Origin of the sequence: Acidovorax sp., assembly GCF_021287135.1 — a bacterium.
In the GTDB taxonomy this organism is placed as follows: Bacteria; Pseudomonadota; Gammaproteobacteria; order Burkholderiales; family Burkholderiaceae_C; genus Acidovorax.
On sequence record NZ_JAJTBB010000064.1, the window covers coordinates 1 to 55,973 of the forward strand.

Genomic DNA, 55,973 nt, shown 5'->3' on the forward strand with positions numbered 1-55,973 from the left:
TCGGCTGCAACGCGCGATAAACCGGTCTCGCGCGGTGCTACCTCCTGCGCCCAGGGGGCCACCCTGGGCTTGTCGGTAGCACCACGCGATCCTCGGTTTTCGCGCGTTTCGCTTCGATGCCTTCTGCCGCGCAGACTCCTATGGGCGCGCCAGTTGCGGGGCGCGGTGGCGATATCGACGCAGCGACCGCAGGATCGTAGGTCGGGTTAGCGACGCGTAACCCGACATTCTCCGCGCATCACCAACGATAAAACGGGCTCCAGCGCTTATCCAGCAAGCGCAAACAGCTATCAATTCAAGAGCAGGCCTGCGCCAAAGCGACGTACTCCTGCACCGGCACTTCCTCGGCGCGGCGCTGGGTGTCGAAGGTGCCGGCGAAGTGGCGTGCCTCCAGCCAGCGGCCCAGGGTGTGGCGCAGCAGCTTGCGGCGCTGGCTGAAGGCCACTTGCACCAGCTCTTCCAGCAAGGGCACCGACAAAGGCGCGGGCTCGGCGTGCGGCACCATGCGCACCACGGCGCTGTCCACGCGCGGGGGCGGGTCGAAGCTCTCGGGCGGCACGAACAGCACGTTTTCCATGGCGTAGCGCCACTGCAGCATCACCGACAGCCGCCCGTAGTCGCCCGTGGCGGGGGATGCCACCATGCGGTCGATCACTTCCTTTTGCAGCATGAAGTGCTGGTCTTCGATCACCTGCACATGGTTCAGCAAATGGAAGAGGATAGGCGTGGAGATGTTGTAAGGCAGGTTGCCCACGACGCGCAGGCGCAATGCCGGCTGGGCGGCTTTCTCGCGCATTGCCTGCGCCAGCGCGGTGAAGTCGACCTTGAGCACGTCCGACTCGATCACCTCCAGCTGCCCATGCAGGCGCAGGCGCAAGGCCAGGTCGCGGTCCAGCTCGATGACGGTGAGGTGGCCCAGGCGCTCTACCAGGGGCTGCGTCAGCGCCGCCAGGCCGGGGCCGATTTCCACCATGGGCTGGCCTGGCTGTGGCGCGATGGCCTGCACGATGCCGTCGCTGATGCCTTGGTCGGACAGAAAGTGCTGTCCGAAGCGCTTGCGGGGAATGTGTTTCAACGCGGGCTTACCAGTGTTTGCTGCATGTCTCGCCGGCCTGTTATTGCGGCGGCTCGCGGTACTCGACGTACGCGCGCCCGCGCAGCTCCTGGGCCCAGGTGGCGTAGGCCTCGTCCAGCTTTTTCTCGCGCACCAGATCGCGCACCATGTCGCGCTGCTCGCGCTGCGTCAGCTTGGCTTCGCGCCGCTCCAGCAACTGGATCAGGTGCACGCCAAAGCGGGTGACGATCGGCTCGCTGACGTCGCCCGGCTTGAGGGCTTCCAGCGCCTGCTCAAATTCCGGCACGTAGCGGCCGGGGCTGGCCCAGCCCAGGTCGCCGCCTTCCTTGGCGCTGCCGTCCTGCGAGTGCTCGCGCGCCAGCGTGGCAAAGTCGGCCTGCCCCGTCTGCACGCGGCGGCGGTAGTCGGCCAGCCGCGCAGCGGCGGCGCTTTCCGACAATTGCGGGCCCGTGCGCAGCAGGATGTGGCGGGCGTGGTTTTGCACCACGGTGGTGGGCATGCCCGCGGTCACGCGCTCCACCACCTTCAGCACGTGAAACCCTGCGGGCGACCGCACCGGCCCCACGATGCTGCCGATGGGCTGGCCCTGGGTGGAGTTCACGAACAGCTCGGGATAGCGATCCGCGGGCCGCAGGCCCAGCAGCCCGCCGGCGCGCTGGCCTTCGGGGGCGTCCGAATACTCCCGCGCCACGGCGGCAAAGTCTTCGCCGGCGCGGATCTTGTCGGCGGCCTGCTGGGCGCGCGCCTGGCGCTCGGCCACTTGCGCGGGGCTCGCGTTCTCGGGCACCAGCACCAGCACATGGCCCAGGTTGATCTCGGTGGACGCCGCATCGGCGCCCTGCTGCTGCTCGCGCAGGTACTGGTCGATGTCCAGGTCGGATACCTTCACCCGGGCCTCCACCTCGCGCTCGCGCAGGCGCTGCAGCGTCAGCTGGTTGCGCAGGTCGTCGCGGAAGCGCTCGCGGGTCATGCCCTCGCGGCCGAGGCGGCGGTACAGCTCGTCCACGGTCATGCCGTTCTGGCGGGCCACGCCCTGCTCGGCCTGCCCGACGGAGAAGTCATCCACCTTGATGCCGGCCTCGCGGGCCTGCTGCAGCTGCACGCGCTCCAGGATGATCCGCTCCAGCACCTCGCGGGCCAGCACGTCCCGCGTGGGCATGGGGCCGCCCTGCCGCGCCAGCTGCACCTCGGCGCGTGCCAGGCGTGCGCGCACCTCGTTGTTGGTCACCGGCTCGGAGTTGACCACGGCCACGATGAAATCGGCCTGCCGGGTCGCCGAGCTGCTGTTGCTGGCGCTGGCCGGCACCGCGTCGGCGGGGGGCAGGGTGAGGGACGTCGCCGGGCCGGGGCGTGCCGAGAGGCCCTTGCCCGATGGCGCGCCGGAGGGGCGCAGCCCCTGGGCCAGCGCGCCCTGCGACAGGACGGACGCCAGGGCGGCGAGGGCGACTGCGATGACACGGTGATTCATGGCGTTGGGCATTAGTCGTAGTTGCTGAAACGGCTGGGAGGGGTGACCTGGTCGCGCAGGTTCTGGTAGCGGGGCACGTGCTGGCGGAAGGTGTCCAGCGGGCTGGAACCCAGGCTCAGGCGCGAGAAGCCCACGAATTCGATCTGGAACAGCAGGCGGGTGTTGGAGGTGCTGACGCTGTTTTGCAGGCGCTCGAGCACCACGCGGCCGATCCAGCAGCAGCTGTCGTATTCCAGGCCCACCACGGTGTCCACCAGCTTGCGGTCTTGCAGGCTGTAGTTCAGGCGGCCGACGGTGTACCAGCGGCCCGGCCCCTGGCCGCGGCCGGGCCCGAGGTCCTGGCCCTTGTCGCCCCACAGGTCGTTGAGCGGCCACTGCCAGCCGATGTCGATCTGCTCGCTGGTGCCGCGCTGCAGGCGGTAGGCGGCGCTCACGGTGCGGTAGTTGCCGGGGCTGTAGCGCGCGCCGATGGTGGAGCGGATGGAGCGGCCGGTCTTGGGGTTGTACTGCACGGTGGAGTCAAACCCCCACTGCGGCGTCCAGGTGATGCCCGCGCCCAGTAGCAGGTCCGACAGCCGCTCGCTCACCGGCGTGCCGCCCGGCAGGGTGACCTTCTGGTCGGAGAAGCGCACCCGCTGGGCGATGCCGAAGCGCGCGGCCTCGGCGCCGGTGCCCGGGTCCAGCAGCCGCGTGGTCACGCCCAGGGTGAGCAGGTTGTTGTCCGCAATGCGGTCGTTGCCGCCAAAGGCGTTCTCGGTGTAGATGGTCGCAAAGTTGAAGTCGTTGGCGGCCGTGTCGTACACCGGCAGCATGCTCTGGTCGCGGTAGGGCGTGTAGGTGTAGAACGCGCGCGGCTCCAGCGTCTGCAGGAAGGCACGGCCGAAGTAGGCCGCGTCGCGCTCGAACACCAGCCCGCTGTCCAGGCTGAAGGTGGGCAGGGCGCGGCTGGCGTTGCGTTGCCCGTTGGACAGCGCCGCGTCGAACTGGTACTGGGTGGCGTGCACCTGCAGGCGCGGCGTGATGAAGCCGCCGGGCGAGAGGAACGGCCGGCTGATCTGCGCCACGGCGTAGCTGCGGTTGGCGTTGGGCTGGCCCGTGAGCTCGCGCGCCGCCTGGAACCGGGTGGCATCCAGCTCCACGCTGGCGTCCAGCCCGCCGCCGAGCTGCGACGGCGCATAGCGCCACTGCAGCTGGGGCAGCCGGTCGTACGGCGGCACGATGGGCGATGTGGCGTCCTGCAGCGTCTGCCACTTGAGCGTGCGCATGCGGAACGTCATGTCGTTCTGCGCCCAGGACAGGTTGGCATCGCCCGGCAGCAGCCGCTGGCGCAGCGGCTCGGAGGCGCGGCCGAAGTCGCGCCAGTAGTTGTCGTCGCTCACCCGGTTCAGGTTCAGGCTCAGCCCCAGCCCGCCCAGCGGTGTGTCGAAGGTGCCCTGGTGCTGGCCCGAAAAGCTCCAGCGCATGCGGTCGCGCAGCCGGTCGGCGGGCATCACGTCGGCGCTGAGCTGGCCGCTGTAGGTGGGCTCCAGGTAGCGGAACTCGCCCCCCAGGCTGGCGCCGCGCTTGGTCATGAGGGCGGTGCGCAGCGTGGCATCGCGGTTGGGCGCGATGTTCCAGTAATAGGGCTGCATGTAGGCCACCCCGTCGCGGCTGTCCAGGCCGATGGTGGGCGGCAGGAAGCCCGACTTGCGCTTTTCCGACAGCGGGAAGGTGATGTACGGAATGGGCAGCAGCGACACGCCCTTGAACTCCAGCACGGCGTCCTCGGCCGTGCCCACCTCTTCTTCGTTGTCGATGCGGATCTTGGCGGCGCGCAGCACCCAGTCGGGCTGCCAGCTGGCCTCGTCGCCGCGCTGGCAGGTGGTGTAGGTGGCGTCGTGCACCACCGCCCGGTCGCGGTCGATGAAGTCCACGCGGGTGGCGTCGCCATGGGCCTGGGTGGCCAGGAACTTGTAGCGCGCGTCGCTGAAGAAGCCCTCGAACGCGTCCACGCGCAGCTCCAGGGCCGTGCCCTCGTACACATTGCCCGCGCGGTTGATGCGCACCTGGCCCCGGGCCTTGGCCAGGTCTTCGGGCACGTCGTAGTCCAGCCGGTCTGCGTGGATCACGGTGTCGCCGCGGCGCAGTTCGGCATGGCCCTCGATCACCGCGTTCAGGTCGGTCTGGCCGCTGATGTGGTCGCCTTTGACGAACACCGGCAGCTGAGAGCGCACGGCGTCCGGAATCTTTTCCTGCAGCAGGGGCGAGCTGCGCAGCGCGGGCGGCGCGTCCCAGCCGCTGCCGGGCGTTGCACTGCCGGGCTGCGCCAGTGCGGACCACGGCAGCCCGCACCAGGCCAGGGCTACGCCATAGGCCAGGGCGCGGGGCACGGGAGGGCGCGACAACCCGCGCGGGGCCTGGGCAGGCCCGCGCCGTGGGGCGGAAGTCTTCACGGGGGATGGCTTGCGGCGTGGCACGTGGGACGGTGGCTGGGCAGAGGGTGGAACAAGGAACAGGAACGGCCCCGTCCACCCCAAGGGAGCCGGGGAGCGGGTTTGTAAAATCGGATTATCCATGAGCCACCCTTCTGCACCTTCTACCGCCCGCCCGCCCTCGGATCTGGCCCTGGACACGCCCCCCGCCGCCGCCGTGGCCTGGGCCGACCCGGCCCGCGAGGCCGCGTTCCACGCCTGGCTCGCGCCGCTGGTGGGGCCGCAGCAGCTGCTGCCGGCCACGCTGCGGGCGGCCTCGGCCGATGCCAGCTTCCGGCGCTACCTGCGCCTGGACACCGCCACAGGCGCCAGCCTGGTCGTGATGGACGCCCCGCCCGACAAGGAGAACTGCCGCCCCTTCGTGCAGGTGCAGGCGCTGATGGCCGGCGCCGGCCTGAACGTGCCGCAGATCCTGGCCTGGGACGAGGCCGGCGGGTTCATGCTGCTGTCCGACCTGGGGCGCCAGACGGTGATCGAGCGGCTGGACCCGGCACAGCCCGCCGCTGCCTACCCTTGGTACGTGCAGGCCACCGACGTGCTGCTCGACTGGCAAAAGGCCTCCCGGCCCGGCGTGCTGCCGGCGTATGACGAGGCGCTGCTGCGCCGCGAACTGGCGCTGTTCCCCGACTGGTACCTGGGCCGCCACCGGGCCGTGGCGCTTGACGAGCGGCAGCAGGCCACCTTGCAGGGCGCGTTCGACACCATCGTGACCCACAACCTGGCCGTGCCCAGCGTGTTCGTCCACCGCGACTTCATGACCCGCAACCTGATGGTGCCGGTGCAGGACGGCGCGCCGCTGGGCGTGCTGGACTTCCAGGACGCCGTGCACGGCCCCATCACCTACGACATTGCCAGCCTGCTGCGCGACGCCTTCATCAGCTGGGAAGAAGAGTTCGTCATCGACATTACCGTCCGTTACTGGGAAAAGGCCCGCAAGGCCGGCCTGCTGGGTGCGCGCAGCGCCAGCGGCTGGGGCGACGACTTCGGCGAGTTCTACCGCGCGGTGGAATGGATGGGGCTGCAGCGCCACCTCAAGGTCGCGGGCATCTTCGCGCGGCTCACGCTGCGCGACGGCAAGCCCAGGTACCTGGCCGACGCCCCGCGCTTCCTGGCCTACATCCGGGCCACCGCCAACCGCTACCGCCAACTCGGCCCGCTGCTGAAGATGCTCGACCAGATCGAAGGCACCGAGCCGGTGGTGGGCTTTGCCTACGGCCGCATGTGACCTGGGGCGGCGGGCCTGGCGCACGGGATCGTCCTGGGTGCCAGGTTTTAGATAAAAACGGCCTCCAGCGCTTGCCAGTAAAGCGCAAATAGCTACAAAATACATAGCATATGCCCCGCTTCCACTGCCCCGCTCCCCTGGCCACCGGCGCCGAGCTGGACCTGCCCGCCGGCGCGGCCCGGCACGTGCAGGTGCTGCGCCTGCAGCCCGGGGACGCGATCACGCTGTTCCACGGCGGCAGCGCGCCGGGCGACCCCGGCGGCGAGTTCGAGGCCACGGTGCTGCGCATGGGCCGCAGCGACGTGCGCGTGCAGGTGGGTGCCCACCATGCCGTCGAGCGCGAGGCGCCCCGCGCCGTGCACCTGCTGGCGGGCATCACCGCCAACGAGCGCATGGACTGGCTGGTGGAAAAGGCGGCCGAGCTGGGCGTGGCCAGCATCACGCCGCTGGTGGCCGAGCGCAGCGTGCTCAAGCTCAAGGGCGAACGCGCGGACAAGAAGCTCGCCCACTGGCAGGCCGTGGCCGTGGCGGCCTGCGAGCAGTGCGGGCGCAACCGCGTGCCGGTGGTGCACGCCGCAGTCGACCTGGCCGGCTGGCTGCAGGGGCCGGCGGCGGCAGCCGCCGCGGCGGGATGGCAGCGGCTGCTGCTGTCGCTGCGCGGCGGCGCGGTGCCGCTGCGCGCGGCGGCCGGCTCCGGCGGCCCGGTGGTGTTCCTCTCGGGCCCGGAAGGCGGGCTCTCGGCCGGCGAGGAAGACCTGGCGCTCGCCCAGGGCTTTGCCCCCGTCACCCTGGGCGCACGCGTGCTGCGCGCCGAAACCGCGCCGCTGGCGGCCCTGGCGGCGCTCACTCTCCAGTAGGACGGCGCCGCTGTTCAAGGCCTACCCCCCGGCCTAGAATGCCCGAAAGCAAAGGGCGCGCGCGGCCACACCCCTTTCCCCCCTCCAGCCTGCCCGCCCGCCCCGATACCGGCGCACGACAGCCGGGCAGGAGACAACCACTTGCGCACACGTTCCCGCGGGCAACGCGTCCGGGACCTGCTTCTTTCCACCGACCCGCGCCGGCGCACGCTGGTGTCCATGGCGCTGCTGGCGCTGGCGCTGATGGTCAGCAGCGCGTGCGTGATGCTCATGATCGCCGCGGCCGACAGTGCCGTGGACGCCGCCGCCGTGCAATGGTGGGCCGCGATCTCGGTGGGCGGCCTGGCGGTGATGACGGCCTTCATCCGCTCGGGCGAAACCGCGCGGCTCAAGGACCCGTCCCTCACGGTGCCGCAGATGGTGTGGACCATCACCAGCGGCGCGGTCGCCTACGTGCTGGCCGGCGATGCGCGCGGCGTGGTGCCCAGCGTGCTGGCCATGATCCTGTTCTTCGGCACCTTCGGGCTCAACGTGGCCGAGGTGATCGGCATCGGCGTGTACGCGCTGCTGGCCTTTGCCTGCGCCGTGGCCGCCACCACGCGCTTCAACGCAGGCCCGTTCGGCTACCTGGACGCGGCCTACGCGCTCATGGTGCTCATCGTGCTGGGCGGCTGCATTGCGCTGAACCTGCGCATCCAGCGCATCCGCCGGCGGCTGCGGGAACAGCGTGAGGCGCTGGCCCAGGCCCTGGCCATCAACCGCGAGCTGGCCACGCGCGACGACCTCACGGGCCTGCCCAACCGCCGCGCCATGCACGACATGATCGAGCTGGAGCGCCGCCGCAGCCTGCGCAGCGGCCGCCCGCTGCAGCTGGCGGAGCTGGACATCGACCACTTCAAGCACATCAACGACACCCATGGCCATGCCACCGGCGACCGGGCGCTGCAGGCCTTCGCAGGCGTGGTGCGGGCCTGCGTGCGCGACACCGACGTGCTGGCCCGCTGGGGCGGCGAGGAGTTTGTGCTGCTGCTCTCGGAGACCAGTGCCGAGGATGCGCGGGAGCTGCTGGAGCGCGTGCGCCTGGCCGTGGCTGCGCTGGAAATGCAGCACCCGTCCGGCCCGCTGCGGGTGACGGTGTCCATCGGGCTGGCCCAGCACCGGCCGGGCGACACGGTAGAGCTGACGCTGGAACGCGCGGACCAGGCCCTGTACACGGCCAAGTCGCTCGGGCGCAACCGCATCGTCACCGCGCCGCCGGGCCCGCGGGCTGGCCAAGGCCCCGGTGCGGCCCGCAGCGCCCGCGCCTGAGGCGCGGCACGGGCACGGGCCGCGGCGTCAGTGCAGGCGCGGCGGCGCGCGCAGCTGCTCCGGCGTGGTGAAGAAAGCCGCCAGCGTGCCCAGCCCCTCGCGGGCCTGGCGCAGCTCTTGCCGCGCCACGCTGCGCAGGTGCACCTCGTCCGGCCCGTCCATCAGCCGCAGCGCGCGGCCCCAGGTCCAGAACGCGGCCAGCGGCGTGTCGGGCGACAGGCCCATGGCGCCAAAAACCTGCATGGCGCGGTCCACCACCCGCTGCTGCAGGCGCGCGGCCACCAGCTTGATGGCGGCCACCTGGGCACGCACGGCGCGGGCGTCCGCCGCGTCGCCTTGGTCCAGCAGCCATGCCGCGTGCAGCACCAGCAGGCGTGCCTGATCGATCTCGATGCGCGACTCCGCCAGCCACTCCTGCACATTGGCCTGCTCGGCCAGCGGCTTGCCGAAGGCGGTGCGTTCCAGCGCCCGCTCGGCGGCCAGACGCAGCGCCAGCTCGCACTGGCCGATGGTGCGCATGCAGTGGTGCACGCGGCCCGGCCCCAGGCGCGCCTGCGCCATCGCAAAGCCCGCGCCCCAGCCGCCCAGCAGGTGGTGGGCCGGCACGCGCACGCCCTGCAGCAGGATCTCGCAGTGCCCCTCGGGCGCATGGTGGTGCAGCACGGGAATGTTGCGCACGATGTGCACGCCCGGCGCGTCGGCCGGCACCAGCACCATGCTGTGGCCGTGGTGGCTGTCCGCCGGGTCGGCATCGGCATTGCGGCACAGCACGACGAGCAGCTTGCACTGCGGGTGCGCCGCGCCGGTGATGAACCACTTGCGCCCGTGCAGCACCAGCGCATCGCCCTCGCGCCGCACCGTGGTCTGCAGGTTGGTGGGGTCGGACGAGGCCACGTCGGGCTCGCTCATCGCAAAGGCCGAGCGCATGCGGCCGTCGAGCAGCGGCACCAGCCAGCCGGTGCGCTGCGCGGGCGTGGCAAAGCGGTGCAGCAGCTCCATGTTGCCGGTGTCCGGCGCGTGGCAGTTGAACACCTCGGCCGCCCAGGGCAGGCGGCCCATGGCCTCGGCCAGCGGCGCGTAGTCCAGGTTGGACAGGCGCGTGCCCGGCTCGTCCTCGCGCAGCGTGGGCAGAAACAGGTTCCACAGCCCCTCTTCGCGGGCCAGCGCCTTGAGGTCTTCCAGGAAGGGCGGCGGGTAGTCCCCGGCCTGCACGGCCGCATGCCAGGCGGCGTTGTAGGGCAGCAGGTAGCGGTCCATGAAGGCCGTGAGGCGTGCCTGCAGTTCACGCGCGCGGGGTGACGGTGCGAAGTCCATGCAGGCATTGTGAAAACCGTGCGCCCCGCCGTCACAACGCAGGCGACACCGGGCTTGACGCGCATCAGGCCAGCGCCTCCGCAGAACCGCCGGGCTTTGAATTACTACTCTTTTGATAGCTGCTTGCGCTTATCCAGCGGGCGCGGGAGGCCAATTTCATTCAAAACGCCGGCCGCCACCCGCTACCATCGGCCCCATGGCCACCCACTACGAAACCCTGCGCCCTGCCGACACCTACCGCGAGGCCTTTGCGGTCGAGCCCCCTGAGCCCCCGGACCGCCCTGCCGCGCCGGGCGAGCGCCACCTGCGGCCGCGCCAGACGGGTGGCTTCATCGTGCACGCAACCCGTGCGGCAGCGATGGGCGCCGAAGAACCCGGCAGCGCCCCGGAGGCCGACAGCGCCGCCCGCCCCGCCCGCGTGCTGGTGCCCGCGCAGTGGGGCCTGGTGCCGCACTGGGTCAAGTCGGCCTCCGACGCCAAGCTGCGCGCGCCCAAGCTCGCCCACGCCAAGGCCGAACTGGCCTCCACCGGCACCGCGTTCCGCGACGCGTGGCTGAACGGCCAGCGCTGCATCGTGCCCATGGCGGCCTTCTTTGAAGACGACTGGCGCTCCGGCAAGGCCGTGCCCACGCGCATTGCCCGCGTGGACGGAAAGCCCCTGGGTGTGGCCGGCCTGTGGGCGCGCTGGCAGGGCGCCGACGGCGAGGTGATCGTCAGCTACTGTCTGCTCACGGTGAACGCCAACCACCACGCCCTGCTGCACCGCTACGGCCCGCCCGGCAGCGAAAAGAGCATGCCCGCCATCCTGAACGAAGGCGCCTACGACGCGTGGCTCACGGCGCGGGTGGACAAGGCGAAGGAGTTCCTGCGCCAGTACGCGGCGCAGAAGCTCACGGCGAACCCGGTGGAACACAAGGCTGACAAGGTGCCCAAGGGCTGGCTGGGGTGAAAGGGGCACGGCGAATCGCAGGCTCACGAGCCAGGTGCCCCGGGGCTTTGACCCAGGCTTCAAAAAAAGAAACAAAAACCGTTGAGGCCGAACCTCAACGGTTTTGGATGATTGAACGCGAACCCGAATGAGCGCTCAGGACGGCCGCTTCATCTGGCAGGACGTGGGCTGGGCGCTGATGTAGTTGTCCCACGCCACTTCGGAGCGGAAGCCGTAGCCGGTTTTCTCCGCGTCGTACTTCACGCCCTTGCTGCCCTGCTTGGCCCAGATGCCCAGGTACAGCGGCGCTTCCAGCTGGTGGTCGGTCTTGCGCATGCGCACCTCGCCCATGGGGCTCTTGTAGGTCATGCCCTCCAGCGCCAGCGCGACCTTCTTCGCGTCGGTGGACTGGGCCTTGCGCATGGCCTCGCGCAGCATGTGCACACTGTTCCAGTGCGCGGCAAACACAAAGTCGTCGCCCGTCTTCTTCTTGTAGTCCACGTAGATCTTTTCCAGCTCGGGCGTGGGCGCGTTGTGCACCCAGTTCCAGACCACGCCGATCTTGCCGTCGCCCCAGGGCCCGATCTGCGCGGGCGTGCCGGGGTTGTTGGCGTTGAGCGTGAAGTAGTTGATGTTCAGCCCGTAATCGCGCGAAGACTTGAACAGCAGCGTCAGGTCGCTGCCCCAGTTGGAGGTGATGACGGTGTCGGCCTTGGCGGCGGCAATCTTGGCCACATAGGGGGCAAAGTCGCGCGTCTGGGCGATGGGCACGAAGTCGTCGCCCACGATCTCGATGTCCGGCCGCTTGCGCGCCAGGTATTCCTTGGCGGCCTTGGACACTTGGCGGCCGTGGGTGTAGTCCTGGTTGAGCAGGTACACGCGCTTCACGTCCTTGCGGCCCTGCAGGTAGGTGGTCAGCGCCTCCATCTTCATCTCGCTGGACGGATAGAAGCGGAAGTGCCAGAAGCTGCAGCGCTCGTTGGTGAGCTGCGGGTCCATGGCGGCGTAGTTCAGGTACACGGTGGCGCGCTCCGGGTCGCGCTCGGCGAGCTTGTTCAGCCCGTCGACCAGCGCCAGCGCCACGCCCGACCCGCCGCCCTGCGTGATGTAGCGGATGCCCCGGTCCGTGGCGGCCTTCAGCGCGTTCAGGCTCTCCTGCGGCGTGCCCTTGTTGTCGAAGTCCACCACCTCGAACTTGGGATCGTTGGGCCCCGCCTGCGCGTTGACCTGCGCCACCACCTCGCGCAGCTGGTTGAGCGAGCTTTGGCCGGTGAGCGCAAACGGGCCGGAGAGCAGGTCGATGAAGCCGATCTTCACCGTCTCGGCCGCCCCGGCGTGCGCGGACATCACCAGCGCGGCCGCGCAGGCGCCGGCCTTTAACCAAAGACGTGGCCATTTCCTGGAAATCAAATGCATGTCTGTCTCCGTCAGTAGGTAGTTGGTTGGGAAAGAAAGGAACGCCAAAACCGAACGCCGGCAGCGCGTGGCAGCGTCATTCGCCGCCAAACACCGCGCCGTGGCGCTGCCGCAGCTCGTTCTTCTGCACCTTGCCGGTGCCGCCCAGCGGCAGGGCGTCGACAAACAGCACCTCGTCGGGCAGCCACCACTTGGCCACGCGCTGCGCCAGAAAGTCCAGGATCTGCGCCTTGTCCACCTCCTGCCCGGGCTTGCGCACGATGAAGAGCAGCGGGCGCTCGTCCCACTTGGGGTGCTTGACGCCAATGACCGCCGCCATGGCCACGGCCGGGTGCGCCACCGCGGCGTTCTCCAGGTCGATGGAGCTGATCCACTCGCCGCCCGACTTGATCACGTCCTTGGTGCGGTCGCGGATCTGCACCACGCCCTGCGGGTTGATGGTGGCGATGTCGCCCGTGGGGAACCAGCCATCGACGAGTGCCGAGCGCTCGGCCTTGTGGTAGCGGTCCACGATCCACTGGCCGCGCACCATCAGCTCGCCCTGCGCCACGCCGTCGCGCGGCAGGCTGGCGCCGTTTTCATCCACCAGTTGGAGCTCGATGCCGAACACCGACTTGCCCTGCTTGGCCACCAGCGCGTGCCGCTCCTCCGGCGGCAGCTCGGCATCGGCCGCGCCCAGCACGCTCATGGTGGCAATGGCCGTGGTCTCGGTCATGCCCCAGCCGTGGCGCACCTCCACGCCGTACACGTCGCTGAACTTGGCGATCAGCGCCTTGGGCATGGCCGAGCCGCCCACGCCCGTGCGGCGCATGGTGGTAAAGCGCAGCCCGTGCTGCTCCACATGCTGGATCAGGCCCATCCAGATCGTGGGCACGCCCGCGCTGACGGTGACGCGCTCGGTCTCCATCAGCTCGTACAGGCTGGCGGCGTCCAGCCGCGGGCCGGGCAGCACCAGCCTGGCGCCGCCGATCAGCGCCGCATAGGGCAGGCACCAGGCGTTGATGTGGAACATGGGCACCACGGGCAGCAGCGTCTCCCGCGCGCTGATGCTCAGCACGCCCGGCATGCAGGCCGACAGGGCGCTGAGCACCAGCGCCCGGTGCGAATACAGCACGCCCTTGGGGTTGCCGGTAGTGCCCGACGTGTAGCACAGCGCTGCGCCGGATTTTTCATCCACCTCGGGCCAGGCAAAGGCGTCGCTCTGGCCCGCCACCAGCGACTCATAGGCCGTGACGGCCGCTGGCATGCCCTGCAGATCCAGGGCGCCCAGCGCGTCTGCATCGCACAAGGCCACCCAGTGCCGCACGCGGGGGCACGCCGGTGCAATGGCGCGCACCAGCGGCGCGAAGGTGGTGTCAAACAGCACCACCTCGTCCTCGGCGTGGTTGACGATGTAGGCCAGCTGCTCGGGGTGCAGGCGCGGGTTGCAGGTGTGCATGACCATGCCGCTGCCCGACACGGCGTAGTACGCCTCCAGGTGCCGGTGGTTGTTCCAGGCCAGCGACCCCACCACGCTGCCGGGCCGCAGGCCCAGCGCCTGCAGTGCGTTGGCCAGTTGCCGGGCACGCCGGGCCAGGTCCGCAAAGCGGTAGCGGTGCAGGCCGCCGCCAGCTTCTGTGTTGCGCGAGACGATCTGCTGGTCGCCGTACTGGTGCTCGCCATGTTCGAGGATGGCCGAGACCAGCAAGGGCCGGTCCATCATGCTGCCGGACGGGTGCTGGTGCGCGTGCTGCTGCTGCATTGCCGTTGTCTCCTGGGATGTGCGCTGTGCTGCATCGCGGCATCTGTGTGCCGGTGCAGGGCCCTCTTCTTCTTTTTGCTGGGGCTGGCGCATGGTCGCAAACAACGGCGGGGCGGCTTGTCGTCTGGGTGACTCGTTCGGCCAAGGCCCGTGGCGGGCGCGAACCACCGTGCGCTGCTGACCTTGCGGTCCGACAAGGCCCAGGAGACACCCTGGCCCGACAGTGGACTCAACCACTGTCGAAATGAAATAGCTTCCGAGAGACCGGAAGCCAACAGGTGCAAGCCCCATCGGCTTCACGGGCGCTGGAATCACTACGGCGCGAGACGCCTGCCCCGGCGGCTTCGCAGCACGCCTCCTGCTCCGACGAACAACCCTGTCAACAGCAATCCTGCCGTTCCTAGCGTGGGTACCGCGGCCTGCCGCACAGGCGTGAGGGTCACGGTGGCTGTACCGCATCCCTCGTCTACATGACAGGCTTGGTACGTAAAAGTCACCGGCGCCGTAAAACTGGCCGCGTTGGGCGTAAACAGCACTTGGTTGCCCGAGTAACTCAGCGTACCTGCAGCCGGGTTCGATAACGTCAGTGGGTAATTCGTGTCGAGGGCGGCGCCAATATCGTCATTGCTCGTGACATTCAAAGGCGTCGGCACGCCCACCGGCACGGCGTACGCATCGTCGGCCAGATTGACGACGAGCGCGACCACCTTAACACTCGTCGGAGTGGACCTGGGTTGCCAGATGGGTGTCCCCGAAGCCGCGTAATATTGCCAATAGCTATTGAGCACCAGGGGGCCACTCGGATTAGTATTCCCGGCTTGCCGTGCGTATCCAGAGCAGGTTGCAAGGTCTGTGAATCCGCCTACCACCCAATATCTTTGCCCCGCTTGCAGGGTGACGGGGCTGGTCGGTGTGAAGGCGACGTCGCCACCTGACAAGAAGACATCGTTCACAGATGGGAAGCTGGACCAAGGGGTTTGCTGCTTCCAATAGGTCCCCACGATGGAACCGGGTCCGGTCCCGCCATCGGTATAAACCGCGAGTTCAAAGTCAGCCGTCGGATCTATCGCTTCATAGCTTAACGACCATGTAATTTCTGACAGCCGATAAATCCTGCCGGGCGGCACATCCAAAACAACGGCCATTTTGTAAGGTGTGGCAGCGCAATAACCTGAATCAGGGGCGGCGCCAGCTTCAAGGGAATTGAAAATGCTGAGTTGGGCATAAGCGAGGCCGCCACTGATGAGCAGCAAAAAACCAAGCAGCTTGCGAAAGAGCGTGGACATAAGGAGGAATGCTGAAGAGGGAGATGATGATCATCGCTGCATTTACTCCTTGTAACTCCTGTTGGTAATGTCAACGATTGTCAAAACATCGTGAACGCTTCGCGATTTTCAATTGCTGAAATACCTCCCCGCCTGCGAACTTTGTCCCCCGGACCGTGCGCTTTCTTGCGCAAAGTTTTATGTCTTTAAACCGGCGCTCCATGGGGGCGACTGGTGTCTGTCCCGACTCGCCGGTGGCGATGGGCCGAACGGGCGTCGTCACCAAGTCGAGCGACCGGCAAGATGCGGCCGCTTCCCCGCCATCAGGCTGCCCCCTCCGAAAACCTCCGGGATTGCGGCAAAGGACCTCACAACCCCAACCCCGCAAACAGCGCCTCCGCCCGCGCCGTAGCCGCCTCCTCCATCCGCATCGGCCTCCCCCATTCCCGCTGCGTCTCCCCCGGCCACTTGTTCGTGGCGTCCATCCCCATCTTGCTGCCCAGGCCGCTGACCGGCGAGGCGAAGTCCAGGTAGTCAATCGGTGTGTGCTCCACCAGCATCGTGTCGCGGGCCGGGTCCATGCGGGTGGTGATGGCCCAGATCACTTCTTTCCAGTCGCGCACGTCCACGTCGTCGTCCACCACCACGATGAACTTCGTGTACATGAACTGGCGCAGGTGGCTCCACACGCCCATCATCACGCGGCGCGCGTGGCCGGCGTAGGCCTTTTGGATGCTGACCACGGCCATGCGGTAGCTGCAGCCTTCGGGCGGCAGGTAGAAGTCCACGATCTCGGGGAACTGCTTTTGCAGCAGGGGGATGAACAGCTCGTTCATCGCCAGGCCCAGCACGGCGGGCTCGTCGGGCGGTTTGCCGGTGTAGGTGCTGTGGTAGATCGCGTCCCGGCGCAGGGTGATGCGGTCCACGGTGAGCACGGGGAACTCGGCGCGTTCGTTGTAGTAGCCGGTGTGGTCGCCATACGGGCCTTCCAGCGCGTGCTGCCAGCCGCTCGCGTGATTTGCGTCGGGCTGGATGTGGCCTTCGAGCACGATCTCGGCGGTGGCGGGCACTGAGAGCGGCACGCCCAGCGCGGGCGTGACTTCGGTGCGGGCGCCGCGCAGCAGGCCGGCGAACTGGTATTCGCTCAAGGCGTCGGGCACGGGCGTGACGGCGCCGAGCAGCGTGGCGGGGTCGGCCCCGAGTGCCACGGCCACGGGGTAGGGCTGGCCGGGGCGGGCGGCGCAGTGGTCGGCAAAGTCCAGCGCGCCGCCGCGGTGGGCCAGCCAGCGCACGATGACCTGGTTGCGCGAGAGCACCTGCTGGCGGTAGATGCCCAGGTTCTGCCGGGCCTTGCGCGGGCCGCGGGTGATGGTGAGGCCCCAGGTGATGAGCGGGGCCACGTCGCCGGGCCAGCAGTGCTGCACGGGCAGGCGGGCCAAGTCCACATCCGGCCCCTCCCACACCTCCTGCTGGCAGGGCGCGCCACGCGCCACGGTGTGTGGGGCCATGTTCCACAGGGTCTTGAGCAGCGGGCCCATGCCCAGCATGTCCTTGAAGCCTTTGGGGGCCTGGGGCTCTTTCAGCGTGGCCAGCAGCTCGCCCAGGGCGCGCACGCCGCAGAGGTCGGCCACGCCCATGGCGCGGGCCACGCGGGCGGGGGTGCCAAACAGGTTGGTCAGCACGGGCATGCGGTGGCCCGTGGGCTGGGTGAACAGCAGCGCGGGGCCGCCGGCGCGCAGCACGCGGTCGCTCAGCGCGGTCATCTCCAGGTGGGGCGAGACGCTGTCGGGCACGCGGCGCAGCTCGCCGGCGGCTTCCAGCTGGGCGATGAAGTCGCGCAGGTCGCGGTAGGCCATGGGAATGAGGTTTTGAATGAAATCGGCCTGCAGCGCTTGCTGGACAAGCGCTGGCAGCTATGAATCAAGGAGCATCCGGCGCCAGCCCCTGCCAGCGGGGCGCGAGCTGGTGCTCCACGTCGATCAGGTCCAGCGCCCGCGCCACGCTGAAATCCACCACCTCGCCCAGCGTGGTGGGCCGCAGGTAGAACGCCGGCAGCGGCGGGCAGACGATGGCGCCCATTTCGGTCACGGCCACCATGTTGCGCAGGTGCGTGAGGTGCAGGGGCGACTCGCGCACCATCAGCACCAGGCGGCGGCGTTCTTTGAGGGCCACGTCGGCCGCGCGGGTGAGCAGGTTGTCGGCCAGGCCGTGCGCAATGGCGGCCAGCGTGCGCATGGAGCACGGCGCCACCACCATGGCGTGGCAGCGGAAGGAGCCGCTGGCAATGGCCGCGCCCACGTTGTCCACGTCGTGCACGTGGTGGGCCAACGCCTCCACGGCGGGGCGGTCCATGTCCAGCTCGTGGCGCAGGTTGCGCCAGCCGGCGCTGGAGACGACCAGGTGCGTTTCGATGCCGGGCAGGCCCTGCAGCACCTGCAGCAGCCGCGCGCCGTACACCGCGCCGCTGGCGCCCGAGATGGCCACGATGACGCGGCGCACGGCGGTGGGGGCGTCAGCCATGCGAAGCCTCCGCCACGGCCGGGCGCTGCAGGGGCTGGGCCGCCTGGTCCGCCTCCACTTGCTCCAGTACCAGCGCGGCCTGCACGGGGTCGAAGTCCTCGTGCGTGCGCTTTTTCACGCCGTACTGCTGCAGCTGGTAGTGCCGGTCGGCCGCGATGCCGTGGCGCGCCAGCGTGCTTTTGACGCACACCAGCGGGCAGCCGTCCAGAGCAATGATGGGCCGGCCCGAGCGCACGGTTTTCATGAGGTGCGGCACGTCGCCGCCCACGCCGGCGATGCACGACATCTCGGCCACGCCGCGCCGGTCCAGCTGCAGGGCCACGTGGTTGGCCAGCTGCGCGGCGCTGGAGCAGCCGGAGCAGGAATACACCAGCGGAAGGTCCGGGTCGGGGGCCGTCATGGGCGGCCCCCGAAGAGTCGCGCCCGCACGGCGCGGGGCGACAGGGTGCGGGCCCATTCCCGCGGGTCCAGCACGGGCAGCTCGATGGCGTCGAGCGCGTTCTTCACCACCAGGCCCAGTTCCGTGTCGCCTTCCATCGACAGGCGCCGGCTGAAGAACAGCGTGTCCGGGTCCTGGCGCCGCTGCGCGAGCAGCAGAAAGTCGTGCGCCGTGGCGCTGAGCGTCACATCGGCCGTTGCCGGTGCCGCCAGGGGCGCGTGGGGCGCAAAGCGCCGGCCCGTCCAGGCGAAGTCGAACCCCACCCGCGCGTCGCGCACGTGCACGCGCATCTTCTTGTGCTGCAGCAGCTGCCCCACGTCGTCGGGCAGATGGTGGGCCAGTGCAAGGTTCAATGCCGTGACCAGCAGCACGGAGCCGGGATAGGCGGGCAGGCGCGACAGCACGGCGCCCACCGGCGCGGGGATGCGCAGGGGATCGGGCCGCGTGGAGTGGGAAGGCAGGTTCATGGCAGCGCAACGTAGAAAAGCACGGTGAAAAAGTGGCAGACGCCGCCACCCAGGACAAACAGGTGCCACAGCCCGTGGCCGTGGCGCACGCGGTGGTCCAGCGCGTAGAAAACAATGCCCAGCGTGTAGCAGGCCCCGCCCGCCAGCAGGCCGCCGAAGCCGCCTGGCGTGAGCGCCTGCCACAGCGGCACCACGGCCACCAGCGCCAGCCAGCCCATCAGCACGTACAGCACCAGCGAGAGAGAGCGCGCGCCGCGCGCCCAGCAGACCTCCTGCACGATGCCCAGCACCGCCAGCCCCCACACCGTGCCCAGCAGCGACCAGCCCCACGGCCCGCGCAGGGACACCAGCGCGAACGGCGTGTAGCTGCCCGCGATCAGCAGGTAGATGCTGCAGTGGTCCAGCTTTTGCAGCACCGCCTTGGCGGTGCGGCGGCGCACGCTGTGGTAGGCCGTGGAGGCCGCGTACAGCGCCACCAGCATGGCGCCGTAGATGCTGAAGGACACCACCTTCCAGGGATCGCCCAGGCGCGCCGCCAGCGTGACGAGCACGGCCGTGCCGGCCGCGGCCAGCAGCGCACCCACCAGGTGGCTGATGCTGTTGAAGCGTTCTCCAGCGTACATCGGTGCGGCGTGGCGGCGTGGGGCCTGCGGCGTGTCAGCGCGGCTGCGCCGCAAGTGCGCCGGCCTGCTCCAGGCCGGGGCGGCCGAACCAGTAGCCGTCGCAGGGCTGGTCGGGCAGGCACGGCTGCAGGCGCTGCGCCGCGGTGGCGCCGTCGGACGGCTGCGCGCCGGGGCGGCGCAGCTCGTCGAACACGGCGATCACGTCTTCCATGTGCTGGCTCTGGGGGCTCAGCCGCAGCACATCCACGCCCAGGGCGCGCAGCGCGGCCACTTCGCCGGCCAGGCTGTACACGCGGGCCGACTGCGTCTGCGTGCCGTTGAGCACCAGAAAGCCCTCGGCCTCGCGGGTGCGCAGCGGCAGACCGTCGGGGTGCTGCAGGCAGCTGAACTGGCAGTCGTCCTTGGGCAGGTTGCGGTGGCGGGCGGTAAAGCACCGCGCCGAGTGCGCCAGCGGCATGCGGCCGTAGACGAAGACCTCCGTCTCCAGGCCCTCGGGCCGCTCGGCCAGCACCGCGGCCAGCGCCTGCCGCGACATCTCCAGCGGCATCACCCAGCGGCGCGCGCCCAGGCCGGCCATCCAGCGCAGCGCGTCGGCGTTGTACAGGTTCAGGTGCGGGCCGGCCACAAAGCCGCTGGGGCCACCGGGACGGCGGGTGAGGCAGTGCACCGCGCCCATGTCGTTGGCCTCCACCGCGAACTCCGCCTGCGCGGCGATCTTGTGCAGCGCCGCCACCTCGGTGCCAGACTCGATCAGCACCTGCGTGGAGAGCACCACCTCCTTGCCCGCGTCGTGCAGCATGCCCGCCAGGGCCAGCCAGTCGGGCAGGCGCAGCTCATGCCGACGCGAGCACACGGTCTCGCCCAGGTAGACCACGTCGATGGGCGTGGCGGCCATGGCCTCGTAGAAGGCAAAGGTCGTTTCGCGGGGCCAGTAGTACAGCAGGGGGCCGAGGGAGAGTTTCATGGGGCGGTCTCCGGGGTTTCATCGTGGTATTTCGGATTCAAAGCGGCGCGCCGACCTTCGATCTGGCGCGATCCAGGCCAGGGGACGCCGCGCAAGGGCCGCCCCGCCGCGCTGGCGTCGTCCCCCTTCCCCTAGCGCGAAGCGCGTAGAGAGAAGGGGGAAGCCGCGCAGCGGCTCAGGGGGTTGTCTCCTGATCATTTCATTTCCATGGCCGGTGATAAGCGCCTAAGGTGTGCTGCTGCCCCTCCGCCACCTGGTCCAGCCGCGCCATCCAGTGGGTCTTGGGCGCAAAGCGGTGGGGGCTGGCCAGGCACTGGTCGATGGCCTCGCGCCAGACCTGCGTGACCTGCGCCACATACGCGGGGCTGCGCTGGCGGCCTTCGATCTTGATGGCGCGCACGCCCATCTTCAGCAGCTGGGGCAGCAGCTCCAGGGTGTTGAGGCTGGTGGGCTCCTCGATGGCGTAGTAGCTCTCGTCCTCGCCCACGTCGAAGCGGCCCTTGCACAGCGTGGGGTAGCCCGCGTTCTCGCCCGCGGCGTAGCGGTCGATGAGGATGCCGTTCAGGCGCGACTCCAGGCCGCGCGGCGTCTCCTGCCAGCGCACGGCCTTGGCGGGCGAGCACACGCCGTGGGTGTTGGGCGATTCGCCCGTGGCGTACGAGGACAGCGCGCAGCGCCCCTCCACCATCACGCACAGGCTGCCGAAGCCGAACACCTCAATCTCCACCGGCGTGCGGTCAATCACCTGGCGCACCTGCTCCAGCGACAGCACGCGCGGCAGCACGGCGCGCGCGATGCCGAACTGCTCGCGGTAGAAGTTGATGGCCTCGTAGTTGGTGGCCGAGCCCTGCACGGACAGGTGCAGCCGCAGTGCGGGATGGCGCTGCACCGCGTGCTGCATCAGGCCCGGGTCGGCCAGGATGACGGCGTCCACGCCCAGGTCCACCGCCTTGTCCAGCGCGCTGCGCCAGGGGCCGGGGTTGCCTGCCTGCGGGTAGGTGTTGAGCGCCATGAACACCTTGCAGCCCCGCTGGTGCGCGTAGGCAATGCCGCTCGCAATGGCGGCTTCGTCAAAGTTCAGGCCCGCAAAATTGCGGGCGTTGGTGGCGTCGCGCAGGCCCAGGTAGACACAGCTGGCGCCGTGGTCCACGGCGGCCTTGAGGGCGGGCAGGCTGCCGGCGGGGCAGACCAGTTCCAGGGCGGGCAGGGCAGCGTTGGGCTGCGCTGCGGCAGGGGTGGGGGAGTGCATCACAAACAGGTTCCAGCGCCGGCACCCACGGCGGGTGCCGCGACGCAGGGCGCCACCTTAGCCACGCGGCCCCGCCGTTCCGCTGATCTTCATCAACCGCGCTGCATAATTCCAGAGCAAACAAGTCGGGTTTTGACCTGGCCCGGCCGCGCAATACTGGCGGCGGCGCGGGCCTGCACCGTTCTCCCCTTTCTTTTGTTCTCTTTCTTCTTTCGGATTGGCGCACCTGCTGTGAACAAGAACCTGTGGTTGCTGTCCCTGTGCCAGGGCCTCTTTCTGACCAACAACGTGGTCTTCATCGCCATCAACGGCCTGGTGGGCCTGCAGCTGGCGCCCTTTGGCTGGATGGCCACGCTGCCGGTGATGGGCTATGTGGTGGGCGGTGCGCTGGCCACGCCCCTGGTGGCGCGCACGCAGACGCTGTGGGGGCGCAAGGTGTCGTTCCAGATCGGGCTGGCCGTCGCTGTGGTTTCGGCCGCGCTGTGCGCCTGGGCCGCGTTCAGCGCCAATTTCTGGCTGCTGTGCACCGCCACCGTGGTGGCGGGCTACTACAGCGCCAACGGCGGGCTGTACCGTTTTGCGGCGGCCGAGCTGTCCACCGCCGAATACCGCGAAAAGGCGGTGTCGCTGGTGATGGCCGGCGGTCTGCTGGGCGCGGTGGCCGGCCCCAACCTGGCCAATGCGACGCGCACGCTGTTCCCCGTGCCGTTTGCGGGCGCCTATATCGCATTGATGGGCGTGGCGCTGGTGGCCATGGCGTGCATGGCCGCGATCCGCTTCGAGGCGCAGCCGGTGGTGCTCAACGCCGCGGGGCAGAAGGCCACGGGCCGGCCGCTGTCCGAACTGCTGCGCCAGCCAGTGCTGGCCGTGGCCATCCTCGGAGCCGCGCTGGGCTACGGCGTGATGAACCTGCTGATGGCCGCCACGCCGCTGGCCATGCAGGTGTGCGGGTTCGACTTCAGCGCGTCGGCGCTGGTGCTGGAGTGGCATGTGATTGGCATGTTCGCGCCGGGCTTTGTCACGGGCCACCTCATCAAGCGCTTTGGCGTGCTGCCGGTGATGGGCGTGGGCGTGCTGCTCAACCTGGCCTGCGTGGCCGTGGCGCTGATGGGCGTGGAGCTGCACCATTTCGGCATTGCGCTGTTTCTGCTGGGCGTGGGGTGGAACTTCCTGTTCACCGGCTCCACCACGCTCGCGCTGACGGCCTACCGGCCGGAGGAAAAGGACCGCGCCCAGGCGGCCATCAATTTCTGCGTGTACGCCACCCTGGCGCTCAGCGCGTTCTCCTCGGGCGTGCTGGTCACCACCCAGGGCTGGACGCTGCTGAATGCGGGCTCGCTGGTGCCTATCGTGGCGACGGGGCTGGCGCTGGCCTGGCTGGGCGCGCAGCGCAAGCGGGTGTCAAACGCCATCTGACGCAGCCGCCGCGGTGGCGGAAAGCCACTGTGCAAAGGCCGCCACCGCCGGGTCTTGCGCGCGCCCCGGCGCCACAAACAGGCTGTAGCCCCGTGCCCCGCTGTCGTGGTGCGGGTGGGCCAGCACCAGCTCGCCCGACTGCAGTTCGCGCTCCACAAAGTACCGCGGCACCAGGCCTAGCCCCAAGTCGGCGCGCACCGCCTCCACCAGCATCGAGAACAGGTCAAAACGGTGGCCGCCCAGGGTGTGGCCCGGCGTGCGCGTGATGCCCGCACGGCCCAGCCAGTCGTCCCACGCGCCCAGGCGCGAGCTGAGCTGCAGCAGCGGCACGGCGCGGAAGTCGCCCCGCTCCATCGCGCGCCGGTGGCGCGACTGCGGCGCGCACACCGCCACGCAGACCTCGGGCATCAGGGGCGCGGGCACCACCCCGGGCCAGGTCGCGTCGTCGTACTGCACCGCCACGTCGAACGGAATCTCGGCCATGTAGATCTGCGTGGGGTACACCTGCAGGTGCAGGCTGCAGCCCTTGTGCGCGGCCAGAAAGCCGGCCAGCCGCGGCAGCAGCCAGCGTTCGGCAAACACGGGCACGCAGCCCACCAGCAGGCGCGTGCCGTCGGGCCGCTGGGCCATGGCCTCCAGCGTGTGGTTCTGCAGGCGCAGAAGGTCGCCCGCGATCTGCGCGTGGTAGCGGCGGCCCACGTCGGTGAGGGTGGAGCCGCGGGCGCCGCGCTGCACCAGCTGCAGACCCAGCTGGCTCTCCAGCAGGCGCAGCTGCTGGCTCACGGCGCTGTGCGTGAGGCAGAGTTCTTCGGCCGCCTTGCCCACGCCGTGGTGGCGGGCCACGGCGTCGAAGACCAGAAGGGCGCGGGTGCTGGGGATGTGTTTGCGCATGTAAGAAAAACTGCCGGCTGGGCAGATTAAAGCAGAGCCCCCGGGTGGGGTTCGGTCCAACAATTGCATGGCACTCCGGTCCGTCCGGCGCGCCTGCTGCAGCGCTGGACGGGCCGATCACCCCTCTTCTTCATTCTGTTTTCGTTTCGCTGGATCCCCATGAAGCTCCCTCTGCGTACCTTCCGTGCCACGGCCCTCGCGGGTGCCGCGGCGCTTGCCATCGCCGCCCTGCTGCCGGTGGCAGCCCATGCCCAGTTCGGCGCTGTCGCGCCCACGCCTACCACGCTGCGTCCCGCGGTGGACAAAGCCTACACCCAGCTCATGGCCGCGCCCCAGGTCCGCCAGTTGCTGGACGCAGTGAAGGCCGACCACGACCGCGCGACCGAAGACCTGCGCATGCTCACCGAGATCGAGGCGCCCCCGTTCAAGGAGCAAAAGCGCGCCGAGGCCTTCCTCGCACGCATGAAGGCCCTGGGCCTGGCCAGCGCTGCCATCGACGCCGAAGGCAACGTGGTGGGCATCCGCAAGGGCACGGGCCGCGGACCCAAGCTGGTGGTGTCCGCGCACCTGGACACCGTGTTCCCCGCCGGCACCGACGTGAAGGTCAAGGAGCGCGATGGCAAGCTTTACGCGCCCGGCATCTCCGACAACGCGCGCGGCCTGGCCGTGCTGCTGTCGTGGCTCAAGGTGCTGAACGACCAGAAGATCGCCACCGTGGGCGACCTGGTGTTCGTGGGCAATGTGGGCGAGGAAGAGCTGGGCAACCTGCGCGGCATGAAGCACCTCTTCCAGGAGCACCGCGACATCGACGGCATGGTGGCGCTGGAGCCCGCGCCCGACGGCACCGTGCTGATGCTGGGCACGGGCAGCCACCGCCACGAGGTCACCTTCAAGGGGCCGGGCGGCCACAGCTACGCCGCGTTCGGCCAGGTGCCCAGCGCCATCCACGGCATGGGCCGCGCCATTGCCAAGATCGCCGAGATCCGCACGCCCGCCACGCCCAAGACGACCTTCACCGTGGGCACGGTGGGCGGCGGCACGTCGGTGAACACCATTGCGCCCGACGCGCGCATGGCGGTGGACATCCGCTCCGACGCCATGGACCCGCTGCTGGCCACCGAAAAGCAGGTGCTGGCCGCCGTGGACAGCGCCGTGGCCGAAGAAAACGCGCGCTGGGGCGTGAACACCTTGAGCGCGTCCACCAAGCTCATCGGCGACCGCCCCGGCGGCCGCACGGCGGCGGACTCGGTGATCGTGGAGGCCGCCGTGGGCGCCAACACCGCCTTTGGCCGCAAGACGGTGCTGGGCGGCGCCAGTACCGATGCCAACGTGCCCATGTCGCTGGGCATCCCGGCCATCGTGATCGGCGGCGGCGGCAAGACGGGCGGCTTCCACGCGCTGTCCGAATGGATCGACCTGACGGACGCCTGGAAGGGCGCGCAGACCTCGCTGGTCACGGTGCTGGGCCTGGTGGGCGTGCAGGGCGTGAGCGAGCCGCTGCTGGATAAGCGGACAGCGAAGTAGCCCGCCTGGGCGGCATGGGCCTGGGCCGCTCCGGCAGGGGCGGCAGGGGTGGGTTGCGGCACAAGCGGCGGCCCCCGCCGGTTCGGGCTGCGCCTGGCGAAGCCAGGGCGTGACAACGGCAGGAGCGGCGGGCAAGGCACCGCGGAATTCACGTTTGTTGACACCGGATGCCGGCCCGGCTGCGTACCATCGCCATGGGGGTGCCTGCGGGCCAACCTCCGCTGCGCTTCCTTCCTCTTTCCTTTCCTTTTTTGCTTCTTGTGCAGGAGATCGCCATGGGCTTGCTCGATTCCGTCCTGGGTGCTGTCATCAACAATGCGTCGCAGGGCGCGGGCGCCGGCACGCCGGCCGCCGGCCAAGGCGGGGGCAGCGGGCTGGGCGGCCTGCTGAACCTGGCGGCGCAGAACCCGCAGCTGGTGCAGGTGGTGATGTCCCTGCTCAGCAACGACGGCCCGGTGGGCGGGCTGTCGGGCCTGATGGCCAAGTTCCAGCAGGCCGGGCTGGGCCATGTGATGGCCTCGTGGCTGGGCTCCGGCCCCAACCAGGCCATCTCGGGCGACCAGCTCTCGCAGGTGCTGGGCAGCGGCCCCTTGTCGCAGATTGCCGCCCAGTTGGGCGTGGGCCAGGGGGCGGCGGCGGGCCAGCTGGCGCAGGTGCTGCCCGGCCTGGTGGACCACCTCAGCCCGCAGGGCCAGGCCCCCGAGGGTGGATTCGGCAACGCCGGCGATCTCTTGGGAATGCTGGGCGGTTTGCTTCAAAAAGCATAGCTGCTAGCGCTTTCTGGGCAAGCGCTAGAACCGTTTTTTATTCAAATACCGCTGCGGGCCGGGTTCGCGCCGGCAGGGGGCAGCGGTGCTGCAGCCATTGCCGCAGCAGGTCGAACACCGGGGCGGCCAGCTCCGGGCTTTCGTTGAACAGCTCGTGGTAGAGCGGGCCAAAGCAATGCGACTGCACCACGCCCGCCGGGGCGGCTGCCGCAAAGGCGCGGCTGCCGGCGGGGTTGACCAGCTTGTCGCTGCCGGCCCACATCAGCAGCGTGGGCACGCTCCAGTGCGCGGCGCGCGCCACCGTGGCCGGGCCGCCCTCGGCGATGAAGCGCGCCAGGCGGGCGCTGATGCGGTCGTGGCACAGCGGGTCGGCCAGGTAGGCGGCGGGCACCGCAGGGTCGTGCGAGAGGTACTGCGCGTCGAGCCCATTGCCCACGCGCAGATCGGGCGCGATGCGCGGCAGCGTGGCCAGCAGCAGTTTTTGCACCGCGTTCAGGCCCGGGTCCAGCGCGGGGGACGACAGCACCAGCGCGTCCACGGGCCGCAGGTTCATGGCCACGAAGCGCGCCGCCACCAGGCCGCCCATGCTGTGGCCCAGCAGCACCAGCGGCCGCCCTGCAGGCATGCGCGCGCGCAGCGCATCCACCATGTCCGCCAGGTCGTCCAGCAGGCGCAGGTCGCGGGTGAGCCCGCCGCGCGGACCGGCCGATTCGCCGTGGCCGTACTGGTCATAGCCGCGCACGCAGAAGCCCCAGTCGTTCAGCCGGCGGGCCACGGCGTCATAGCGGCCGACATGCTCGCCCAGCCCGTGGACCAGCAGCACCGTGCCGCGCTGCGCATCGCTCTCGGGGAGCGGCCAGTCCTGGATCGCCAGGTTTTCGCCGTCGCTGGCCGTGAAGGTGGTCAGCGTCGAAGGCGCGAGTTCGTCGTCGAGGGTCATGGTGAAAGGCCGGGCACGGACAAGGAAGCAGAACGCGGATCAGGCGGAGCGCAATACGGGGAATGCCGGGCAAGGGCCGCCCCGCAGCGAGGGCACCGTCCCCCTTCCCGAAGTCGCGCAGCGATTTCGAGAGAAGGGGGAAGGCGCGCAGCGCCTCAGGGGGTTGTACCCGCGTTGGCCGCCATTGCGGCAATCACCTGCGCCACGGCGGCAGTGAGCTTCTTGGCGTAGGGCACGTGCAGGAACTCGTTGGGACCGTGCGCGTTGCTCTGGGGGCCCAGCACGCCGCAGACCATCATCTGCGCGGTGGGGAAGCCTTCGCTGAGCATGTTCATGAGCGGAATGGTGCCGCCCTGGCCGATGTAGCCGCAGGGCGCGCCGAAGTGGGCCTGCGAGGCGGCGTTGAGCGCCTGCTCGAACCAGGGCGTGTTGCTGGGCGCATTCCAGCCGGTGGCGCCGCTCGCGCCCTCAAAGGTGACCTTGGCCTGGTAGGGCGCGTTGTCTTCCAGCAGCGTTTTCAGCGCTTGCACGGCCTGGGCGGCGTCCACCAGGGGCGGCAAGCGCAGGCTGAGCTTGAAGGCGGTGTAGGGGCGCAGCACATTGCCGGCGTCCTGCAGCGCGGGGAAGCCCTCGGCACCCGTCACGCTGAGCGTGGGTTCCCAGGTGCGCTTGAGCAGCGCCTGCAGCGGGTCGGTGGTGGTGGGCAGCGCAAAGGTGGTCGATCCGCCGCAGTCGTAGTGCGCCCACGGAAAGCGGCGGTACACCTCCTCGCCCAGGATGGCGGCCGTGGCGCGGGCCTGGGCCAGGCGGTCGGCGGGCACTTCGCAGTGGAAGCTCCGGGGCAGCAGGTGGCCGGTCTGGCTGTCCTCCAGCCGGTCCAGCACCTGGCGCATGATGCGGAACGACGAGGGCACCAGGCCCGAGGCGTCGCCGGAGTGGATGCCCTCGGTGAGGATCTCGACCTTGAGCGTGCCGGTGGCCATGCCGCGCAGGCTGGTGGTGAGCCACAGCTGGTCGTAGTTGCCCGCGCCCGAGTCCAGGCACACCACCAGGCCCACGTGGCCCATGCGGGGCTTTAAGGCCTCGATGTAGGGCAGCAGGTCGCGCGAGCCGCTTTCCTCGCAGGTCTCGATCAGGCCCACGATGCGCGGGTGCGCCACGCCCTGGCGCTTCAATTCCTGCACGGCGGCAATGCTGGCGTATACCGCGTAGCCGTCGTCAGCGCCGCCGCGGCCGTAGAGCTTGCCATCCTCGTACTTGGGCGTCCACGGGCCGAGGTCGTTGCGCCAGCCGCTGAACTCGGGCTGCTTGTCCAGGTGGCCGTACATGAGCACGGTGTCGGTAGCGCCGGCCTGGGTGGCGTCGATTTCAAAGAAGAGCACCGGCGTGCGGCCTGGGAGGCGCACGATTTCGAGCTTCAGGCCCTCGACCTTCTGCGACTCCACCCACGCGGCAGCGTTGCGCACCACGGTGTCCAGCAGGCCCTGTTCCGCCCAGTCGGGCGAGAACATGGGCGACTTGGCCGGGATGGCGATGTAATCGGTGAGCTGGCGAACGATGTCGTTGTCCCACGCCTGGCTGACCCGTTCGAGGGCCAGGGCCGGCTGCAGAACTTGCGAGGGGACGCGGGCATTCATGGGAACTCTCCTGGTGCGTGGTGTAATCCCGCATTCCAACACAAACACCTGGGCGGCGCCAAGGCATCCCCGGACTTGCGCGCGGGCATGCGCCGCAGCACCCGGCTCAGCCGCGGGACGGGCTGCCGGGCGGCGTGGACGCCGCGTCACCGTGCGCAGTGGCGGCGCCAGCGGGGCGGCGCAGGCCGGTGGCCACTTCCACGCGGTTGCGCCCGTTCTCCTTGGCCTGGTAGAGGGCGCGGTCGGCTGCTGCAATCAGCATGTCCCAGCTGTCGCCCTGCTCCAGCCGGCCGCCAAAGACGCCAATGCTCACGGTGACCGCGATCTCGGTGGCCGGGCCGCTGCGTCCCCCGGGCAGGTGGCAGCGCGAGTCCGCCACCGCCCGGCACAGCGCCCGCGCCAGCTGCTCGGCGCCGGCCAGTGATGTGTCGGGCAGCACCACCATGAATTCCTCCCCGCCGTACCGGCCCACCAGGTCCTGGGCGCGCACGCGCTCGCGCAGCACATTGACCACGCTGCACAGCACCTGGTCGCCGGCGGGGTGGCCGTACACGTCGTTCACGCGCTTGAAATGGTCGATGTCCACCATCATCACGGCCAGGGGCTCGCGGCTGCGCAGTGCGCGCCCCACGTCGCGGTCCAGCGCCGCGATGAGCGAGCGGCGGTTGGCCACGCCGGTGAGCGGGTCCACGGCTGCCAGCACGCGGTTGCTTTCGTCGGCACGGTCGCGCGACATGAACACAAAGCCCACCGAACTGACCAGCACCACCGACAGCGTGGCCAGGAACATCACCGTCTGCAGGCCGCTGCTTTGCAGCAGGTTCGCCTCCGTGCCGCGCAGCGCCAGGGCCGCCGCCGAGCGGACCAGCAGCACCAGCGCCTCCAGGCCCAGCCCCGTGGCCAGCAGCCACCAGCCGCGGCCCACGGTAGTGTGCCGGTAGCGCAGCGTGGCCGCCAGCGCCCAGGCGAACTGCAGGCCCAGCACGATGCCGACACAGGCCACGCGCGCCGCGTAGCTGCCGGCAAACGCCAGGGCGCTGGCCGCCGCCAGCACGGGCGGAATCACCAGCACGGCCCAGGGAGCCGTCCGGCCCTGAAAGCGGTAGATCGCCACCGTCAGCCCGCTCACCACCGCAGACAGGACCCCGTTGCCCAGCACGATGGAAAGTCCGTCCGGTATCTGGTCCCGCAGCACCAGCAGCACGTGGCCCACCGCGTTGGCCAGCAGCGCTGCCGCCCAGTGGCACAACCCCTCGCGCCGCCGCCCCCAGCCCACCAGCGCGACAGAAGCGGCCATCATGAGCGAGCACACGATGATCGCGGCCAGCATGGTCGGAACGTGGGCGGCAAGGAGCGGCATCGGGTACGGAAGAAGCTGGCGGTGGGGCAACGGCCAGCATAAACGAAGCCCGGCGCAAAAAACCGGAGCTTGTGGCGGGCAGCACGCGCGAGCAGGTAGGTGCGAAAACCGGGCTTGGCGCAAGCGCAGCAAGCGCTGAATGCTATAAAAACAGGAGCATTCCAGGCCAGGGTAATGCCCCCGTGCGCTGCCGGACCAGGCCGGCCAGCGCCCCCTTACCGGCCTGCCTGGAATGCTTGCACGGCAGCGCGGCCCACGGCCGGGTCGTCGGTGAAGAAGCCGTCCACGCCGGCGCGCAGGTACGCGGTGATTTCGGCCGCGCTGTCGCCCCGCAGCGTGGCGTCGGTGGCGGGCGCCTTCTTCAGGCCCGCGGGCAGGAACGCGTTCTCGGGCCGCAGCGTCCAGATGTGCACCGCCAGCCCAGCGGCCCGCGCACGTTCCACCAGGCCCGTGGGTGCGCCGGGCAGACCTTCCTTCACGGGCACCACCAGGGTCTTGTAGGGGCCGATGGCATTGGCATAGGCCGCCACCTCCCGCAGGCCTTCGGCCGTGATCAGGTCGGCATAGCTGCGCGTATTGGCCGCGCCCTGGGCCACGAAGTCGTAGGGACGGCCCGAGGGCGCCACCAGCTGCACCAGCCGCACGCTGCTGCGCTGGCGGATGGCCTGCAGGTTGCCCACTTCGAAGGACTGCACGAATACCGGCGCACTCTGGTGGTTCCAGCCGTTTCTCTCCAGCGCGGCCAGGAGCGGCGCCTCCAGCGGCAGGCCGATGGATTGGAAGTAGGTGGGGTGCTTGGTTTCCGGATAGATGCCGATGGTCCGGCCCGTCTTCGCGCTCTGGGCCTTGGCCAGGTCGATCACCTCCTGCAGCGTGGGGATCTCGAACTGGCCGTTGTAGGCCGTGTTGGCCGGGCGCTGCGCGGGGATGCGCTCGCGGGCGCGCAGGGTTTTCAGCTCGGCCAGCGTGAAGTCCTCGGTGAACCAGCCGGTGATCGGCTGGCCGTCAATGGTCTTGGTGGCCTTGCGCGCGGCGAACTCGGGGCGGTCGGCCACGTCGGTGGTGGCCTCCTTCACCGAGCCATCGGCGTTCAGGATGGCCATGGCGTTCTCGTGCCGCACCACCAGCACCCCGTCTTTCGTGATCACCAGGTCGGGCTCGATGATGTCGGCGCCATCGTCAATCGCCTTCTGGTAGGCGGCCAGCGTGTGCTCGGGCCGCAGGGCCGAGGCGCCCCGGTGGGCTATGACGGTGGGGGTGGGCGGCCAGGCCGGCTGGGCAGGCTGGGCAGGCTGGGCGGTGGCGCCCAGGGCTGCGGCCATCAGGGCCGCGGCAAAAAAGGGGTGCAGGGAGGCGAAGCGCATGGCGGATTTCCCGGGCGGTAGAAACGGCCCGCCACCATAACGTTTCTGCGTGACGGGCACATGGCGCCCGCTACGCGCGCTCGAAGTGGAACACCGCGGTGCCCGCGAGGGCGTTGGGCAGCCACCGCACCTCGCGCCCGTCCTGCAGACCAAAAGAGTCCAGGATGCGCAGGTGGTTCTTGGTGGCCAGCACCTCGAAGTCCTTGTAGGTGCCCACGCGGATGTTGGGCGTGTCATACCACTGGTAGGGCAGCCGCCGCGTCACGGGCATGCGCCCGCGCAGCACGGACAGGCGGTTGGGCCAGTGCGCAAAGTTGGGGAAGGCCACCACGCCCGTGCGGCCCACGCGTGCGGTCTCGCGCAGCATGACCTCGGCATTGCGCAAGTGCTGCAGCGTGTCGATCTGCAGCACCACGTCGAAGCTGTTGTCTTCGAACAGGGCCAGCCCCTCGTCCAGGTTGAGCTGAATCACGTCCACCCCGCGCTGCACGCAGGCCAGCACGTTGGCATCGGCAATCTCCACGCCGTAGCCGCTGCAGCCGCGCTCGCGCTGCAGGTAGTCCAGCATGGCGCCGTCGCCACAGCCCAGGTCCAGCACGCGCGAGCCGGGGGGCACCAGGCGGGCCAGCGCTTGCATTGCGGCGCGTTCGGTCATGGTTGCACCTCCTGGGCAATGCTATTGAAATAGGAGCGCATCACGTTCATGTAGCGTGCGTCGTCGAGCAAGAAGGCATCGTGGCCGTGGGGGGCGTCGATTTCGGCGTAGCTCACGCGGCGGCGGTTGTCGAGCAGGGCCTTGACGATCTCGCGGCTGCGCTGGGGCGAAAAGCGCCAGTCGGTGGTGAAGCTCACCAGCAGGAACTTGGCCTGCGCCCGCGCCAGCGCCCGCGTGAGGTTGCCACCGTGGGCGCGGGCGGGGTCAAAGTAGTCCAGCGCGCGGGTGATGAGCAAATAGGTGTTGGCGTCGAAGTAGTCGCTGAACTTGTCGCCCTGGTAGCGCAGGTAGCTTTCTATTTGAAACTCGATGTCCTGCGTGCTGTATTTCAGCTCCAGGCCTTCTCTCAGTTGACGCCCGAACTTCTCGTTCATCACGTCGTCACTCAGGTACGTGATGTGGCCGATCATGCGGGCAATGCGCAGGCCGCGCTTGGGCACCACGCCGTGGCGGTAGAAGTGGCCGCCGTGGAAATCCGGGTCGGTCACGATGGCGCGGCGGGCCACCTCGTTGAAGGCGATGTTCTCGGCCGTGAGGTTGGGCGCGCTGGCCACCACCACCGCGTGGCGCATGCGCTCGGGGTATTGCAGCGTCCAGCTGAGCGCCTGCATGCCTCCCAGGCTGCCGCCCAGCACGGCGGCCAGCTGCGTGATGCCCAGGCGGTCGAGCAGGCGCGCCTGGGCGTTGACCCAGTCCTCTACCGTGACCACCGGAAAGTCCGCGCCGTAAACCTCGCCCGTGTCGGGGTGCGTGTGCATGGGGCCGGTGGAGCCGAAGCACGAGCCCAGGTTGTTCACGCCGATCACGAAGAAGCGGTCGGTGTCCACCGACTTGCCGGGGCCGATCATGTTGTCCCACCAGCCCTCGCTTTTTTCTTGCCCGGCGTACACGCCCGCCACGTGGTGCGAGGCATTAAGGGCGTGGCACACGAGCACGGCGTTGGAGCGGTCGGCATTGAGCGTGCCGTAGGTCTCGTAGGCCAGGTGGTAGTCGCGGATGGACGCGCCGCTTTGCAGCGGCAGCGCCTCCGGGAAGTGCATGGTCTGGGGCGTGGCAAAAAACGACATAAAAAAACCCGGCGTCGCTAAAAACGAGGCCGGGCACGGATGTCGGACGGGTCTTTAGCAGAATTTATAAAGCGCCCGCAAGCTGTGGCAAATCGGCGCGTTGGCGGAATATACCAAACAAGCGCCACCACCGGGTCACCCGTTGCCGCCGGGCGCGAACAGCGCCAGCAAACCCAGCACCAGGAAGATCGCCGCCGAGACCAGATGCACGGCGCGGATCGGCACGCGGCGCGTGATGCGCTCGCCGAGCCAGACGACGGGCGCGTTGGCGATCATCATCCCCAGCGTGGTGCCGGCCACCACCCACAGGTATGCGTTGTACTGCGCCGCCAGCATGACGGTGGCGATCTGCGTCTTGTCGCCCATCTCGGCCAGGAAGAAAGCCACCACCGTGGTGCCAAACACCCCCCAGCGCGGCGAGCCGTCGGCCTCGCCCTCATCGAGCTTGTCGGGGATCAGCATCCAGATGGCCATGGCGATGAACGAGGCGCCCAGAATCCAGCGCAGCACCTGCGGCCCGAGGAACGTGGTCACCCACGAGCCGACGGCGCCGGCCAGGCCGTGGTTGACCAGGGTGGCCACGAGGATGCCCAGCACGATGGGCCAGGGTTTGCGAAAGCGTGCTGCGAGCACCAGCGCGAGCAACTGCGTCTTGTCGCCCATCTCAGCGAGCGCGACGATGGCGGTGGAGACGAAAAATGGTTCCATGTGGGGGTCCTGTCCGGCCGGATGTGGTTCGAAACGCATTGACTGCACCCCGACTCCGGCCTTGGATCGGCATGCAGTCAATGGTCTCGCCCAGCTTGAAAAAGCCGCATGCACCATAGGCCCACCGGGCCCAAGTTTGTTGACGCATGCCCCCGGTGCGTTGCACACCGGGCGGGCTACTCCCCAAAGACGGCGCGATTCTACCCTGATGGGATGCGGGTATTCCCGTAAAAACCCTGCAGCGCAGCCCTGGCGGCGCAACAGGCACTCAAATAAAACACCACGGCCTGCATAAAGTGATTGATAATGGGTTTGCCCTTTTGCTTGCAAGGGGGCGTCAGTTCAGCGGTGAATGGTCAGTTTCGCGTCTTTGAAGTCGTCACAGGTTTGTTGATTGCGTCGGGCTCCATCGCGTTTTCATGTTTTTTCAGGAGTCCTTCATGGGCAACAAACTCTACGTGGGCAACCTGCCCTATTCCTTCCGCGACCAAGATCTGGAGCAAACCTTCAGCCAGTTCGGCTCCGTGGGCAGCGCCAAGGTCATGATGGAGCGCGACACCGGCCGTTCCAAGGGTTTCGGCTTTGTCGAAATGGGCAGCGATGCTGAAGCCCAAGCCGCCATCCAAGGCGTGCATGGCCAAAACTTTGGCGGCCGTGACCTCGTGGTCAACGAAGCCCGTCCCATGGAACCCCGTCCCCCCCGCAGCGGTGGCTTCGGCGGCGGCAACGGTGGTGGCTACGGCGGTGGCCGCAGCGGTGGCGGCGGCTTTGGTGGCGGCGGCTACGGCGGCGGCCGCAGCAGCTACTAAAAAATGCGCCCGGAGCATGCCTTGCGGCATGCCATGGCCATGACAAAGGAGCCCACGGGCTCCTTTTTTCATGCCCGCGCGGGCGTGCGTGCCACAGTCGGTTTTTGCCCCTTGCTTTTTCTTCAAAAGTGTGGCGCATAATGGGTTTGCGGGCACATCCCGCATTCCAAAGTTTGCGGTGATCCGTCAGTTTCGCGCTGAGAGCGTCATTGAGATTAGCTGGCTGCGTTTTCGGGACTCCATCGCTTTATCCATGTGTTTTTGAGGAGTCCCTCGATGGGCAACAAACTGTACGTCGGCAACCTGCCGTACTCGGTGCGCGACAACGACCTGGAGCAGGCCTTCGGCCAGTTCGGTGCGGTCACCAGCGCCAAGGTCATGATGGAGCGCGACACAGGTCGGTCCAAAGGCTTTGGTTTTGTGGAAATGGCCAGCGATGCCGAAGCCCAGGCTGCCATCAACGGAATGAACGGCCAGCCCCTGGGCGGCCGCAGCATCGTGGTGAACGAAGCGCGTCCCATGGAACCCCGTCCTCCCCGCAGTGGTGGCTTTGGCGGTGGCGGTGGTGGCTTCGGCGGCGGTGGCCGCAGCGGTGGCGGCTATGGCGGTGGCCGTGAAGGCGGCGGTGGCGGCGGCTACGGTGGCGGCCGTGAAGGCGGCGGCGGTGGCTACGGCGGCCGCAGCGAAGGCGGCTTTCGCAGCCCCTACGGCTCCGGTTCCCGCAATGGCGGCGGCGGCGGCCGCAGCGGTGGTGGCGGTTACGGTGGCGGCAACGGCGGCTACTGATGCCGGACCCCGCTGGCGCTCTGCCTGCAAGGAAAGCCCCCTCGGGGGCTTTTTTCATGGGCGCACGGCGGGCGTGCCTCGGGGGCGGGCGCGCCCAGCGCGCTCCGTGTTTACTCGTGCTGGCGCCGCTTGCGCGGGCGGCCGGCCAGCAGCTTGTCGAAGACGGCGTTGGGCAGCAGGCGCAGCACCTTGGCCACCACGCCCATCTGCCAGGGGATGACGCGGTAGCTCACGCCCCCGGCAATGGCGCGGAAGGCGCGGTCCGCGAAATCGTCCGGCTGCATCAGGAAGGGCATGCGGTAGCGGTTCTGCTGCGTCAGCGGCGTGTCGATGTAGCCGGGTGACAGGGTCACCACGCGCACGCCGTGTGGGCGCATTTCGCCGCGCAGGCTTTCGCAGTAGCTGATGACCGCCGCCTTGCTGGCGCAGTACGCGCCGTGCCCCGGCAGCCCCCGGATGCCGGCCACGCTGCCGATGCCCACCAGGGTGCCGCTGCCCCGTTGGGCCATGGCCGTGACAAAGGGATGGAACGTGGCCGCCACGCCGATGTTGTTGATGGCAAAGGTGCGCGCCATCACGTCGATGTCGTCCCGCACGGCGGTGTCGATGCCCACGCTGATGCCGGCGTTGGCGATGACGACGTCGGGCACGCCCTGCCGCGCCAGGCAGGCTTCGCCGGCCGCGACGATGCTGTCGGTCACTGCCACATCTGCGCTATAAATTTCATAGCTGTCTGCGCTGATTCCATGGGCGTCGGACCAGATTTTTATGGCATCCGTTCGCCGGGCGACCAGGGCCAGCCGGTAGCCGGCCCGGTGGAACCGCAGGGCCAGGGCCTGGCCGATGCCGCTGGAGGCCCCGGTGATGAAGACGAGGGGAGAGGCCATGGTGGGTGGGGGCGTGCGCTGGGAGGCGGTGGGGTGGGTGCAGGGGCGGCCGTACCGGGGCTACCGCCGGGCCGTCCCAGGCTGGAGCACCCCGCGCACGCGTCCGCGCAGCTGCAGCACCTGTTCGAGGTTGTCGTAGTCCATGCCGTCGGCCGTGAAGCGGTCGTCGCCCCGGGTGAGGATCACGGGGCGGTCCGAGCGCACGCGTTCGGTCTGGGTGTAGGCGTGCAGGAATTCGCTGCGGAACTCCAGGCGCGGCTGGGCGGGCGCACCGGCCTTGGGCGGCAGGGGTTCGCGGGTGACGATGGCGTTGCCGAACAGCTGTACCTCGGACCCGTCGGCGTTGGTCAGGGCGCGGTCGGCGGTGGCCACTGTGCGGCGCCCCGTGGGCGTGACCGAGCGCATGTGCGCGCGGTCGATCTCCAGCGTGTCAGTGTCGGGGTAGTGGCGCGCTTCGTCGCCCTGGACTTCGCTTTGCAGGCGGCCGGTGGCGTCAAAGCTCTTCACCGAGAACGACTTCATGAAGTAGTCGGGCTGGTGTGCGGGCTGGCGCTGGGTGGCCGGCAGCAGCGGCATGGGCGCGTTGCGCACCAGCCACCAGGTGCCCAGGGCCAGCAGCCCCATCAGCACGACGGGCAGGTACAGCGAGAACTGTTCCCAGGCTTGGCGGAGCATGTTGCGTTTCACGGGGGTCACGGGCGAACCTTTGCCTTGCGGTGCCGGACGGTGGCGTGGGAGCGGCTCATGCGGTGTAGTCCGCCAGCAAGGCGGCGTAGCGGCCGGTGGCCACCAGCAGCAGGTCGCACAGCTCGCGCGCCGCGCCGTCGCCGCCGCGTGCCTGCGTCACAAAGTGGGCGGCGTGGCGCACCTCGGCCTGCGCGTTGGCGGGGGCGCAGGCCAGGGCGCTGCGCCGCAGCACCGGCAGGTCGGGCCAGTCGTCGCCCATGGCGGCGGCCTGGGACCAGTTGCAGCCCAGGCTGGCCAGGATCTGCTCGGCGGCGGGGCGCTTGTCTTCCGTGCCAAAGACCGCATGCTCGACCCCGAGGGCCTTGAGCCGCACGCGCAGGGGCAGGGAATCGCGCCCGGTAATCACTGCCGGGGTGATGCCCGCGCGCTGCAGCAGCTTGAGGCCATGCCCATCAAGGGTGTGGAAGCGCTTGAGGGTCTCGCCCGACTCGCTGATGTACAGGCCGCCGTCCGTCAGCACGCCGTCCACGTCGAAAAACGCCACGCGCACGTCCTGCGCGCGCAGCAGCAGTTCGGCGGGAAATTGCAGCACGGGAGAAGTCATTGCAGGGGGCATCGCTTTCGCGGGGCTCATATGACTTTCGCACGCATGAGGTCGCCAATGTGCACGATGCCGGTGAGCGCGCCCGTGGCGTCCACCACCAGCACGCTGGTGATCGCGTGTGCTTCCATCAGCTCGGCGGCGTCCACGGCCAGGGCGTCGGGGGCAATGCGGCGGGGGTTGGGGTGCATCACCTCGGCGGCGGTCGCGGTGCGCAGGTCGGCACCCGCTTCGATGCGCCGGCGCAGGTCGCCGTCGGTGAAGATGCCCAGCACCAGCCCCGCGGCGTCCACGATGGCCGAGGCGCCCAGGCCCTTGGTGCTCATCTCGCGCATGAGTTCGCTGAACGACGCCTGGGGCGGCACCTGCGGGATTTCCGGCCCGCTGCGCATCACGTCGCTGACATGCGTCAGCAGCTTGCGGCCCAGCGAGCCGCCCGGATGGGAGCGCGCGAAGTCTTCGGGGCGGAACCCGCGCGCGTCCAGCAGGGCCACGGCCAGGGCATCGCCCAGGGCCAGCTGCGCCGTGGTGCTGGCGGTGGGCGCCAGCTGCAGCGGGCAGGCTTCGCGCTCCACGCCGCTGTCCAGCACGATGTCCGCATGTCGGGCCAGGGTGGAGCCGGCGCGCCCCGTCATCGCGATCAGCGTGGCCCCGAGGCGCTTGATGACGGGCAGCAGCGAGGTGACTTCGTCCACCTCGCCGCTGTTGGAAACGGCCAGCACCAGGTCGACGGGCTTGATCATGCCCAGGTCGCCATGGCTGGCCTCGGCCGGGTGGACGAACATGGCCGGGGTGCCGGTGGAGGCCAGCGTGGCCGCGATCTTGCGGCCGATGTGCCCGCTCTTGCCCATGCCCATCACCACCACCCGGCCGCGCACGGCCAGGATGGCCTGCACCGCCTGGAGGAAAGAGTCGCCGACCCGGGCCTTCAGGCCCAGCACGGCCGCGGCCTCGATATCGAACGTGTCCCGGGCCAGTCGCAGGACTTTGTCGGTATCCAGGGGGGGCAAGGCAGGTGCGGTCATCCGGGCGATTCTATCGATCGCACGGCGCCCGGGGCCCCGCAGAGGCGGCTTTCCCCAGCGGGGGCCGGGCCCTTGGCCCACGGCGCGAAAATTGGTGAACGGAGGGTGCGGCTCGGATAGCATCGAACCATGTCCTCCCTTGCCCTCACACTGCTTTACCTGCTGGCCGCGGTGCTGGGCGTGGTGGCCTGCCGCAGCCTCAAGCTGCCGCCCATGCTGGGCTATCTGGCGGCCGGCGTGCTCATTGGCCCCCACGCGCTGGCGCTGGCCCAGAACTCCGAGGGCGTGCGGCACCTGGGCGAATTCGGCGTGGTGTTCCTCATGTTCGCCATCGGCCTGGAATTCAGCCTGCCCAAGCTGCGCGCCATGCGCCGGCAGGTGTTCGGGCTGGGGCTGATGCAGGTGGTGCTGACCATGGCCGTGGTCACGGGCGCAGCCCTGGTGCTGGCGCGCTGGGCCGGCGGGGTGTGGGACATCGGATGGCAGACCGCCCTGGCGCTGTCGGGCGTGATGGCCATGAGCAGCACCGCCATCGTGGTCAAGCTGATGGCCGAGCGCGCCGAGCTGGAGAGCGAGCATGGCCGGCGCGTGATGGGCATTCTGCTGTTCCAGGACCTGGCCGTGGTGCCGCTGCTGGTGCTGATCCCGGCGCTGGGCTCGTCGTCGGATCAGCTGCTCACGGCGCTGGCCTGGGCGCTGGTCAAGGCAACGGTGCTGGTCGGGCTGCTGCTCACCGGCGGCCAGCGGCTGATGCGCTGGTGGCTCACGCTGGTGGCGCGCCGCAAGAGCGACGAGCTGTTCATGCTCAACCTGCTGCTGATCACGCTGGGGCTCGCCTGGCTGACCGAGCTGGCCGGGCTGAGCCTGGCGCTGGGCGCGTTCATCGCGGGCGTGCTGGTGTCCGAAACCGAATACCGCCACCAGGTGGGCACCGACATCCGGCCTTTCCACGACGTGCTGCTCGGGCTGTTCTTCATCACCATCGGCATGATGCTGGACTGGCACATCCTGGTGGACCGCTGGGCGCTGGTGCTGGGGCTGCTCACGGTGCCGCTGGTGCTGAAGCTGGCTCTCATCCTGGTGCTGGCGCGCGGCATGGGCGCCACCACGGGCGTGGCCCTGCGCACGGGCCTGTACCTGGCGCAGGCCGGGGAGTTCGGCTTCGTGCTGCTGTCGCTGACGCAGGCCAACGGCCTGGTGCAGCCGGCCCTGATGAACCCCATTCTCGCGGCCATGGTGCTGTCGATGCTGGCGACGCCGTTCCTCATCATGTACAGCAACCCCATCGTGATGAAGCTGGTGGCCAGCGACTGGCTGCAGCAGTCGCTGCAGATGACCAGCATTGCGCGCAAGTCCATCAACACCAACAAGCACGTCATCATCTGCGGCTACGGGCGGTGCGGTCAGAACCTGGCGCGCATGCTGGAGCGCGAAAGCATCCCCTACATGGCGCTGGACCTGGACCCGGACCGCGTGCGCCAGGCCGCCGCGGCCGGCGACTCCGTGGTGTATGGCGACGCCACGCGCCTGCAGGCGCTCATGGCTGCCGGGCTGGTGCGCGCCAGCGCCGTGGCCGTGACCTACATCGACGTGCCCGCCGCGCTGAAGGTGCTGGCCAACGCCCGCGCCCACGCGCCCCAGGTGCCCGTGGTGGTGCGCACGCAGGACGACCTCTACCTCGACAAGCTCCAGGAAGCGGGCGCCACCGAGGTGGTGCCCGAGGCCATCGAGGGCTCGCTCATGCTGGCCAGCCACGCGCTGGCGCTGGTCGGCGTGCCCATGCGCCGCGTGCTGCGCCTGGTGCAGGACCAGCGCGATGCGCGCTACAACCTGCTGCGCGGCTATTTTCATGGCGCAGACGACGACACCACGAACGAGCGTGACCAGGAGCGCCTGTCCACGCTGAACCTGCCGCCCGGCGCCACCGCCCTCGGCCGCACGCTGGGCCAGCTGGCGCTGCCTGCCATGGGGGTGCAGGTGGTCAACCTGCGGCGCGGCGACGGCCACGTGAGCGCGGCGGTGGATGGCGCCCTGCTGGCCGCCGGGGACACGCTGGTGCTCTCGGGCCACCCGGCCGCGCTGGCGCTGGCCGAGGACAAGCTGCTGCGCGGGTAGCGGCTGCGGCGGTGGTTGCGACGGATATGAGGTTTTAGGCAAAATCGGTCCCCAGCACCCGTCTGTATTGCGCAAGCAGCTATATTGTTTGTAGCGTTTTGCGCTGACTGAACCCCGCCACCGCCGTGCCGCCGGATGGATGCTCCCCGGCCGCAAGGCGCTGGCGGCTGGATACACTCCCTGCGGCGAACGGCGGCCCTGGACGCCGCCCCGCCCATCGTCCTTTTGTCTTCTTGCTACCGAGCCCGCCCATGCAGCCCCTCAGCGTGAACGAATACCTTCGCCAGCACATCCGCACGGTACCGGACTGGCCCGCGCCGGGCGTGCAGTTCCGGGACATCACGCCCCTGCTGCAGGACCCGAAGGTGTTCCGGGTGCTGATCGACGCCTTCGTGCACCGTTACATGGACAAGGCCCTGCGGCCGGACGTGGTGGCGGGGCTGGATGCGCGCGGCTTCATCCTGGGCGCCGTGGTGGCCTACGAGCTGAACGTGGGCTTCGTGCCCATCCGCAAGAAGGGCAAGTTGCCGTTCACCACCGTGGAAGAGACCTACGAGCTGGAGTACGGCAGCGCCACGGTGGAGTTGCACACCGATGCCGTGAAGCCGGGCGACCGGGTGCTGCTGATTGACGACCTGATCGCCACGGGCGGCACCATGATGGCCGGCCGCAAGCTGCTGGAGAAGCTGGGCGCCACCGTCACCGAAGGCGCGGCCATCGTGGACCTGCCCGAGCTGGGCGGCTCGCAGCGCCTGCGGGAATCCGGGCTTTCGCTGTACACGCTGGTGGACTTCGCCGGCCACTGAACCGGCCACTCAATGCCTGAGCGCCTGAGCACCCCGGGCGGCATGTGCGTCTGGCGGGTGCTGCGCGCCGCCGCGGGGTAGGACGACCCGCGCTCAGTTCAGCTCGCCGTACTGGGTGGTGCTCAGGTCCGGACCCCGCTCGACACCCGGCATTTCAGTATCTTCAAAGCCCGTGGGCTGCGACGGGGGCAGCAGCGGCCCCGACTGCACCGGAACACCGGGCCGGGCGCCTGCAGGGGCAGCGGCAGCGGTGGTGCTCGCCGCGGCGGCCAGAGCGCGCTTGAACGCAGCCACCTCGTCCGCCTCGATCGGTTCGTAGCGCGGGGCGGCCCGCAGCGGTGCCGCGGGGGCCGGCGCGGGCCGCAGCAGCGGGCCTTCGCTGGCGGCGGCGCGCAAGGGCGCCGGGGCCGAGGCGAGGGGCAGGGGCACGGCGTCCTGCGCGCGGGCAGCAGGCGTGGCCGGCACGGGCGTTGTTGCCGGGCGCCGGGCGGCCGCGGGCGCCGCCTGCAGGCCGGCCCCCTGGGGCGCCACGCCCTTTTGGGGAATCCCCACCGCCACATGGTCGTTGATGCGCCAGTACACCGCCGTCACCAGGATGTCGTAGCGGGTCTTGGCCGTCTGGGCGATCAGGGCCTCGATCTCCGACAGCCGCACGGTCTCGCCGCCGTATTCGCGGGCCAGGTCCATCATCACCAGGAACTGCCGCCCGCGCTGGTCCAGCGAGAGCACCTTGAACTTGTAGCTGGCCGACAGGACGCCGGCGCGCACCATGGCATCGCGCACCACGGTGTAGAGCAGTTCGCGGCGCTCCATGCGCTCGTTCTTGCGATTGGCCGCATGCTCGGGCGGCACGGGGTCCAGCAGCGGCTTGCCCTGCCGGCCCGCCAGCGGCACGGTGGCGTCGGCATTCAACAGGCCCGACGGTTCGGCCTGGGTCCGGGGTTTGGCGGGGGCGGGTTTGCGGCTGAACCAACTGAACAGGGACATGGCTTGCTTTCTACGGAACGGCGGCGCCAAAAAAATGCCGATCGAGTGTAACTTGATGTGTACCGGTTCCAGCGCCGCATGCGCTGCCAACTGCCCGTGCGGCAGCGCGCTGTCAGGTCGCCGCAACGCGGCGGCGGCGGTTGCCCAGCCGCTTGGCCAGCACCGCGCCCACAGCCATCACCAGGCCCAGCGCAATGGCCGGCTGGCGGTTGGACAGTTCGGTGAAGCGGATAGCCGTCAGGCTCCACAGCTTGCAGGGCACGCTGGCCTGCACCGTGGCGCTGCGCGTACGGTGGGAGAAGAAGGCGCCCTCGCCCACCACGGAGCCTGCGCCCACGATGGCCAGCCGCAGCCGCTCCTTTTCGTCCTGGTAGTGGACGCTGAGGTTGCCGCTCTCCACCAGGTACAGCGTGCGGTCGGTCGTGCCCTGGCTGAACAGGATCTGCCCGGCCGGGAGCACCACCGGCAGCAGGTAGGACGAAAGCACGTCCCACTGCGCGCTCGACAGGGGGTTGGTCATGCTGTCGTCCGCGCTGGCTTGGCTGATGGCGGCAATCAGGCCTTGGAGGTCGACCTTGGAAACAACGGGCGTGGGGACATTCATGGTCCGCCGAAGCTACCCCTGTTACAGATTGCGCACAAGCACTGTTTACGTCCCTTTACAACATAGGCGACCAACGGTGGCGCCCACGCCGCAGCCGGAGCGGGCGCCCACCCTCCGCAGCCGGGACGGCGCCTATTTGCCGATGCAGAAGCTGGAAAAGATGACGCCCAGCAGGTCGTCCGAACTGAACTCGCCGGTGATGGTGTTCAGCGCGTTCTGCGCCAGCCGCAGCTCTTCCGCCAGCAGGTCCAGCGCCGGGCCCTGCGCCTGCAACTGGTCGGCGGCCTCCTGCAGGTGCTGCCCCACGGCCTGCAGAGCCTGCACATGCCGCGCCCGCGCCAGGTACAGGCCTTCGGGCGCGGACTGCCAGCCCGCCACCTCCAGCAGTTGGCGCCGCAGCCGGTCCAGGCCCTCGCCCGTGCGGGCGGACAGGCACACGCCCGCCCGCGCCTGCGCGGCGGCGGCGTCCGGGGCGCTGTCCAGCTTGTTCCAGACATCGATCACGGGGATGCTCCCGGGCAGCTTCTGCGCCAGGGCGCTGGCGATGTCGGCGTCGCCGGCGGCGTATTCCGGCAGGCCCAGGCGTTCCAGGTCATGCAAGAACAGCACCGCGTCGGCGCCGGCAATGGCCTCCCAGGCCCGGGCGATGCCGATGCGCTCCACCGCATCGTCGCTTTCCCGCAGGCCGGCCGTGTCGATGATGTGCAGGGGCACGCCCTCGATCTGGATGGTCTGCTGCACCTTGTCGCGCGTGGTGCCCGCTATGGGCGTCACGATGGCCAGCTCGGCGCCGGCCAGCGCATTGAGCAGCGAACTCTTGCCCGCGTTGGGCTGCCCGGCGATGACGACCTTGATGCCCTCGCGCAGCAGCGCGCCCTGGCGCGCCCGCTGCATCACCGATGCCAGCGTTTGCTGCAAATTTGATAGCTGGCCGCGCGCATCTGCCTTGCGCAGGAAGTCGATTTCCTCTTCAGGAAAATCCAGCGTGGCCTCCACCAGCATGCGCAGGTGGATGAGCGCATCGCGCAGGGCGTGAATCTCGGCCGAGAAGGCGCCGGTGAGCGACCGGCTCGCGCTGCGCGCCGCCGCCTCCGTGCTGGCGTCGATCAGGTCGGCAATGGCCTCGGCCTGGGCCAGGTCGATCTTGTCGTTGAGAAAGGCGCGCTCCGTGAACTCGCCGGGCTGCGCCACCCGCAGACCCGGCAGGCACGGCTGGCCCGTGGCCGGATCGGGGGCGGCCCCCGCCTCCAGGCAGCGCGCCAGCAGCAGCTGCAGCACCACGGGGCCGCCGTGGGCCTGCAGCTCCAGCACATCCTCGCCGGTGTAGCTGTGCGGGCCGGGGAAGTAAAGCGCCAGCCCCTGGTCGATGGCCTGGCCCCGCGCGTCCCTAAACGGCAGGTAGGTGGCCTCGCGGGGCTTGAGCGCCCGCCCGCACAGCGCCTGGACGAGCGCCGCAAGCCCCTTGCCCGACACCCGCACGATGCCGACAGCCCCGCGCCCGGGGGCCGTGGCGATGGCGACGATGGGATCGTGGTGGCGGGCAAGCATGGGGGCAGTTGATAGGGTAAAGGCACCAAAAAACTGGCGCGACCCAGGCGCGGGGACACCGCGCAAGGGCCGCCCCGCCGCGCTGGTGTCGCCCCCCTTCCCGCGCGCAGCGCGAGAGAAAGGGGGAAGCGGCGCAGCCGCTCAGGGGGTTACTTAAATTTCGGCAAGTTGAATTGCGGCGGCACGCCCATGCGGGTGTTGATGATCCACTGCTGCGCAATCGACAGCAGGTTGTTCGTCAGCCAGTACAGCACCAGGCCGGCCGGGAAGAAGAAGAACATCACGCTGAAGATCAGGGGCATGAACCACATCATCTTGGCCTGCATCGGATCCGGCGGCGCGGGGTTCAGGGCCGTCTGCAGCAGCGAGCTGGCCGTCATCAAGAGGGGCAGGATGAAGAACGGGTCGGGCGTGGACAGGTCGTGGATCCAGCCGATCCAGGGCGCATTGCGCATTTCCACGCTGGACAGCAGCACCCAGTACAGCGCAATGAACACGGGGATCTGGATCATGATGGGGAAGCAGCCGCCCATCGGGTTGACCTTCTCCTCGCGGTAGATGCGCATCATCTCCTGCTGCATCTGCTGCGGCTTGTCCTTCAGGCGCTCGCGCATTTCCATGATGCGCGGGTTGATGGCCTTCATCTTGGCCATGCTGGCGTAGGCCTTGGCGTTGAGCCAGTAGAACGCAATCTTCAGCAGCAGCACCAGCGCCACGATGGACCAGCCCCAGTTGTTCAGCAGCTTGTGCAGCTGGTCGAGCAGCCAGTACAGCGGCTTGGACAGGATGGTCAGCCAGCCGTAGTCCTTGACCAGTTCCAGCCCGGGGTAGAGCTTCTCCATCATGGTCTCGACCTGCGGGCCGGCGAACAGGCGCGCGTCCAGCGTCTTGGTGGCGCCGGGTTCGATGCTTCCCAGCGCGGTGAGCATGCCCACGGCGTACAGGTTGGTGTCCACCTTGCGGGCAAACGGCTCGCGCGCCGTGCCGTCGGCCAGCAGCCAGGCCGTGGCGAAGTAGTGCTGCACCATAGCCACGTAGCCGTTGGGGGACTCCTTGGGGATGTCGACCTTGCCGTTCTCGATGTCCTTGAACTCGATCTTCTGGTACTTCTTGGCTTCGGTGTAGACCGCGGGGCCGGTGAAGGTGGAGTAGAACGACGACTCGCCGGGCGGCTTGTTGCCGTCACGCACCAGCTGCAGGTACAGCTGCGGCGCCACGGCGGCGGTGCCGGTGTTGACGATTTCATGCTTCACCGCGATGTCGTAGGCGCCGCGCCGGACCGTCCAGGTCTTCACCAGCTTGAGGCCGTCCATCACCGGGGATTCGAAGCGGATGCTGATCTCGTCCTCGCCGTCCTTGAGCTCGCGCGGGCCGGGCACGGCCGTCATGACGGTCTTGTGCGTGGGGAATTTGCCCCCGATCAGGCCCGTCTGCGCCACGTACACGCGTTGCGCGCTCTCGTCGAGCAGCTGGAATTTGCGCGTCTTGTCCACCATGTCCGCGTGCTGCAGCAGCTCCGCGTGGGTGAGCGAGCCGCCCTCGCTGTCGAACGTCAGGCGGTACAGGTCGGTCTTGACCTCCACGCGCTCGCGCGCAGCAGGGGCGGCCGGGGTAGCGGGCTGGCCCGGAACGGCCGAAGCGCCCTGGGCGGCAGCGGCCACCGGCGTGCTGCTGGATGCGGGCACGCTGGCTGCGCCAGCACCCGTGGTCCCGGGCGCGGCGCCCGTTGCGGCAGGCGCCGTCACCGCGGCCGGAGACGGGAAGAACGTGGCCTTCTTCCCATTGTGCAGCTGCCACTTGTCCCACAGCAAAACCATGGAAAAGCCAAAAATCACCCACAGGATGGTGCGGCGAATGTCGTTCATGAAGACTTCTTCGGTGAGGATGGTTGGGGGGTGGTGGATTCTTCAGAAAGCCGCGAGAAAAGCCGCAGGCTGCGCGGCAATTGTTGCGGGACCGGGTCGTGGCCCCCGTCACACCAGGGGTGGCAGCGTACCAGCCTGCGCACCGTGAGGTAGCTGCCGGCCGCCGCGCCATGCTGTTCCAGCGCCTGCAGCGAGTAGGCGGAGCAGGTCGGCTCAAAGCGGCAGGCCGAGCCCAGCCAGGGGCTGAGGAACAGCCGGTACCCTTTGACGATGCCGATCAACAGGCGGCGCATCATGGCGCGGGCTCCTCGGCAACGCGGGGGCGGGCCGGTGCGATGGCCGCCGTTGGCGCGGGCACGGAGGTGCGCCGGGCCGCGTGGGCGAAGAGCTGCAGCAGCTCTGCGCGCACCGCCTGCTTGAGCTGATCGGACGTGGCGCTGATGAACTGCTTGCGGTCAAACGCGGTGCGCAGCCGCACCACGTGGGCGGCCCGCGGAAGCCGCGCTTCGAACGAGGCGCCCACCGTGTAGATCTGGCGCTTGATGGTGTTGCGCGTGACGGCCCGGCGCGCCCAGCGCTTGGGCACCATGGCGCCCAGCCAGACGTCCGGCACGGCAAACAGGGCCTGCGGCCCTTGCGTTAAAGGCAAGGAGCCGGGCCCTGTGGAGTCCGTCGCGCCAGCCTGGCTGGCAGTGCCGCCACCGCCGGCGTCCAGCGCCAGGCGGTGCAGCGCAAAATGCGCCGTGCGGGAGACCGTGCCCCCCGCCATGGCGGCCTGAAACTGCGGACGGGTTTTCAGCCGTTGCATGCAGGCGCCCCGTCTGGAACCCGACGGCACAAACCGGGGGGCAGGCTGTGGTCCGAAACGGCCTTAGACGGCCAGGCGCTTGCGGCCCTTGGCGCGGCGTGCGTTGATGACAGCACGGCCGCCGCGGGTCTTCATGCGGACGAGGAAACCGTGGGTGCGCGCGCGGCGCGTCTTGGAGGGCTGGTAAGTACGTTTCATGGTGCTATTCCTTGAGGTTCAGTTCCGGACTGCTGCTCTTGAACCCCTGCCCCGACTGCAAGTCGGAAAGCAGAAACAACGGCGCGCCGGGTCAAATCACCCTGAACACATTCAGGGAAACCCGCAATTATCGCAGGCTTGTTGCCGACTGGCAATGCCCCTGGGCGCGTGAAGCCCTTGGACCGCTCTTCCTCCTGGCGCTGCGGGCCCCGGCGCGCCGGCCCTGCGGGCGGCGGGGGCGGCCGGCCGCCGCGTTGTGGATAACTCCCTGGACAAGCTACAATCCGCCGCCCAGTCCCGTTCCTCCTATCCACAACAAGAATCACTCCGAAATGACCGAGGAACCCTCCCACGGCTCCCAGCAATCGCCCGGCGCGGACGCCGGGCAGGGCCTGTGGCAAGCCTGCGTAGAGCAGCTGGCACAAGACCTTCCCGAGCAGCAGTTCAACACCTGGATCAAGCCCCTGGTCGCCCAGGTGGCCGAGGATTTTTCCAAGGTCACGGTGCTCGTGGCCAACCGCTTCAAGCTCGACTGGATTCGCGCCCAGTACGCCGGCCGCATTGCCGCCCTGCTCGAAGGCCTGTATGGCCAGCCCGTGGCACTGGAGTTAGCGCTTGCTCAGCGTGAATCCGTCGCCCGTACTTATGTTCGCCCGGCGGCGGCCGAGCCCACCAGTGCGCCGGCAGCCGCCGAAGGACCCTCGGGCCATGCCGAGGAGGCGCCGGCTGGCGCCTTCCGCAACCGGCTCAATGCCGCCCTCACGTTCGAGACGCTGGTGGAGGGCACGGCCAACCGCATGGCCCGCTCGGCGGCCATGCACGTGGCCGGGTCGCCCGGCCACCTCTACAACCCGCTGTTCATCTACGGCGGGGTGGGCCTGGGCAAGACCCACCTGGTGCATGCGGTGGGCAACCGCCTGCTGCAGGACAAGCCGGACGCCAAAGTTCTCTACATCCATGCCGAGCAGTTCGTGTCGGATGTGGTTAAGGCCTACCAGCGCCGCACCTTCGACGAGTTCAAGGAGCGCTACCACTCGCTGGACCTGCTGCTGATCGACGACGTGCAGTTCTTTGCCAACAAGGACCGCACGCAGGAGGAATTCTTCAACGCGTTCGAGGCCCTGCTGGCCAAGAAGTCGCACATCGTGATGACCTCGGACACGTACCCGAAGGGCCTGGCCAACATCCACGAGCGGCTGGTGTCGCGCTTCGACTCGGGCCTCACCGTGGCCATCGAACCGCCCGAGCTGGAAATGCGCGTGGCCATTTTGATCAACAAGGCCCGCGTGGAAGGCACGGAGATGCCCGAGGAAGTCGCCTTCTTCGTGGCCAAGAACGTGCGCTCCAACGTGCGCGAGCTGGAAGGCGCGCTGCGCAAGATCCTGGCGTACTCGCGCTTCAACCAGAAGGAAATCTCCATCCAGCTCGCCCGCGAGGCGCTGCGCGACCTGCTGTCCATCCAGAACCGGCAGATCAGTGTGGAAAACATTCAGAAGACGGTGGCCGACTACTACAAGATCAAGGTTGCCGACATGTACAGCAAGAAGCGCCCGGCCAGCATTGCCCGCCCGCGCCAGATTGCGATGTACCTGGCCAAGGAGCTGACGCAAAAGAGCCTTCCGGAGATCGGAGAATTGTTCGGCGGGCGCGACCACACCACCGTGCTGCATGCCGTGCGCAAGATCGCCGGCGAGCGCCAGCAGCTGACCGAGTTGAACCAGCAGCTGCATGTGCTGGAGCAGACGCTGAAAGGCTGAAGGCGCGTGGGAAAAGCACCGAGCGGTCAGCGCCCGTTCAATGGGCAGTTAAACGGGCAAAATGGCGGGTTAGGCAGCGGGGGGATGCACGACCTGCGCAGCTGTCCAAGCACCGTTCCAAAATCCACAAGAGGTTGAAGACATGATCGTCCTGAAGGCAACACAAGACAAGGTTCTCGCGGTTCTGCAATCCGTGGCGGGCATCGTGGAACGGCGGCACACGCTGCCCATCCTGGCCAATGTGCTGATCCGCAAGACGGGCAATGCCCTGCAGCTGACGACCAGCGACCTCGAAATCCAGATCCGCACCACCGCCGAGCTGGGCGGCGACACCGGCGACTTCACCACCACCGTGGGGGCGCGCAAGCTCATCGACATCCTGCGCACCATGCCCGGCGACCAGACCGTGAGCCTGGAGTCGCAGCAGTCCAAGCTGATCTTGAAGGGCGGCAAGAGCCGTTTCACCCTGCAGAGCCTGCCGGCCGAGGACTTCCCGCTGGTGCAGGAGTCCGCCGCCTTCGGCCCCGCGTTCAGCGTGCCGCAAAAGGTGCTCAAGGACCTGCTGGGCCAGGTGAGCTTCGCGATGGCCGTGCAGGACATCCGCTACTACCTGAACGGCATCCTGTTCGTGGCCGAGGGCAAGACCCTGAGCCTGGTTGCCACCGACGGCCACCGCCTGGCGTTTGCCAGCAGCCAGCTGGACGTGGAAGTGCCCAAGCAGGAAGTCATCCTGCCGCGCAAGACGGTGATCGAGCTGCAGCGCTTGCTCAGCGATGCGGGCGGCGAGAACCAGCCCCACATCGAGATGCAGTTTGCCAACAACCAGGCCAAGTTCACCTTTGGCGGGATGGAGTTCGTCACCAAGCTGGTGGAAGGCAAGTTCCCCGACTACAACCGCGTGATCCCCAAGAACCACAAGAACAGCGTCACCCTGGGCCGCGCCCCGCTCCTGGCCAGCCTGCAGCGCACGGCCATCATGACCAGCGACAAGTTCAAGGGCGTGCGCCTGAACATCGAGCCCGGCACGCTGCGCGTGGCGTCCAACAACGCCGAGCAGGAAGAGGCCGTGGACGAGCTCGACATCGACTACGGTGGCGACACCATCGAGATCGGCTTCAACGTCACCTACCTCATCGACGCCCTGGCCAACATGGGCCAGGACATGGTGAAGGTGGAACTCTCGGACGGCAACAGCTCCGCGCTGATCACCATCCCCGACAACGACAGCTTCAAATATGTCGTGATGCCCATGCGCATTTGATGGGCGGCGGACGGCGTGCCCCTTGCGCCCGCCGCGCCGCGTGCCTGATAAATGCTATCATTTTGATAGCTTCCGGCGATTTACTGATAAGCGCTGGAGCCTGATTTGACCATTGAACATTTTGGAAGCCCCCGCAGGCTTCCATGCACGGATCCCAAGGCCCACCATGACCGCTGACACCAACCTGCCCGAGCAAGCCCCCAACGGCACGGGTGAGCCTGTTCCCACCCCCAAGATCGACGCCCACCAGCCCGGCGCCAGCGACAGCTATGGCGAAGGCGCCATCACCATCCTGGAAGGCCTGGAGGCCGTGCGCAAGCGCCCCGGCATGTACATCGGCGACACGTCCGACGGCACCGGCCTGCACCACCTGGTGTTCGAGGTGGTCGACAACTCCATCGACGAAGCACTGGCCGGCCACTGCGACGACATCGTCGTCACCATCCACACCGACAACTCCATCAGCGTCACAGACAACGGCCGCGGCATCCCCACCGGCGTGAAGATGGACGACAAGCACGAGCCCAAGCGCAGTGCTGCCGAGATTGCCCTGACCGAACTGCACGCGGGCGGCAAGTTCAACCAGAACAGCTACAAGGTCTCGGGCGGCCTGCATGGCGTGGGCGTCTCCTGCGTGAACGCGCTCTCGCGCTGGCTGCGCCTGACGGTGCGCCGCGACGGCAAGGTGCACCAGCTGGAGTTTGCGCGCGGCTTCGTGCAAGACCGCCTGTTGCAGACCGTGGACGGCTTTGAAGTCAGCCCCATGAAGGTCACCGGCGCCACCGAAAAGCGCGGCACCGAAGTGCACTTTCTGCCCGACACCGAGATCTTCAAGGAAAACAACGACTTCCACTACGAAATCCTGGCCAAGCGCCTGCGCGAACTCTCGTTCCTGAACAACGGCGTGCGCATTCGCCTGATCGACGAACGCAGCGGCAAGGAAGACGACTTCTCCGGCGCGGGCGGCGTCAAGGGCTTTGTGGAATTCATCAACGGCAGCAAGAAGGTGCTGCACCCCACGGCCTTCCACGCCACGGGCGCGCGCCCGGCCGAGAGCTACGGCGGCATCCCTGGCACCGAGATCGGCGTGGAAGTGGCCATGCAGTGGAACGACGGCTACAACGAGCAAGTCCTCTGCTTCACCAACAACATCCCGCAGCGTGACGGCGGCACCCACCTCACCGGCCTGCGCGCCGCCATGACGCGGGTGATCGGCAAGTACATCGAGCAGAACGAGCTGGCCAAGAAAGCCAAGGTCGAAGTCAGCGGCGACGACATGCGCGAAGGCCTGTGCGCCGTGCTCAGCGTGAAGGTGCCCGAGCCCAAGTTCAGCAGCCAGACCAAGGACAAGCTGGTCTCCAGCGAAGTGCGCGCCCCGGTGGAAGACATCGTGGCCAAAGCCCTGACCGACTACCTGGAAGAAAAGCCCCAGGACGCCAAGATCCTGTGCGGCAAGATCGTGGAAGCCGCCCGCGCCCGCGAAGCCGCCCGCAAGGCCCGCGAAATGACGCGCCGCAAGGGCGTGCTCGACGGCATGGGCCTGCCCGGCAAGCTGGCCGACTGCCAGGAAAAAGACCCCGCCCTGTGCGAGATCTACATCGTGGAGGGTGACTCCGCCGGCGGCTCCGCCAAGCAGGGCCGCGACCGCAAGTTCCAGGCCATCCTGCCCCTGCGCGGCAAGATCCTGAACGTGGAAAAGGCCCGCTACGAAAAGCTGCTGACCAGCAACGAAATCGTCACCCTCATCACCGCCCTGGGCACCGGCATCGGCAAGGCCGCCGCCGAATCGGGCAAGAGCGGCGCCGACGACTTCGATGTGGCCAAGCTGCGCTACCACCGCATCATCATCATGACCGACGCCGACGTGGACGGCGCCCACATCCGCACGCTGCTGCTGACCTTCTTCTACCGCCAGATGCCCGACCTGGTGGAGCGCGGCCACATCTACATCGCCCAGCCGCCGCTGTACAAGGTCAAGAGCGGCAAGGAAGAGCTGTACCTCAAGGACGGCCCCGCGCTCGACCAGTACCTGCTGCGCATTGCACTGAACCACGCCAGCGTCAGCACCGGCGCCGCCAGCCCCCAGGTGCTCAGCGGCGACACCCTGGCCGAACTGGCCCGCAAGCACCAGGCGGCCGAAGCCGTCATCGCCCGCCTGTCCGCCTTCATGGACCAGGAGGCCCTGCGCGCCATTGCCGACGGCGTGGAGGTGAAGCTCGGCACCGTGCAGGAGGCCGAGCAAAGCGCCATCGCCATGCAGGCCAAGCTGGCCGAGCTGAGCACCACCGGCGTGCCCCCCGAGGTGGCCGGCGAGTTTGACGTGCGCACCGACAAGCCCATCCTGCGCATCAGCCGCCGCCACCACGGCAACATCAAGAGCAGCATCCTCACGCAGGACTTCGTGCACGGCGCCGACTACGCCGCCCTGGCCGAAGCCGCCAACACCTTCCGCGGCCTGCTGGGCGAGGGCGCCAAGGCGCAGCGCGGCGAAGGCGACAAGGCCAAGGAGGAAAAGGTGGCCGACTTCCGCCAGGCCATGGCCTGGCTCATCAGCGAAGCCGAACGCACCACCAGCCGCCAGCGCTACAAGGGCCTGGGCGAGATGAACCCCGAGCAGCTGTGGGAAACCACCATGGACCCGACGGTGCGCCGCCTGCTGCGGGTGCAGATCGAGGATGCGATCGAGGCCGACCGCGTGTTCACCATGCTGATGGGGGACGAGGTGGAGCCGCGGCGGGATTTCATTGAGACGAATGCGCTGCGGGCGGGGAATATCGACGTTTGATGGACATTCATTCACCATGAAAATCGAAAGCGGCATTTTCGATTTTCATGGTGTTTGATAGTATGGCGGCATGTTAATCCAGCGCCGCCAACTCATTGACCAGCTCGCACGACTGCTTGCCTCCTTTCGTGCAGTCGAACTGGTAGGCCCCCGGCAAGTGGGCAAGACCACGCTGGCGCGGCATTTCATCGACGTGGCCAGCCCCCAGTATTTCGACCTGGAAGACCCTGTCTCACGCCAGCGGCTGGCAGACCCTATGACCACGCTGGCAGGCCTGCAAGGCCTGGTGGTGATTGACGAGGTCCAGCACATGCCCGCCTTGCCCGAGACGCTGCGGGTGCTGATGGACCGCCCTGGGCACATGCACCAGAACGGCCAGTACCTGCTGCTGGGCAGCGCCTCGCCCCGCGTGATGCACAAGAGCGAATCCCTTTTAGGGCGCGCCGTGACCCTGGAAGTCAGCGGCTTCGACATTGGCGAAACCGGCACCGATTCCGCCGCCGTGCAGCAGCTCTGGCTGCGAGGGGGGTTTCCTGCCGCGTACCTTGCCGACAATGACGCAGTCAGCGCCCAGTGGTGCACCGCCGCCATTCAGCGCCACGTGAGCAGCGATCTGCCGCTGCTGGGCATGAACGCGCCCGCTCCCTTGATGACGCGCTTCTGGCAGATGCTGGCCCACTACCACGGCCAGACATGGAATGCAGCCGAGCCGGCACGGTCGCTGGGGATCACCGAGCCCACCGTTCGGCGGTACCTGGACTACCTGACGCAAACGTTCATGGTTCGCCAGCTCCAGCCGTGGCATGCGAACCTGGCCAAGCGGCAGGTCAAGGCACCCAAGATCTACTTCCGCGACACCGGCCTGCTGCATACGCTGCTGGGCATCCGCAGCCTGCCGCAACTGCTGGCGCATCCGCTCAGCGGCGCCAGCTGGGAAGGGTTTGCGCTGGAGCAGGTCCTGCGCATCGCGCAACCCGATGAAGCCTACTTCTGGGCAACGCACCAGGGCGCCGAGCTGGACCTTCTGCTGTTCAAGGACGGCCGGCGGGTCGGCGTGGAATTCAAGCGCAGCGATGCACCCAAGCTCACCCCCAGCATGCGCATTGCGATGGAGGACCTGAAGCTGGACGCGCTGTATGTGGTGTACCCTGGCTCACATCGGTATGCCTTGGCACCCCAAGTGGAGGCGGTGCCCTTGACGGCACTGCTGGCATAGCAAATCAAATGCGCTCCCCCATCGCCATCGTCGACGTCGATCGGCTCGACACCTGGACCCGTTACCGCGCCGGCCTGTGCAATACCTGCGCCGCCAACTGCTGCACCATGCCGCTGGAGGTGCAGGTGTCTGACCTGGTGCGGCTGGGGCTGGTGGATGCCTTCGAGGCCGAGCATGAAGAACCGCGCCACATTGCCAAGCGGCTGCAGAAGGCGCGGCTGATCGATCACTTCAACCACAAGAACGTGGTGTTCACCATGGCGCGGCGCGCCGATGGGGACTGCCACTTTCTGGACCCGAAGACGCGGCTGTGCACGGTGTACGACCAGCGGCCCGAGACGTGCCGGCTGCACCCGCAGAAGAAGAGTCCCAAGCCAGGGTACTGCGCCTACGGGGCGCGCGGTCGCTGAGCGGTGGAGCCCAGAGGATGGCGGACAGCGGTTTGCGCCGCTGTCCCACACGCTGGCCGGGCGCTGCGTGGTGTGATGCGGGGCCGTTTCATCCCTTCACACCACCCAAGGAGCCACCATGTCCGAAAAGAAAGCCAGCGTTCACTGGGAAGGCGCCGGCAAGGCCGGCCAGGGCCAGGTCAGCACCGAGACCAGCGCGCTGGACAAGTACCCGTATGGCTTTGCCAGCCGCTTTGGCGAGGACCGCAAGGGCACCAACCCGGAAGAAATCCTGGGCGCAGCGCATGCCGCTTGCTTCACCATGGCGTTTTCGTTTGCGGCGGACAAACAGGGCTTCAAGACCGAGAGCGTGGACACCACAGCCAGCGTGCGGCTGTCCAAAGACGGCGATGGTTTTGTCATCGACCGCATTGCGCTCACCCTGCAGGCCAAGGTGCCGGGGCTGGATGAGGATGCGTTCCAGAAGCTGGCTGCCGATGCTAAGGCCAACTGCCCGCTGTCAAAGGCACTGGCCGCGGTGCCCGAGATCATGCTGACGGCCACGCTGGTGAACTAGCGCGCGTCGGCCCAGCCGCCCCAGTTCCCGCTCGTTTTGCGCTCAGTTCGCTCGCACGGCGCGGGCCAGCGCTGCAAATGCCTGCCGGTCCAGCGCATGGGTAAAGGCCGTGTTGGGGACGGGGTGGGTGGAGAGTTTCACCACCACCAGCTCGGCCGCCGGGTTGATGTGGAGGTGCTGGCCCATCAGGCCTTTGGCTTCCAAGGTGCTGTCGGCATCGTGCGGCACCCACCACTGGTTGTGGTACGAATACCCCGCGCGCAGGGCGGTGCCGGGGGCCTTGCTGAACTGCGCGGGGTCGGCGCCTTTGCGCAGCTCGGCAACGGTGGCGGGTGAGACGATCTGCTGCCCGTTGAAGCGGCCGTTGGCACGCAGCATGTCGCCCAGTCGGCCCAGGTCACGCAGGGTGGCGTTCACGCCTACGCTGGTGACCTGGCCGCCGTTCGCGTCGGCAAACACATAGGCATCTTCCTGCGCACCCAGCTTGGACCAGATGCGCTCGGACAGCAGCGTGGCGTAGCTCTTGCCGGTCACGCGCTGCAG

General features: G+C 68.6%; 51 protein-coding genes and 1 riboswitch (1 of these 52 running past the window's edge). Of the genes, 17 read left to right on the plus strand and 34 right to left on the minus strand.

What is annotated here, in order from left to right; all coding sequences use genetic code 11:
• Positions 1-295: 295 nt before the first annotated feature.
• From rsmA to LWW96_RS14565, 3 genes are read right to left on the minus strand one after another with little or no spacing between them, the layout of a single operon-like run.
• Positions 296-1,075, minus strand: a complete 780-nt coding sequence (gene rsmA / locus LWW96_RS14555) for a 16S rRNA (adenine(1518)-N(6)/adenine(1519)-N(6))-dimethyltransferase RsmA (RefSeq protein ID WP_291488202.1) — start codon at positions 1,073-1,075, stop codon at positions 296-298.
• A gap of 40 nt (positions 1,076-1,115) precedes the next feature.
• Positions 1,116-2,543: a peptidylprolyl isomerase gene (locus LWW96_RS14560; RefSeq protein ID WP_291488204.1), complete on the minus strand. Its 1,428-nt coding sequence runs from the start codon at positions 2,541-2,543 to the stop codon at positions 1,116-1,118.
• Positions 2,544-2,554: 11 nt separating this feature from the next.
• Positions 2,555-4,927 carry an LPS-assembly protein LptD gene (locus LWW96_RS14565; RefSeq protein ID WP_291488337.1) on the minus strand — a complete coding sequence of 791 codons (2,373 nt, stop codon included), beginning with the start codon at positions 4,925-4,927 and terminating at the stop codon, positions 2,555-2,557.
• Positions 4,928-5,096: 169 nt separating this feature from the next.
• Between LWW96_RS14565 and LWW96_RS14570 the strand changes: the two genes are divergently transcribed.
• From LWW96_RS14570 to LWW96_RS14580, 3 genes are all read left to right on the plus strand, one after another.
• Positions 5,097-6,239, plus strand: coding sequence for a phosphotransferase (locus LWW96_RS14570; protein ID WP_291488206.1), 1,143 nt, complete (start codon positions 5,097-5,099; stop codon positions 6,237-6,239).
• 110 nt (positions 6,240-6,349) lie between these two features.
• Positions 6,350-7,096 (plus strand): 16S rRNA (uracil(1498)-N(3))-methyltransferase, encoded by a 747-nt coding sequence (locus LWW96_RS14575; RefSeq protein WP_291488208.1) that lies wholly within the window; start codon positions 6,350-6,352, stop codon positions 7,094-7,096.
• A gap of 141 nt (positions 7,097-7,237) precedes the next feature.
• On the plus strand, positions 7,238-8,404 hold the full coding sequence (locus tag LWW96_RS14580) for a GGDEF domain-containing protein (RefSeq protein ID WP_291488210.1): 1,167 nt from the start codon (positions 7,238-7,240) through the stop codon (positions 8,402-8,404).
• A gap of 27 nt (positions 8,405-8,431) precedes the next feature.
• Here the strand turns inward: LWW96_RS14580 and LWW96_RS14585 are convergent, their stop codons facing one another.
• Positions 8,432-9,718, minus strand: a complete 1,287-nt coding sequence (locus LWW96_RS14585; RefSeq protein ID WP_291488212.1) for an acyl-CoA dehydrogenase family protein — start codon at positions 9,716-9,718, stop codon at positions 8,432-8,434.
• A 196-nt stretch (positions 9,719-9,914) separates the two neighbouring features.
• On the opposite strand from LWW96_RS14585, the gene LWW96_RS14590 reads away from it, so the two are divergent.
• Positions 9,915-10,667, plus strand: a complete 753-nt coding sequence (locus LWW96_RS14590) for an SOS response-associated peptidase family protein (protein ID WP_291488214.1) — start codon at positions 9,915-9,917, stop codon at positions 10,665-10,667.
• A 135-nt stretch (positions 10,668-10,802) separates the two neighbouring features.
• Here the strand turns inward: LWW96_RS14590 and LWW96_RS14595 are convergent, their stop codons facing one another.
• The 10 genes from LWW96_RS14595 to LWW96_RS14640 form a co-directional block, all read right to left on the minus strand.
• Entirely contained in the window at positions 10,803-11,993 is a 1,191-nt protein-coding gene (locus tag LWW96_RS14595) for a branched-chain amino acid ABC transporter substrate-binding protein (RefSeq protein WP_291488216.1), read from the minus strand.
• A 145-nt stretch (positions 11,994-12,138) separates the two neighbouring features.
• Positions 12,139-13,803, minus strand: coding sequence for a long-chain-fatty-acid--CoA ligase (locus LWW96_RS14600; protein ID WP_291488218.1), 1,665 nt, complete (start codon positions 13,801-13,803; stop codon positions 12,139-12,141).
• Positions 13,804-14,117: 314 nt separating this feature from the next.
• A complete protein-coding gene (locus LWW96_RS14605) occupies positions 14,118-15,089 on the minus strand; it encodes a choice-of-anchor R domain-containing protein (RefSeq protein WP_291488220.1) in 972 nt (323 codons plus the stop codon).
• A gap of 347 nt (positions 15,090-15,436) precedes the next feature.
• Positions 15,437-16,924, minus strand: a complete 1,488-nt coding sequence (gene ubiD / locus LWW96_RS14610; protein ID WP_291488222.1) for a 4-hydroxy-3-polyprenylbenzoate decarboxylase — start codon at positions 16,922-16,924, stop codon at positions 15,437-15,439.
• 64 nt (positions 16,925-16,988) lie between these two features.
• A complete protein-coding gene (locus LWW96_RS14615) occupies positions 16,989-17,588 on the minus strand; it encodes a UbiX family flavin prenyltransferase (RefSeq protein ID WP_291488224.1) in 600 nt (199 codons plus the stop codon).
• Positions 17,581-17,988: a putative zinc-binding protein gene (locus LWW96_RS14620; protein WP_291488226.1), complete on the minus strand. Its 408-nt coding sequence runs from the start codon at positions 17,986-17,988 to the stop codon at positions 17,581-17,583. The genes LWW96_RS14615 and LWW96_RS14620 overlap by 8 nt, the downstream gene beginning before the upstream one ends.
• Positions 17,985-18,494: an SCP2 sterol-binding domain-containing protein gene (locus LWW96_RS14625; protein ID WP_291488228.1), complete on the minus strand. Its 510-nt coding sequence runs from the start codon at positions 18,492-18,494 to the stop codon at positions 17,985-17,987. The genes LWW96_RS14620 and LWW96_RS14625 overlap by 4 nt, the downstream gene beginning before the upstream one ends.
• Entirely contained in the window at positions 18,491-19,117 is a 627-nt protein-coding gene (locus LWW96_RS14630) for a hemolysin III family protein (protein ID WP_291488230.1), read from the minus strand. The genes LWW96_RS14625 and LWW96_RS14630 overlap by 4 nt, the downstream gene beginning before the upstream one ends.
• 34 nt (positions 19,118-19,151) lie before the next feature.
• A complete protein-coding gene (locus tag LWW96_RS14635) occupies positions 19,152-20,081 on the minus strand; it encodes a U32 family peptidase (RefSeq protein WP_291488232.1) in 930 nt (309 codons plus the stop codon).
• A gap of 199 nt (positions 20,082-20,280) precedes the next feature.
• Positions 20,281-21,330, minus strand: a complete 1,050-nt coding sequence (locus LWW96_RS14640) for a peptidase U32 family protein (RefSeq protein WP_291488234.1) — start codon at positions 21,328-21,330, stop codon at positions 20,281-20,283.
• Between the two features lie 231 nt (positions 21,331-21,561).
• On the opposite strand from LWW96_RS14640, the gene LWW96_RS14645 reads away from it, so the two are divergent.
• Positions 21,562-22,746, plus strand: a complete 1,185-nt coding sequence (locus LWW96_RS14645; RefSeq protein WP_291488236.1) for an MFS transporter — start codon at positions 21,562-21,564, stop codon at positions 22,744-22,746.
• Here the strand turns inward: LWW96_RS14645 and LWW96_RS14650 are convergent.
• Positions 22,732-23,637 carry a LysR family transcriptional regulator gene (locus LWW96_RS14650; protein ID WP_291488238.1) on the minus strand — a complete coding sequence of 302 codons (906 nt, stop codon included), beginning with the start codon at positions 23,635-23,637 and terminating at the stop codon, positions 22,732-22,734. The genes LWW96_RS14645 and LWW96_RS14650 overlap by 15 nt on opposite strands.
• 159 nt (positions 23,638-23,796) lie before the next feature.
• On the opposite strand from LWW96_RS14650, the gene LWW96_RS14655 reads away from it, so the two are divergent.
• Both LWW96_RS14655 and LWW96_RS14660 read left to right on the plus strand, forming a co-directional pair.
• Positions 23,797-25,161 carry a M20/M25/M40 family metallo-hydrolase gene (locus LWW96_RS14655; protein ID WP_291488240.1) on the plus strand — a complete coding sequence of 455 codons (1,365 nt, stop codon included), beginning with the start codon at positions 23,797-23,799 and terminating at the stop codon, positions 25,159-25,161.
• A gap of 275 nt (positions 25,162-25,436) precedes the next feature.
• Positions 25,437-25,928: a YidB family protein gene (locus tag LWW96_RS14660; RefSeq protein ID WP_291488242.1), complete on the plus strand. Its 492-nt coding sequence runs from the start codon at positions 25,437-25,439 to the stop codon at positions 25,926-25,928.
• Between the two features lie 37 nt (positions 25,929-25,965).
• Here LWW96_RS14660 and LWW96_RS14665 read toward each other — a convergent pair whose 3' ends face one another.
• From LWW96_RS14665 to LWW96_RS14695, 7 genes are all read right to left on the minus strand, one after another.
• Positions 25,966-26,868 carry an alpha/beta hydrolase gene (locus LWW96_RS14665; RefSeq protein WP_291488243.1) on the minus strand — a complete coding sequence of 301 codons (903 nt, stop codon included), beginning with the start codon at positions 26,866-26,868 and terminating at the stop codon, positions 25,966-25,968.
• 155 nt (positions 26,869-27,023) lie between these two features.
• A complete protein-coding gene (locus tag LWW96_RS14670; RefSeq protein ID WP_291488244.1) occupies positions 27,024-28,505 on the minus strand; it encodes a M20 family metallopeptidase in 1,482 nt (493 codons plus the stop codon).
• A 106-nt stretch (positions 28,506-28,611) separates the two neighbouring features.
• Complete coding sequence (locus LWW96_RS14675; RefSeq protein ID WP_291488245.1) at positions 28,612-29,865, minus strand: GGDEF domain-containing protein; 1,254 nt, start codon at positions 29,863-29,865, stop codon at positions 28,612-28,614.
• Positions 29,866-30,080: 215 nt separating this feature from the next.
• Complete coding sequence (locus LWW96_RS14680) at positions 30,081-31,229, minus strand: glycerophosphodiester phosphodiesterase (protein ID WP_291488246.1); 1,149 nt, start codon at positions 31,227-31,229, stop codon at positions 30,081-30,083.
• 70 nt (positions 31,230-31,299) lie between these two features.
• Positions 31,300-31,884, minus strand: coding sequence for a methionine biosynthesis protein MetW (metW, locus tag LWW96_RS14685; RefSeq protein WP_291488247.1), 585 nt, complete (start codon positions 31,882-31,884; stop codon positions 31,300-31,302).
• On the minus strand, positions 31,881-33,011 hold the full coding sequence (locus LWW96_RS14690) for a homoserine O-acetyltransferase (RefSeq protein WP_291488248.1): 1,131 nt from the start codon (positions 33,009-33,011) through the stop codon (positions 31,881-31,883). The genes metW and LWW96_RS14690 overlap by 4 nt, the downstream gene beginning before the upstream one ends.
• Before the next feature lie 135 nt (positions 33,012-33,146).
• Positions 33,147-33,719, minus strand: a complete 573-nt coding sequence (locus LWW96_RS14695; RefSeq protein ID WP_291488249.1) for a TMEM165/GDT1 family protein — start codon at positions 33,717-33,719, stop codon at positions 33,147-33,149.
• Positions 33,720-33,734: 15 nt separating this feature from the next.
• A riboswitch (yybP-ykoY riboswitch) is annotated at positions 33,735-33,916 on the minus strand.
• 243 nt (positions 33,917-34,159) lie between these two features.
• Here LWW96_RS14695 and LWW96_RS14700 point away from each other — a divergent pair.
• Entirely contained in the window at positions 34,160-34,528 is a 369-nt protein-coding gene (locus LWW96_RS14700) for an RNA-binding protein (protein WP_291488250.1), read from the plus strand.
• 276 nt (positions 34,529-34,804) lie between these two features.
• Complete coding sequence (locus LWW96_RS14705; RefSeq protein ID WP_291488251.1) at positions 34,805-35,314, plus strand: RNA-binding protein; 510 nt, start codon at positions 34,805-34,807, stop codon at positions 35,312-35,314.
• Between the two features lie 110 nt (positions 35,315-35,424).
• On the opposite strand, the gene LWW96_RS14710 is transcribed toward LWW96_RS14705, so the two are convergent.
• The 4 genes from LWW96_RS14710 to LWW96_RS14725 all read right to left on the minus strand — a co-directional run bounded on the left by LWW96_RS14710 (position 35,425) and on the right by LWW96_RS14725 (position 38,514).
• Positions 35,425-36,201 (minus strand): SDR family oxidoreductase, encoded by a 777-nt coding sequence (locus LWW96_RS14710; RefSeq protein ID WP_291488252.1) that lies wholly within the window; start codon positions 36,199-36,201, stop codon positions 35,425-35,427.
• A 60-nt stretch (positions 36,202-36,261) separates the two neighbouring features.
• Complete coding sequence (lptC, locus tag LWW96_RS14715; protein WP_291488253.1) at positions 36,262-36,876, minus strand: LPS export ABC transporter periplasmic protein LptC; 615 nt, start codon at positions 36,874-36,876, stop codon at positions 36,262-36,264.
• Positions 36,877-36,943: 67 nt separating this feature from the next.
• Positions 36,944-37,504: an HAD hydrolase family protein gene (locus tag LWW96_RS14720; RefSeq protein WP_291488339.1), complete on the minus strand. Its 561-nt coding sequence runs from the start codon at positions 37,502-37,504 to the stop codon at positions 36,944-36,946.
• A gap of 14 nt (positions 37,505-37,518) precedes the next feature.
• The gene (locus LWW96_RS14725; RefSeq protein ID WP_291488254.1) at positions 37,519-38,514 is read right to left on the minus strand and encodes a KpsF/GutQ family sugar-phosphate isomerase; all 996 of its coding nucleotides are present in this window, start codon (positions 38,512-38,514) and stop codon (positions 37,519-37,521) included.
• A 129-nt stretch (positions 38,515-38,643) separates the two neighbouring features.
• Here LWW96_RS14725 and LWW96_RS14730 point away from each other — a divergent pair, with 129 nt between their 5' ends.
• Together LWW96_RS14730 and LWW96_RS14735 are read left to right on the plus strand one after the other, a co-directional pair.
• Positions 38,644-40,629 (plus strand): monovalent cation:proton antiporter-2 (CPA2) family protein, encoded by a 1,986-nt coding sequence (locus LWW96_RS14730; protein WP_291488255.1) that lies wholly within the window; start codon positions 38,644-38,646, stop codon positions 40,627-40,629.
• 251 nt (positions 40,630-40,880) lie between these two features.
• Positions 40,881-41,435, plus strand: a complete 555-nt coding sequence (locus LWW96_RS14735) for an adenine phosphoribosyltransferase (RefSeq protein ID WP_291488257.1) — start codon at positions 40,881-40,883, stop codon at positions 41,433-41,435.
• Positions 41,436-41,528: 93 nt separating this feature from the next.
• Here the strand turns inward: LWW96_RS14735 and LWW96_RS14740 are convergent, their stop codons facing one another.
• The 7 genes from LWW96_RS14740 to rpmH all read right to left on the minus strand — a co-directional run bounded on the left by LWW96_RS14740 (position 41,529) and on the right by rpmH (position 47,445).
• The gene (locus tag LWW96_RS14740) at positions 41,529-42,422 is read right to left on the minus strand and encodes a hypothetical protein (RefSeq protein WP_291488259.1); all 894 of its coding nucleotides are present in this window, start codon (positions 42,420-42,422) and stop codon (positions 41,529-41,531) included.
• Positions 42,423-42,534: 112 nt separating this feature from the next.
• On the minus strand, positions 42,535-43,026 hold the full coding sequence (locus LWW96_RS14745) for a cyclic nucleotide-binding domain-containing protein (RefSeq protein ID WP_291488261.1): 492 nt from the start codon (positions 43,024-43,026) through the stop codon (positions 42,535-42,537).
• A gap of 132 nt (positions 43,027-43,158) precedes the next feature.
• Positions 43,159-44,574: a tRNA uridine-5-carboxymethylaminomethyl(34) synthesis GTPase MnmE gene (gene mnmE, locus LWW96_RS14750; RefSeq protein WP_291488263.1), complete on the minus strand. Its 1,416-nt coding sequence runs from the start codon at positions 44,572-44,574 to the stop codon at positions 43,159-43,161.
• Between the two features lie 149 nt (positions 44,575-44,723).
• A complete protein-coding gene (gene yidC / locus LWW96_RS14755; RefSeq protein ID WP_291488265.1) occupies positions 44,724-46,439 on the minus strand; it encodes a membrane protein insertase YidC in 1,716 nt (571 codons plus the stop codon).
• Positions 46,436-46,735, minus strand: a complete 300-nt coding sequence (yidD, locus tag LWW96_RS14760) for a membrane protein insertion efficiency factor YidD (RefSeq protein WP_291488267.1) — start codon at positions 46,733-46,735, stop codon at positions 46,436-46,438. Before yidD ends, yidC begins: the two co-directional genes overlap by 4 nt.
• The gene (locus LWW96_RS14765) at positions 46,732-47,247 is read right to left on the minus strand and encodes a ribonuclease P protein component (protein ID WP_291488269.1); all 516 of its coding nucleotides are present in this window, start codon (positions 47,245-47,247) and stop codon (positions 46,732-46,734) included. Before LWW96_RS14765 ends, yidD begins: the two co-directional genes overlap by 4 nt.
• A gap of 63 nt (positions 47,248-47,310) precedes the next feature.
• Positions 47,311-47,445 (minus strand): 50S ribosomal protein L34, encoded by a 135-nt coding sequence (rpmH, locus tag LWW96_RS14770; RefSeq protein WP_005798102.1) that lies wholly within the window; start codon positions 47,443-47,445, stop codon positions 47,311-47,313.
• 332 nt (positions 47,446-47,777) lie between these two features.
• Between rpmH and dnaA the strand changes: the two genes are divergently transcribed.
• From dnaA to LWW96_RS14800, 6 genes are all read left to right on the plus strand, one after another.
• Positions 47,778-49,202, plus strand: a complete 1,425-nt coding sequence (dnaA, locus tag LWW96_RS14775; protein ID WP_291488271.1) for a chromosomal replication initiator protein DnaA — start codon at positions 47,778-47,780, stop codon at positions 49,200-49,202.
• Positions 49,203-49,344: 142 nt separating this feature from the next.
• Positions 49,345-50,463 carry a DNA polymerase III subunit beta gene (gene dnaN / locus LWW96_RS14780; RefSeq protein WP_291488273.1) on the plus strand — a complete coding sequence of 373 codons (1,119 nt, stop codon included), beginning with the start codon at positions 49,345-49,347 and terminating at the stop codon, positions 50,461-50,463.
• Positions 50,464-50,629: 166 nt separating this feature from the next.
• The gene (gyrB, locus tag LWW96_RS14785) at positions 50,630-53,248 is read left to right on the plus strand and encodes a DNA topoisomerase (ATP-hydrolyzing) subunit B (RefSeq protein WP_291488275.1); all 2,619 of its coding nucleotides are present in this window, start codon (positions 50,630-50,632) and stop codon (positions 53,246-53,248) included.
• A 70-nt stretch (positions 53,249-53,318) separates the two neighbouring features.
• Complete coding sequence (locus tag LWW96_RS14790) at positions 53,319-54,464, plus strand: ATP-binding protein (protein ID WP_291488277.1); 1,146 nt, start codon at positions 53,319-53,321, stop codon at positions 54,462-54,464.
• 8 nt (positions 54,465-54,472) lie between these two features.
• The gene (locus tag LWW96_RS14795) at positions 54,473-54,874 is read left to right on the plus strand and encodes a YkgJ family cysteine cluster protein (RefSeq protein ID WP_291488279.1); all 402 of its coding nucleotides are present in this window, start codon (positions 54,473-54,475) and stop codon (positions 54,872-54,874) included.
• A gap of 118 nt (positions 54,875-54,992) precedes the next feature.
• Complete coding sequence (locus tag LWW96_RS14800) at positions 54,993-55,430, plus strand: OsmC family protein (protein WP_291488281.1); 438 nt, start codon at positions 54,993-54,995, stop codon at positions 55,428-55,430.
• A 42-nt stretch (positions 55,431-55,472) separates the two neighbouring features.
• Here the strand turns inward: LWW96_RS14800 and LWW96_RS14805 are convergent, their stop codons facing one another.
• Positions 55,473-55,973: the 3' portion of a serine hydrolase gene (locus tag LWW96_RS14805; RefSeq protein WP_291488283.1), read on the minus strand. The gene runs 822 nt beyond the window's last position; the window shows 501 of its 1,323 coding nt (coding positions 823-1,323); the start codon falls outside the window, past its right edge — the gene reads right to left on this strand; the stop codon is at positions 55,473-55,475.

Coding starts and splice junctions, on each gene's coding strand:
- LWW96_RS14560 (WP_291488204.1), bottom strand. CDS start 2,543: ATGAATCACCGTGTCATCGCAGTCGCCCTCGCCGCCCTGGCGTCCGTC.
- LWW96_RS14570 (WP_291488206.1), top strand. CDS start 5,097: ATGAGCCACCCTTCTGCACCTTCTACCGCCCGCCCGCCCTCGGATCTG.
- LWW96_RS14575 (WP_291488208.1), top strand. CDS start 6,350: ATGCCCCGCTTCCACTGCCCCGCTCCCCTGGCCACCGGCGCCGAGCTG.
- LWW96_RS14585 (WP_291488212.1), bottom strand. CDS start 9,718: ATGGACTTCGCACCGTCACCCCGCGCGCGTGAACTGCAGGCACGCCTC.
- LWW96_RS14590 (WP_291488214.1), top strand. CDS start 9,915: ATGGCCACCCACTACGAAACCCTGCGCCCTGCCGACACCTACCGCGAG.
- LWW96_RS14595 (WP_291488216.1), bottom strand. CDS start 11,993: ATGTCCGCGCACGCCGGGGCGGCCGAGACGGTGAAGATCGGCTTCATC.
- LWW96_RS14600 (WP_291488218.1), bottom strand. CDS start 13,803: ATGCAGCAGCAGCACGCGCACCAGCACCCGTCCGGCAGCATGATGGAC.
- LWW96_RS14605 (WP_291488220.1), bottom strand. CDS start 15,089: ATGTCCACGCTCTTTCGCAAGCTGCTTGGTTTTTTGCTGCTCATCAGT.
- ubiD (WP_291488222.1), bottom strand. CDS start 16,924: ATGGCCTACCGCGACCTGCGCGACTTCATCGCCCAGCTGGAAGCCGCC.
- LWW96_RS14615 (WP_291488224.1), bottom strand. CDS start 17,588: ATGGCTGACGCCCCCACCGCCGTGCGCCGCGTCATCGTGGCCATCTCG.
- LWW96_RS14620 (WP_291488226.1), bottom strand. CDS start 17,988: ATGACGGCCCCCGACCCGGACCTTCCGCTGGTGTATTCCTGCTCCGGC.
- LWW96_RS14625 (WP_291488228.1), bottom strand. CDS start 18,494: ATGAACCTGCCTTCCCACTCCACGCGGCCCGATCCCCTGCGCATCCCC.
- LWW96_RS14630 (WP_291488230.1), bottom strand. CDS start 19,117: ATGTACGCTGGAGAACGCTTCAACAGCATCAGCCACCTGGTGGGTGCG.
- LWW96_RS14635 (WP_291488232.1), bottom strand. CDS start 20,081: ATGAAACTCTCCCTCGGCCCCCTGCTGTACTACTGGCCCCGCGAAACG.
- LWW96_RS14640 (WP_291488234.1), bottom strand. CDS start 21,330: ATGCACTCCCCCACCCCTGCCGCAGCGCAGCCCAACGCTGCCCTGCCC.
- LWW96_RS14650 (WP_291488238.1), bottom strand. CDS start 23,637: ATGCGCAAACACATCCCCAGCACCCGCGCCCTTCTGGTCTTCGACGCC.
- LWW96_RS14655 (WP_291488240.1), top strand. CDS start 23,797: ATGAAGCTCCCTCTGCGTACCTTCCGTGCCACGGCCCTCGCGGGTGCC.
- LWW96_RS14660 (WP_291488242.1), top strand. CDS start 25,437: ATGGGCTTGCTCGATTCCGTCCTGGGTGCTGTCATCAACAATGCGTCG.
- LWW96_RS14665 (WP_291488243.1), bottom strand. CDS start 26,868: ATGACCCTCGACGACGAACTCGCGCCTTCGACGCTGACCACCTTCACG.
- LWW96_RS14670 (WP_291488244.1), bottom strand. CDS start 28,505: ATGAATGCCCGCGTCCCCTCGCAAGTTCTGCAGCCGGCCCTGGCCCTC.
- LWW96_RS14675 (WP_291488245.1), bottom strand. CDS start 29,865: ATGCCGCTCCTTGCCGCCCACGTTCCGACCATGCTGGCCGCGATCATC.
- LWW96_RS14680 (WP_291488246.1), bottom strand. CDS start 31,229: ATGCGCTTCGCCTCCCTGCACCCCTTTTTTGCCGCGGCCCTGATGGCC.
- metW (WP_291488247.1), bottom strand. CDS start 31,884: ATGACCGAACGCGCCGCAATGCAAGCGCTGGCCCGCCTGGTGCCCCCC.
- LWW96_RS14690 (WP_291488248.1), bottom strand. CDS start 33,011: ATGTCGTTTTTTGCCACGCCCCAGACCATGCACTTCCCGGAGGCGCTG.
- LWW96_RS14695 (WP_291488249.1), bottom strand. CDS start 33,719: ATGGAACCATTTTTCGTCTCCACCGCCATCGTCGCGCTCGCTGAGATG.
- LWW96_RS14700 (WP_291488250.1), top strand. CDS start 34,160: ATGGGCAACAAACTCTACGTGGGCAACCTGCCCTATTCCTTCCGCGAC.
- LWW96_RS14705 (WP_291488251.1), top strand. CDS start 34,805: ATGGGCAACAAACTGTACGTCGGCAACCTGCCGTACTCGGTGCGCGAC.
- LWW96_RS14710 (WP_291488252.1), bottom strand. CDS start 36,201: ATGGCCTCTCCCCTCGTCTTCATCACCGGGGCCTCCAGCGGCATCGGC.
- lptC (WP_291488253.1), bottom strand. CDS start 36,876: ATGCTCCGCCAAGCCTGGGAACAGTTCTCGCTGTACCTGCCCGTCGTG.
- LWW96_RS14720 (WP_291488339.1), bottom strand. CDS start 37,504: ATGCCCCCTGCAATGACTTCTCCCGTGCTGCAATTTCCCGCCGAACTG.
- LWW96_RS14725 (WP_291488254.1), bottom strand. CDS start 38,514: ATGACCGCACCTGCCTTGCCCCCCCTGGATACCGACAAAGTCCTGCGA.
- LWW96_RS14730 (WP_291488255.1), top strand. CDS start 38,644: ATGTCCTCCCTTGCCCTCACACTGCTTTACCTGCTGGCCGCGGTGCTG.
- LWW96_RS14735 (WP_291488257.1), top strand. CDS start 40,881: ATGCAGCCCCTCAGCGTGAACGAATACCTTCGCCAGCACATCCGCACG.
- LWW96_RS14740 (WP_291488259.1), bottom strand. CDS start 42,422: ATGTCCCTGTTCAGTTGGTTCAGCCGCAAACCCGCCCCCGCCAAACCC.
- LWW96_RS14745 (WP_291488261.1), bottom strand. CDS start 43,026: ATGAATGTCCCCACGCCCGTTGTTTCCAAGGTCGACCTCCAAGGCCTG.
- mnmE (WP_291488263.1), bottom strand. CDS start 44,574: ATGCTTGCCCGCCACCACGATCCCATCGTCGCCATCGCCACGGCCCCC.
- yidC (WP_291488265.1), bottom strand. CDS start 46,439: ATGAACGACATTCGCCGCACCATCCTGTGGGTGATTTTTGGCTTTTCC.
- yidD (WP_291488267.1), bottom strand. CDS start 46,735: ATGATGCGCCGCCTGTTGATCGGCATCGTCAAAGGGTACCGGCTGTTC.
- LWW96_RS14765 (WP_291488269.1), bottom strand. CDS start 47,247: ATGCAACGGCTGAAAACCCGTCCGCAGTTTCAGGCCGCCATGGCGGGG.
- rpmH (WP_005798102.1), bottom strand. CDS start 47,445: ATGAAACGTACTTACCAGCCCTCCAAGACGCGCCGCGCGCGCACCCAC.
- dnaA (WP_291488271.1), top strand. CDS start 47,778: ATGACCGAGGAACCCTCCCACGGCTCCCAGCAATCGCCCGGCGCGGAC.
- dnaN (WP_291488273.1), top strand. CDS start 49,345: ATGATCGTCCTGAAGGCAACACAAGACAAGGTTCTCGCGGTTCTGCAA.
- gyrB (WP_291488275.1), top strand. CDS start 50,630: ATGACCGCTGACACCAACCTGCCCGAGCAAGCCCCCAACGGCACGGGT.
- LWW96_RS14790 (WP_291488277.1), top strand. CDS start 53,319: ATGTTAATCCAGCGCCGCCAACTCATTGACCAGCTCGCACGACTGCTT.
- LWW96_RS14795 (WP_291488279.1), top strand. CDS start 54,473: ATGCGCTCCCCCATCGCCATCGTCGACGTCGATCGGCTCGACACCTGG.
- LWW96_RS14800 (WP_291488281.1), top strand. CDS start 54,993: ATGTCCGAAAAGAAAGCCAGCGTTCACTGGGAAGGCGCCGGCAAGGCC.